The organism is Acinetobacter sp. ANC_7655 (assembly GCF_056784015.1).
On record NZ_JBWYJB010000011.1, the window covers coordinates 55,206 to 111,669 of the forward strand.

The following is a 56,464-nucleotide window of genomic DNA, read 5'->3' on the forward strand; positions in this document are numbered from 1 at the left end:
CTCGATTTCTAATGCCATCTCAACAGGTAATGCAAAAAACTCCGTAGCACTAATTTGTGCTCCAATTGATTTTAAATATTCATAACAACTTCCGAACCCTTCACCAGCAATATGCTGAAAGTAATGCACTTTTAATGGCTTCATTTTCCAACCCGAACTTTTCTTATATTGCACTAGCAGTTGCAAAAATGAAGCCAACCTATAGGTTGTTAAATAATTTTAAACAAAGCACAGCTATGCAGTTTTTTAGTAGTATGTTTTGTTAGTTATAAAATGACGGTTTATACAGGTAAATTGTGAAAATAAATACGCAAACTCAACTCATACATAGCCCTAGAAAAGCACCTCAACTTTTAAATAGTATTCAACCCCCTATTTATCGTGCATCAACGATCATTTTTGAAAATACCGATGCTCTTTTCAATCGCCATTGGACCGATGCTTATGACTTTAGTTACGGAACACATGGCACCCCTACCACGTTTACGCTAGGCGACAATATTGCACAATTAGAAGGCGGAGAATACTGTCTACTTGCACCAAGCGGACTCTCTGCAATCAACTTGGTGAATTCTTGTTTTTTAGCACATGGTGATGAAGTTTGGGTCGCGGACAATATTTACGGTCCAAATATGGAGCATTTGCGAAACCTAGAATCACGTTATGGTATTGCCGTTAAGGTCTATAACCCAATTGATGTTGAGAGCTTTAAACCCAGTGATAAAGCTAAGTTAATTTGGTTAGAGGCTGCAGGATCTGTAACACTCGAATTTCCAGATTTAACGAATCTGGTCAAAAAAGCTCAAACGCATAAGATCCTTACCGCACTTGATAATACTTGGGGAGCGGGTCTAGCTTTTAATGCTTTTGATTTTGGTACAGAACACTTAGCAGTCGATATCACCGTCCATGCACTCACCAAATATCCAAGCGGTGGTGGTGACATTCTCATGGGGAGTGTCGTAACAAAAAACAAGGATTTATACCACAAGCTATTTCGCATGCATGCAATTCAAGGGATTTCTATATCAGGCGATGACACCGCACAGATTCAGCGCAGCCTATCTTCAATGGAACTCCGTTATACGCACCAATCTAAATCAGCGCTAACTTTATTAAGCTGGCTTCTACAGCAAAATGAGTTTGCACAAGTATTGCACCCTGCCAATCCAAAATCTGCAGGTCATACTTTTTGGAAAGAAGTTTGCCTATCAGAATTGAGCGCAGGTTTGATCAGTGTAATTTTTGATAAAAAATATAATCTTCAAGATATACGCTATTTTTGTGATGCGCTTAACCTGTTTAAATTAGGTTTTAGCTGGGGTGGCCCAGTGAGTTTAGTAATGCTCTATCAAATTGATCAAATGCGTGAGCTTGCACATACACATTTACAAGAAGGAATATTGGTTCGTTTTTGTATAGGACTGGAACATCCTCACGATTTGATAGAAGATATTCAACAAGCACTCAAAATAATGCAACAACAAAAGATCGAATAAAAAGGAATAATTATGGGCACACCAATTGTAATCGCAAAAAAAACCTCAGATACATCCCAAGAGATTGTTTTACATTCGCAACTGGCAAACCGACATGGCTTGATTGCCGGCGCAACAGGAACAGGCAAAACATTCACTTTAAAGGTCTTGGCAGAAAACTTTTCTCGTATTGGTGTGCCGGTATTTTTAGCCGATGCAAAAGGTGATGTCTCGAGCCTTGCCAAAGCAGGTGAAAGCAATTCAAAATTTGATGAACGCATCAAGAGCCTCAATATTGAATCAATCCCATTTAGCCCATCACCTGTGGTCTTTTGGGATTTATTTGGCGAACAAGGTCACCCGATTCGGACTACAGTATCAGAAATTGGTCCATTGCTTTTAGCCCGAATGCTGAATTTGAATGACACCCAAGAAGGTGTGCTTTCTGCGATTTTCCGCATCGCGGATGATCAAGGTTTATTACTGATCGACTTTAAAGACCTCAAGGCGATGATCACTTATGTGACTGAGCATGCAGCTGACTTTAAAGCAGAATACGGCAATCTTTCTCCTGCCAGCTTGGGTGCAATCCAACGTAATTTGCTAGCACTGGCCGATCAAGGCGGTGATCAATTTTTTGGTGAGCCTGCATTAGACCTCATGGATTTTATCCAAACCGATACACAAGGACACGGCAATATTAATTTGCTCGCTGCCGACAAATTAATGAACACACCAAAGCTTTATGCGACTTTCTTACTGTGGATGCTTTCCGAACTGTTTGAACAATTACCTGAAGTCGGTGATATGGATAAACCGAAATTGGTATTTTTCTTCGATGAAGCTCATTTACTGTTTGACAATGCCAGCCCTGCTTTGCAAGAAAAGATCGAACAAGTGGTACGCTTAATCCGCTCTAAGGGAGTAGGTATTTATTTTGTCACCCAAAATCCGCTCGATTTACCTGAAAGTGTTTTAGGACAACTAGGTAACCGTGTTCAGCATGCACTTCGTGCCTTCACACCAAAAGATCAAAAAGCAGTAAAAACTGCAGCTGATACTTTTAGAGCAAATCCTGCATTCAAAGTACAAGATGCTATTACGGAGTTGGCAGTTGGTGAAGCGCTGATTAGCTGTCTAGATGAGAAAGGTACGCCACAAATGGTTGAACGCGGTTGGGTTATGCCCCCATATTCATCTTTTACACCTATCACGCTTGAAGAGCGTAAGACGCTCATGACAAACAGTGTGGTTGCAGGTGTTTATGAGCAAGTACTTGATCGAGAAAGTGCTTTTGAAACGCTGCAAAACAAAGTAGTTCAGCGTCAACAACAAGCCGAACAAGAAGCATTAGCAAAACAACAGGCTAAGGAACAAGAGGCCTACGCAAAGCAAATTGCTAAAGAGCAAGAAGCTTTCGCAAAACAGCAAGTCAAAGAACAAGAACGCCTTGCCCGGGAACAACAAAAAGAAGCAGAACGTGCAGCCAAACAACGTGAAAAACTCACCCAAGATATTGTCGGTACGTTTGCTAAAAGCGCTGCACGAAGCCTCGGCGGAAGCACTGGACAAAAAATCGTCCGCGGTCTACTAGGCTCATTATTTGGAAAAAAATAGTCCTCCCTTTACCCATCATTTTTAACTTCATTATGGGATATTTTAATATCCCATAATTATTTTAAGGTTTTCTATGCAAGTCATATTGCAGCTCGACCCTAAAAGATGTATTTTAAATATATCTTTTAATAAAGCCAAAGTTGAAGCTCATGACGCCACAACATATTGAACTTGTAAAAGCGACTGTTCCCGTTCTGCGTGAGAATGGTGTTGCTCTTACGACCTATTTCTATAATCGCATGCTGAACAACAACCCCGAGTTAAAAAATACATTTAACATGGATCATCAAAGTACTGGTCGTCAGCCACGTGCTTTAGCTGCTGCTGTTTTGGCATATGCTGAAAATATTGAAAATCCTACAGTTTTGGCAAAAGCGATTGAGCGAATTACCACTAAACACGTAAGTTTAGACATTCAAGCGGATCAATACTCGATTGTGGGTGAAAACCTTCTGCATTCAATCAGCGAAGTATTAGATGTGCCAATGGACTCTGATCTGATTGCTGCTTGGAAAGCCGCGTATATGCAATTGGCAGACATTTTAATTGGTGTCGAAAAATCAAAATATGAAGCTTTGACTGCACAAAATGGTGGTTGGGCTGGCTGGCGTGAATTTAAAATTACAGCGATTGAAGCTGAAGCTAACACCAAAACCTTCACTTTAGCTGCCAAAGACGGTCACACCATTGCGACGGCTGAAGCAGGTGAATATATTTCGGTGCGAGTCCAAGTACCGGGGCAAGAGATGCGCCAACCACAACAATTTAGCTTTGATGTTGCACAAGCTGATCAGTATCAAATCACAGTAAAAGCGGTAGATGAAGCAACTGAATATTCTGTGGCAAATATCTTATTAAACCACTATCAAGTAGGTGATGTGGTTGAGGTATCTGCACCACTAAAAAATTAATTCATCTAAATCTTTAACCGAAATAAGATTTTAAGAGATCATTGAAAGCTCCGTTCACGGGGCTTTCAATGTTAAGATGGAAATAAGCTATCTTTTATGATGATCTATGCAACTGAATAAATTTACCGACTATGCGCTGCGTATATTGATGTATGTCGCACAACCTCGCGACTTGCCTTATACCATTGCAGAACTGGCAAACCAATTGCAGGTCTCAGAAAACCATGCCATGAAAATCGTTCACTTTATGGCAAAACAAAATTGGCTAATGACCAGTCGAGGCAAAGGTGGCGGTATACGTCTAGCCCCTCAAACTCTGAATATCTCATTAGGGACTTTAGTGAGAACACTTCAAGGCGATCAGCAAATTGTAGAGTGTCATAACCCGCCATGCGTATTAAGAAGTGACTGTGGCTTGAAAGGCATTTTAGATCATGCAGTCCAACAGTTTTATCAGCATTTAGATCAATTTAAACTGAAGGATGTTATACCCACCTCAGGTATAAAATTCAATTCAGATTCACCCATTCCTTTCATTCAAGTTACACCATAGATTGACTCAATTCGATTGAGTATTCGCTTGCATGCGCGACTTCCTTTATAATAGCTGATTGTAAATTGAGTTATTGAAGTTGAGCTATGCATCACAGCAGAGGAAAGTCGAAAAACAGTAAGGCGTCAAATGCCCCAAAGCAAAAGATCAGCTATGAGAAAAAAGCCGATCCAGCGATTACTGAATATTCGGTTCAAGCGCTCAACTGGTTGCGCAAAGCCGAATTCTTAATGAGTGCACCAAAACTGAATTTATGTGTAGAAGACACAGGTTATGAGATTGCTTTTGCAGGTCGTTCGAATGCTGGTAAATCGAGTGCGATTAATGCATTAACTAATCAAAAACAACTTGCACGTGCGTCTAAAAAACCTGGTCGCACACAAATGATTAACTTTTTTAGCATGGGCAATGCCGAACAAAGATTAGTTGATCTTCCTGGATATGGCTATGCTGCTGTACCTGAAAGCATGAAAATCGTTTGGCAAAAAGAGCTTGAAAACTACCTCATTCATCGTGAAAGTTTACAAGGGCTTGTATTGTTAATGGACATACGACACCCTTTACAACATTTCGATGTCATGATGTTAGAATGGGCTTATTCACGTAAATTATTTGTCCATGTTTTATTAACAAAATCAGATAAGTTAAATCGTGGTCCAGCTTCTAAAGCATTGCAAGAAGTCAAAGCTCAATTAAAGAAAATGAAGCTTAACTTCTCTATCCAATTGTTCTCATCCCTCAATAAGCAAGGTCTTGAAGAACTCGCAAGCGTTATTGCTGGTCGTTTAAATTTTACGCTTGAGCAACCTAACGGATTTGATCTAAGTGCAATTCCTGAAGTAAGTGAATCAGACATCGATGAAGATTTTGATCATGATATTCAACAAGATGATGAATCACCAAGCGAAACAACCGAACTAGAATCCAACAAAGCCGAATAGTATCTACCCTACTGAATGGTTAAATCATTACATTCACTAATTGATACATCAATGTCCTCAAATGCTAAGGTTATTTGAGGGCATTTTTTTATACTGAAAAATGATAATCACAACAAAAATTCAGGAAAGTGTGATGAAATTATTGTCTCGATTAAGAAATAGTAAGATTGGATCTTCTATTGAGTATCACATCAAACCTCGTAAAGTTAAATTTGAGTGGGCGGATACACCAGTAGATTGGGTTCCAAATCAGCCTTTCGTTAGTTATTTTATCAATGAAATTAACAATATCTTACCAGCAGGCGAATTTTGGTTTTGTCGTCTGTACAACAAAGTATTACCCAAAATTACTGATGAAAAACTTGCAGAAGATGTGAAAGCTTTTATTCGCCAAGAAGCGATGCACGCTCAAGCACATAATTCAGCAAATAAAGAATATCTCAGCGCACGTCATATCGATATTCAACGTAACCTCGATATCATGGACTTTCTTTTTGGAAAACTTTTAGCGGATAAACCTTTAGGTCTAAACGTCCCAAAAGCCTTAGATCATCAGTGGGATTTATTTAGATTAGGTATTATTGCTACTGTTGAACATATGACTTGTGTCCTCGGCAAATATGCCTTGTACAACAAAAAATGGGGAGAATTGGGTGCTGATGCCAATATGCTCGATCTCGTAAAATGGCATGGTGCTGAGGAAATTGAACACCGTACCGTTGCATTTGACTTATATCGTCATCTTGGCGGTGGTTATATTTCTCGCTATTATCAAAGTGTAGTTGTGATTGCTGCTGTATTAGGTTTATGGGTTGATGGTGCTGCTCATATTATGGGTCAAGACCCTCGCTTTAAATCAATTAAACCAGCTGTTTACAAACCTTGGATTTGGCGTGAATGGGCACGAATTGCCCAAAAAGACAATGGTTTACTTCCTCACCCATTCTGGCTTGTTTCTCAACAACTCGGCTATTTAATGCCTTGGTATGACCCTGTTCATGAAGCAAAAACTGAAGATGCGATCAACTATCTAAATCAGTCACCAGCAGCGGAACGTGCAGCACTGAAAGTTGCATAATGTATTCAATAAAAAAGCAGGGTGATCCCTGCTTTTTTTATATCTGATCTAATCTTTTAAGCTGTATTTTTTTCAATAGGTTCATGATCAGGATTCGTGTAACGATCTACAACAACACTAATCATCATATCCCCCTGCACATTCACCACTGTTCTAACGGTATCTAACAAACGGTCAATCGGCAATAATATCGCGATTGCTTCTGCCGGGAGTCCAACTGATTGTAAAACCATAATCATGGTAACCATACCTGCGCTAGGTATACCTGGTGCCCCTAAAGATGCAATCATTGCTGTCGCACACACAATCAATTGTTGTCCTAACGTTAAGTCAAGCCCCATTAAATTCGCAATAAACAGCGCCGCCGCAGCCTCATACAATGCCGTCCCATCCATATTCAACTGTGTCCCGAGAGGGATCACAAATCCTGCAGTCTGGGGTCTTACTCCTAAATTTTCCTGAGCACACTTCATTGATAGCGGCATGGTTACGGAACTTGAGCTAGTAGCAAACGCCGTAATCAAGGCTGCTCGTGTTCCCTTAAAAAATGTAATTGGATTCATTCTCCCGAAAATCCAGAGCAACAAAGGCAAAACAACTAGGCCATGAAAGATGGTCGTTCCCGTGACTACTGCTGCAAATTCTGCTAATCGACTCAGAACAGATAGGTCCTCCGTCGCGATTAACTTTGCCAGTAACGCAAAAATCCCTATTGGTGCGAGCTTCATCACCCAACCAATCATCAACATCATGATTTCAAAAAATTGCTGACTCAACGCTTTCACTGTTTTAAATTTTTCACCACCTTTAACGAGAGCCACCCCAATTAAAAGTGCAAAAACGACAACGGCTAACACATTACCTTCAGCAAATGCTTTAAACGGGTTTATTAGTGTATTTTGGATAAAGTTGGTAAAAAAACTCGAGGGCGTCAAAGTATCAGGCGTCTGATGCTGATTCATGGTCTCTTGAAAAATAGTGATGTCTACACCCTTCCCGACCTCAAAAAGATGCGCACACGCAAGCCCCAAAATCAGCGCCAACGTTGTGGTTGTGACACAACAAGCGAGGGTAATTTTCCAAGTTCTACCAAGTTGGCCACCAGTCTGTAGATTGGAAACTCCGACAACAATAGAACTAAAAATTAGAGGAATCAGTAATAGTTTCAGTAGGCCGATAAAGATACTACTGGCAATCCCTAAGCCATATAAACTTCCGTTAAAAAATGCTGTATGAGGGAATACATTTAACAAGAAGCCAAAAGCCACACCTAAAATTGCAGCAATTAAAATTTGCGTATTTAGACTCATGTCATGTGCTTTTCATTTTGATTTATTAGTCGCACTATGCCATGAGCGCCCTCAAGAATCGATCATTTTTTCTTGTTAGCTTTGCAACCGAAACGAATAATTTATAAATACAAATATGAAGTAAAAAGCCAAATCTGAAGATTTGGCTTGAAGCATGGATCAATTATCTTATTGCGTTTCGATTTCACGAATTCGAATTAGACCTTCTTGCACTGTACTACAGACCAATTGTCCATTTTGCCACATTCGTCCAAAGTTCAATCCTCTAGAACTTGCACTAATCGTTGCTTCCATGTCATAGAGCATCCAATCATCTACACGAAATGGTTTATGAAAGTACATGGTATGGTCAATACTGGCACATTGTAAACTCGGTGAAATATAACTGAGTCCGTGTGGTCGTAGTGCAGTTGTCATCAAAGTAAAGTCTGAATAAAAAGCAGCGATCGCCTGATGTAATGCATTTTCATCTACATCATCAGCCAAACGATCGTGTGTACGAATATAGTGCGCGTAAGACGGCGCTTCAGGTTGTGGTTGGAATGGATTGACTGGCATTACAGGCTTAATTTCAACATGACGATCACGCATAAAGCTGGCACGCACATTCTCTGGTACGAAATCGACAATCATTTTCTTGAGTTCAGCTTCAGATTTTAGCCCATCTACTGGCGGGTATTCTGGTTCAGCAACTTGATAATTGAGACCCTCTTCTTGGTCTGCAAAAGATACCATACACATGAATATCGTCTTGCCATGTTGAATCGCACGAACTTGGCGACTCACAAAACTACGCCCATCTCGGATTCGATCTACCTCATAAATAATGGGTGCATTAACATCTCCACCAAATAAGAAATATGCGTGCAATGAGTGTGCAGGGCGATCAGTTGTATATGAAGCAGCACGTAACGCTTGACCTAGAACTTGCCCACCAAAGACACGTTTGCCAACCAAATTTTGGCTTTTGCCTCTAAAAATGTTTTCTTCAAGTCTTTCTAGCGTGAGTAAATCTACGAGTTCTTGCGTGAGCTGATTCATATCGGACCTATATATTTCATTGCTACGACATTAAATTGGGCCTGTTGAATTTAAACAGATTTTCCAATTTAATGACTCAATCTCTATATTGCCATAATTTCCGAGTAAACAACTAAACTTTGCTTGACTATATTGTCATAAAACAAATTTGATATTTTGGCTAAAAATACGATTATTAACGAAAATTCATCCAAATTCTGTGCATTTTGTTAGAAAATGACATATTGTTTTGATCACAGATTTAAGAAAATAATTGCCTTCATTCGCGTCATGCGAAATTCGTCTTTGGCTAGGAGTATGTATGTCCAAGAATGGCTTTGGTCAAATGTATCGTCGACTTTCCAGTAAGTTGCTTGACCTCGTAGTAACACCGCATGTTCTTGGAGAGGTTCCTACTGAAACCCAACCTTCAACACCACCCACTGAAAATAATACGACTCACAAAAAAGTGGTGTGCTATGTATTACAAAATTACTCGCGTAGTAATGCGTTAGTGGTTGACGGCGAAACTCGTCGATTAAATCTCGCGCCAGCACTTGACCCACTCATGATCGGGGACCATAAAGAGAAAGCTGCTGTATTATTTTTACAACACCAAGATGAAACAAACTTACTTAATCCGCCACCCCATGCATTTCCACCTCGTCTCCTCAGATTGATCGAGATATTGGATAAGCATCCAGATACTGACATTGAACTTATACCTGTGACTGTATTGTGGGGCCGCTCACCGGACAAAGAAGATTCATTATTTAAATTGCTATTTACGGACACTTGGGCAACGCCAAGTACTGTTAAACAACTGATGAATATTGGTTTACATGGTCGCCAATCTTTTCTTGAATTTCATGAACCAAAATCACTGCGCGAATTGGTAGATTACGCACGTGTAACACATCCAAACTTGTCTCCTGCAACATATATCGTCAATCAACTCAATGATTATCTAGATCGTCAGCGTGAAGTTGTATTAGGTCCAGATTTGTCAGATCGTCGAAACGTGATGCAATCATTGATTAAATCTCAAGATGTTCAGGACGGAATTCGCAAAGAAAGTATTCGCTCTAAAATCAGTTTGATTGAAGCTGAGCGCCGTGCGATCGGCTACGTGAATGAAATTGCATCAGACTATTCTCATGCAACCGTGCGTTTTGCAGAACAAGCCCTGACGCGTCTTTGGACTCAACTCTATGACGGCGTAGAAGTACATAATTTCAATACAGTTCGTGAATTAGCGAAAGACTACGAAATTATTTATACACCTTGTCATCGTAGCCATATTGACTACCTATTACTCTCTTATGTGATTTATAAGCGTGGGATGATGGTACCGTACATTGCTGCAGGTGATAACCTGAATATGCCATTCGTTGGACAGCTTTTACGTGGTGGCGGTGCATTCTTTATACGTCGAACCTTCCGTGGAAATGCGTTATACACCACTGTATTCAAAGAATATTTATACAGCATCCTATCGCGCAACACGCCATTAGAATACTTTATTGAAGGTGGACGTTCACGTACTGGACGTTTATTACCGCCAAAAACAGGTATGTTGGCAATGACTGTGCATAGTCATTTGCGTGGTCGTGCTAAACCTATTGTATTTGTCCCGACCTATTTTGGTTATGAACGCCTGATGGAAGGTGCAACTTACGTCGGTGAAATGAATGGTAAGCCTAAAGAGGCCGAATCTATCTTTGGTATTTTACAAACCTTAAGAAAGATTGAACGCATCTTCGGTAAAGTACACGTAAACTTTGGTGAACCCGTCTTCCTTGATGAGATTTTGAAACAGCATGGTGCTGAACATATCAAAATTGAGAAGAATGATGACCCGATTCCTCAAGAAGTTTCTGATGCAGTCAACACCTCAGCAAATGCAATTCTTGAAAATATTAACCGTGCTGCTGTTATCAACCCAGTTTCGTTATTGTCACTTATTCTTTTATCGACTTCCAAGCACACGCTTGATGAAGAGATTTGCATTAAACAGTTAGATACCTATCGCAATCTTCTAACAGCTTTACCTTATGATCATCGAGTTCAAATCACACCACTGTCTGGTAAAGAAATCATTGCTTATGGTTTAAAACTCAAGTTGATTAAGCGTGTAAAACATGTCCTTGGCGACATCATTGCGATTGAAGATGGTCAAGCAGTATTACTGACATATTTCCGCAATAATATTTTGCATGCTTATGTCTTGCCATCACTGATTGCTGTGATGGTCGAGCACAATGGTAAAATTTCACAGGGCGATTTGATTAATGTCATTCGTACACTTTATCCATTCTTGAAAGCTGAACTTTTCCTTAAGTGGAATACGGATGAACTTAAAGAACAGATCTGTAACTATGTTCAAGGTCTGGTAGAAGCACAGTTGATTACGATTGATGAACATGGAAATTTATGTAGCCCTGCACCTAACTCTGAACAACACAATCAGTTAGTCGTGCTTGCTGCTCCAGTGAAGCAAAGTATTGAACGCTACTACATGACACTTGCCCTAATTACTCAACGTGGCTCTGGAAATATTACGACCAAGCAGGTCGAAGATTTAAGCCATCTATTAGGTCAGCGTTTATCTGTACTTTATGAGTTCAACTCACCTGAATTCTTTGATAAAGCGCTCTTCCAAAGTTTTATCAAAGTTCTGACTCAACAAGGCTATATCAGTAATAACGAAGAAGGCGCAATAGTCTTTGATGCACAATTCAAAGAGGTTGCTCAATATGCCAACTTGGTACTAGATGATGTAACCTTACAAATGTTGCAACATATCACTTCATTTAACGATGAAGAGCTCAAAGAAGCTTTGGATGCAGTTGCTGATCAACAAGCCAAAAAACGCTTAAAACGCAAGAAAAAATAGTATCTAAAACCCTCCCCAGCGAGGGTTTTTTTATGCCTAAATGAGTTCTCGATAATCCTTAAAAAATTGATTATGTTTCAATTTAAAACCAGTGCTTAACATTCGAGAGGCATAAATTTTCTTTCCATGCTGTGCCTCACTCAATAATTTTAATGGAAGGATGTTTAACTGCTTTTGGAACCACAGAATAATTTCATGTAATGGAATGGGTTGATTATTACTACAAATATAAGTTTTTTCTGGATGTTCCACGTGAAGTAAATGGACAAGAAAACCCGCTAAATCTTCGATATGAATTCGATTCGACCAATGCACATTGGGATAGGTCATTGTATTTTGAGCAAGCTGCATCATTCTCTTCACGGATACGCCATAAATACCAGTGGGTCTCACAATGATACATTGCTGTGGGAAGGCGTCTTGCCAAAGTTTCTCCATTGTGGCTAACACTAATGCTTTCTCATCTTTCGGATTGATCTCTGTTTGGTCATCAATCTCCTCCCCTTGATCTTGTCCGTAAACGCGTGTTGATGAGACAACAATAATCTTTTGGATGGGATGCAATGCCAGCTGATTTCTCATATGTGGAATCGCATCTATGAAAGCAGCTTTATACCCGTCTAGTGATGGGTCTTTGGGTGCAATCAACACGTATACTGCATCAATAGGCGACAATGTCGATAAATCAAGTTGGTGTATATCTTGTTGAAGATGCATAGCACCTGCTTGATCTTTCCTGCTTAAACTGACTGTGGTAATTTGATGTCTTTGTTGAAATAATTGTTTAGCAACATGTTGGGATGTTTTACCATAACCGATAAATAGAATATGCATGTAAGACCTATTCTCTAGTGTTATAAAGTCAATTTAAGCAAAGTTGAGGGGACATGACTGCAGTCCATCAGTTGCAAGGTGTAGGAAACGCCGCTGCCGCTTTACTCGAAAAATTAAATATCTGGAATACGGATGATCTTTTGTTTCATCTGCCTCGAGATTATGAAGATCGCAGTACTATTGTGCCCATGAATCAACTTCAAGTAGGTCGAAGCTATTTACTTGAAGGCACTGTCGCATCAATGGATATGCCGCCCGGTAAACGCAAATCCATGGCAATATTATTACAAGATGATTTTGGAAAAGTCACCTTACGTTTTTATCATATTTATAAAGCATTGATGGATCGCGCAAAGCCTGGAAATCGTTTAAGAGTGTTTGGTGAAGTCCGAGTAGGCGCTCGTGGCCTAGAAATGTATCACCCAGAAATTCAATTGATTACGGAGCATACCCCACTTCCAAAAACGCAGCTAACCGCAATTTACCCATCAACGGAAGGACTCACTCAACCTAAACTGCGCGAATATATTAAACAAGCTTTAGCACAACATGCCCATGATTTACCAGAACTGATTCCTGCAAAATTTACCAATGGGTATGCTTTAAAAGAAGCACTAGAATATATTCATCACCCTCCCACCGATGCCAATATGTTGCAACTGGCTGAAGGGCAGCATCCTGCGCAGCAACGTCTCATCTTTGAAGAATTAGTCAGTCATCAAATTAGTTTGTTGACTCGTCGTGCATACATTCAACAGATCTCCGCACCTGCATTTTCAGCCAGTCGAACATTTGCCAAACAACTTCTCTCCACACTTCCCTTTGAAATGACGAATGCTCAAAAACGTGTTTCAAATGAAATTGTGAAAGATCTTAAACAAAACAAACCGATGCTCAGACTGGTGCAAGGTGATGTAGGCGCAGGCAAAACCCTAGTAGCAGGCATTGCGGCATGTCATCCACTCGAAGAGGGATGGCAAGTTGCTCTTATGGCACCGACTGAAATCCTCGCAGAACAACATTATTTAAATTTTAAAAAATGGTTCGAACCACTCAGCATCCAAGTTTCTTGGTTATCAGGCAAACAAAAAGGGAAAGCACGCGCTGCTGCAGAACAGCAGATTAGAGAAGGCTCTGCCCAATTGGTCGTCGGCACTCATGCACTATTTCAGGATAACGTCCAGTTTCATAAATTGGGTCTTGTCATCATTGATGAACAGCATCGGTTTGGAGTTGACCAGCGTCTAGCATTACGAAATAAAGGGGCACAGGATACGACACCACATCAGTTAGTAATGACCGCCACCCCTATCCCACGTACGTTAGCAATGTCAGCGTACGGAGATTTAGATACTTCTGTGATTGATGAGTTACCCCCAGGGCGTACCCCAATCCAAACAGTCACTATTCCACTCGATCGTCGTGAAGAGGTCCTGCAGCGTATTGCGACAAACTGCGCTGAAGGTAAGCAGGCTTATTGGGTCTGTACATTAGTGGAACAATCAGAGACGTTAGATGCCCAAGCTGCTGAAGCGACTTATCAGGAGATTAAAGAACGCTTTCCGCACCTCAATATTGGTTTGGTTCATGGCAAAATGAAAGCTGATGAAAAACAAGCTGTCATGCAACAGTTCAAAGACAATCAATTACAACTGCTGATCGCAACAACTGTGATCGAAGTTGGAGTGGATGTACCAAATGCATCCATCATGGTCATTGAAAATGCGGAGCGACTGGGTCTATCTCAACTACATCAATTAAGGGGGCGTGTGGGTCGAGGTGCTAAAGCAAGTTTTTGCGCATTATTGTATAAAAGTCCTTTATCGCAGAATGGACAAGAGCGTTTACGCATTATGCGTGAAACCAATGATGGCTTTTTAATAGCAGAAAAAGATTTGGAAATCCGTGGCCCAGGCGAACTGTTAGGAACGAAACAAACTGGAGACATGGGCTTTCGCGTGGCTAAATTGGAACGTGATGACCATCTGTTAACTCAAGCGCACTATGTCGCGACTCAAATTTTAAAAGATTACCCACATCAAGCGGATGCTCTTCTTAAACGATGGTTACCAGAAGCACCTAGATATGCGTATGTTTAATATGTTCCTTAATCAACGAGCTCAGCTATAATCATAGGTACTCACAATAAAAATAACTTGAGCCATGATGCTGAGCCCTATTCATAACCTCTATCACACATTATTATCACGACGCGCTTGCCAATTATGTGGATTCTCTCCAACTCAAACCCACAGATTATGTGATGACTGTTGGACAATGCTCCCATGGAAAAGCCCTTCACTCATTCATCGACATGAAAGAAATATTTATGCTTGTTTCGACTATAGCTTTCCTATAGATCGCATTATTCACTTATTCAAATATGAACAACAACTTCATTATCAAACTTTTCTAGCACACACATTGCTAGAACTTAAACTGAAACGTTTTCAAGCGATTGTACCTATGCCTATTTCAAACGAGCGCTTGAAAGAGCGTGGTTATAATCAAATGATGGTCATCGGAAAAATGCTTTCCAAAAAACTGCAAATACCCATTTGGCAGCCAATTGAACGTTCAGCACAACACTCACAGAAAGGCTTAACACGTGTAGAAAGAATCGAGGATATTCAATCTCAATTCAAACCAATACGTTCAGAAAAAGGAAAGTTTAGAAATATCCTGATTATTGACGATGTCGTGACCACAGGGAGTTCAGTCAATGCGTTGGCCAATGCACTAGAAAAGCTCGGCTGTCAGAACGTTCAGATCGCATGCATTGCAGCCGCAGAATATTGACACAGTCACTTTAAGTTTTAATTGGCATTAAAATGCTGCCTACACCAAGGAATCACGATTTCTCGAGTTAACGGTGCTAAAGGCGTAGCATCATCATCTAAATCGATCCATTTCATTTCAGCAATTTCTGCATGAATATGAGGCTCTTGTTTAAGCTGAACTCGATAGAGATAACTAATCAACTGATGATCCGCTTCATTTGCAGCTTTGGTTTCAAAACGACCTATATATTGATCTATTACTGCCTCAGCGCCAATTTCTTCTTTAATTTCTCGCAGAATCGTGTCCTCAGAAGGCTCATTCTCCTCTAACTTCCCACCAACTTGCATGAAAAACTGGGTATTCTTTTTTCGAACCAACAACAACTGCTGATCCTCATTGGAAATAATCGCTGCTGCGACAGTAATGACTTTGCTCATGTATCTAGTTTCACCAAATCTTCTCGATCTTGGACACCCCATTTCGGTTGTGGTGCCTGATAAGACTCGAATTTTGACACAATATCCTCGATTGAAGTTGAATTGATTAATGCATTGGTAAAGCGAGCTCGAGTAAACTCTTGATCTGTCGTATGTTGAATGAATTGTAATAGAACATCATAAAACCCGTTAATGTTTAAAAATGCGCAAGGTTTAAGATGAATACCGAGTTGCGCCCATGTCCATTGTTCAAAAATTTCTTCAATTGTTCCTGCACCACCCGGTAAGGCAATAAAACCATCCGACAAATCTGCCATCAGCGTTTTACGCTCATGCATACTGGTAACAACGTGAAGTTCAGTCAAATTTGGATGTGCTAATTCACGATCCACCAATCCTTGTGGAATCACGCCAATGACCTTTCCACCAGCCTCTAATGCACTATCCGCAACAATCCCCATTAATCCTGAACGACCGCCACCATACACCAAGTTCTTGCCTTGTTGCGCTAAATATTTCCCTGTTTTCTTTGCTGCATCAGCATAAACAGGATCGGAACCTAATGTTGAACCACAAAATATTGCAATAGAATTCATTTAAAATTAGCCTTAAGTTTTTATAACAACAATTAAAATGATATGTTCTGTGTTTTTTAACCTAATTAATGATGGAATCAGTTTTTTTTCATGGCATCCTTGTCTAAAATACACCCATCGTTCACACACAAACTGCGCAAGGGAGAAAAGATAAAATGCTTGAAGCCTTTTATGCCACAGAGCGCGGTAGTCTAGAAGATGCAACGATCAATGGTGGGTTTGATTTACACCCTGAATTGGTTTGGATCGATTTAATTGCACCCTCTCAAGATGAGCAAGAATGGGTTTTAGATGCCTATAAACAAAATCTTCCAACACTAAAATCATTAGAAGATATTTCTTCATCTGCACGATTCTACCGTGATGATGATGGCATTTTACATATCAGTACGTATTTTTTAACGAAAAATAAAAACTACCAAGTCGATGGTGACCCTGAAGAGTCATCCAATATGCTAGGAACGGTTCAAACCGTTGCATTTATTTTACATAAAGATCGACTATTTACTTTACGTGGTGAAAAGCTCGTTGCTTTCCGTGCCTTTCGAGCACGTGCTCGCCGTAATGATTACGACATTGACTATAAAGATCCGACTTGGATACTTTTGGGTTTACTCGAAGCTAAACTCGATGAGCTTGCGGATATCTTAGAAGATATCCACAAGGATCTAGAACTCTACTCTACAGAAGTATTGAATGTTCGCCACCGTGAACAAATTCTTGATCTCGATGATATGATTACCCGTCTTGCTCAAAAAGAAGATATGTTGGGTAAAGCACAACTCTGTTTGATTGACTTACGCCGCGTTCTGACCTTCTTAGCAAGACCTCGTGCCTTAGGCAGTCATATTTATGATGCTGATATTCGAGAACTCAGTGAGGATGTTCGCTCATTAGTAGAACATGATGCATTCTTGTTCCAGAAGGTTCGATTCCTATTGGATACCACTTCGGGTTTCATTAATACTGAACAGAATGATACGATTCGTCGATTCTCGATTTTACCTAGCATGCTTGCTCCCCCGATGTTGGTGGCCAGTATTTATGGTATGAACACTGATGTACTGCCCTTTGCTCAAGGAACGACGAGCTTTGTTGTTGTCAGTCTGATTATCCTAGTATTCTTATTTGGACCACTGATTTATTTTAGATGGAAAAAATGGATTTGAGCACGCTTGGATGTTGTGTTTTTTAAACAACGTATGAAGTACCTTCTGTTGAGTAAATTACTATTTTAAAGCGATAAAAAAGCACCCTAAGGTGCTTTTTTATTTTTCAATCAAATCAATTTTAAATCATTTTCTAAATGGCAAGATTGAATGATTTTCATCATTTTTTCTGGCACAGATTTAAACTGTAAACTCGATATTCCAGGTGCTTGACGCAATAAACGCACTAAAACAGCTAGCGCCAGAGTACTACCATGTTCAAGACCTGATAAATTTACAGTAAGTGGAAACTGCTTTGCCTGCTGAATCAACATTAAACCTTGTTGATAATACTGTTCAGCATTGTCGAAACTAATTTTTCCAGAAACTATAATTTCTTGATCTTTGAGTGAAATCACAATTGTTCTCTGTTATTTTTTCTCAACTGCAGCTTCAGCATCAGGCTTAAAGTTTGCAATTGCTTTATTGATATCGCCACCATTACGCTTCACAGTAGCAGCAAACTGATTACGGAATTGCAAACCTAAGTCAATTCCAGAAACGTTGATATTGCGAATCTTCCACTGATCACCTTTATCACCCAATTGGAACGATACAGGGATCTTCTCACCTTTGTTAATAAAATCAATCGTTACAACAGGGTTTTTAGTGTTAGATGCTTTATAGGGACGAATTGTATATGTCTGATTAGAAAACTTAGAGAAAGCACTACCATAGTTTTCAATCAATGTTTCACGGAAGTTCTTCTCAAACTGTGCGCGTTGAGCAGCATTACTATATTGATTCGTCGCATAAGTTCCCATCACGATACGAGTAAATGATTGCGAATCAATATATGGATCTAAATTTTGACGAACAATTGCGCGTACCGCAGCAGGGTTATTTTGTAACTTAGCTTGGTCTGCTTTTAAACGTGAAATTAAGCCATCAGCTACTTTTTTGATAAATGCAGGAGGAGTCTCCGTAGGTGCAGCAAATGCTGTACTCGCAATCATCGTCGATAAAACGCTAACAGTCAGTGTTTGCTTGACGAACGTATTCATTTATTTTTCCTCTATTTAATCATTCAACAAAAGAAGCAGTTTCATCTGTGAACTCCACAGTTTCTGCATCTGATGAACCATTTGAATCTTTTTTCGCAGCTGAATCACCAGCACCACCTGTCACAAATTTAGACACTAAGTCTTCAATTTCCATTGTGCTTTGTGTGTTGCCAATTTGATCACCACGTTTTAAATAATTTAAACCACCACCTGGAACAATTTTGAGATACTTCTCGCCCAGTAAGCCATTTGTCGCTACCATAATGTAAGCATCTTCATCAATATTGGTGATGGAGTTCATGTTAGCGATCAGTTGCTTTTCCATTTCTTTTTGTTGCGATGGCGTCGCAGCTTCATAGTCACTGCTATAACGCAACTCTTCTAAAGCACCTTCTTGCACAGTTTTAAGTTGTTCATCATTGAAAGATGTCAGCTCACCATCTAAATTAATTTTCACTGTTGCAAGACGTGTTAACGGATCTAATGTGATTGACTCAACTTCACCAACTTTTACACCGCTCAGTGCAACTTTAGCACGTGGTTTAATACCATTCACATTATCAAAAGTTGCGGTCATGCTATAACTGTCTTTTAAATTTGTCCCAGCTAAGCCACTTACTTTCATTGCCAAGAAAAATAATGCACAACCAAATAGAATCACGAATATTCCAACTGCGAGCTCACTCGTACGTGATTTCATTACACACCTCCAAACATGACCGCAGTCAAAACAAAATCAAATCCTAAAACACATAGTGATGAATACACTACCGTTCTTGTTGTTGCTGTCGCAATGCCTTCTGATGTAGGCTCGCATGAATATCCCTGATATACGGCAATCCACGTACAGATTAAAGCAAATACAAAGCTTTTGATGATCGTGCCATTAAAGACATCTTTATAAAATTGAACGGCACTTTCCATACCACTCCAATACGAACCTTCATCAGCACCTAAAAAATCCACACCGACCATTTTTCCGCCCATGATCCCCACAGCAGCAAAAATTACGGCAAGCATAGGCAAACTAAATATACCCGCCCATAAACGTGGTGAAATAATGCGTTTAAGTGGATCAACACCGATCATTTCCATACTAGACAATTGCTCAGTCGCTTTCATCAAACCAATTTCGGCGGTTAAAGCAGATCCTGCACGCCCCGCAAAAAGAAGTGCAGCAACCACTGGCGCAAGTTCACGCAACAAGGTCAACGAAACTGCTGCACCAAGCATCGCTTCACTGCCGAAAGTGACCAAAATGCTATACATCTGTAAACCCAAGACTGCACCTATAAACAGCCCTGACACCACAATGATAAGCAATGATAATACGCCAACACGATACATTTGATAGATAAAGAGTTTGACTCCAATCCAAGTCGGTATCGAAAATAAAATTTGAACTAGCATAATGGCTGCAACGCCAATACCTTGAACACGTTCTATAACGCGTCTACCTAGTGAGGCTATCGCATTCATGTACGCACCTCATCACTTAAATATGCTTGATGACTAAATTGATAATCCACAGGACCTTCGACCGAACCTGTTAAGAATTGACGGACGAAAGGCGAACTATGATTCTTTAACTGATCAGGTGTGCCCTCGCCTTGTACTTTACCTTCCGCAACCACATAAATGTAATCTGCGATCGATAATGTTTCAGCAACATCGTGAGACACGATAATGGTCGTTAGGTCTAACGCTTCTCGTAAAGAACGAATCAATCGGGTTAAAACCCCCATTACGATGGGATCCTGACCAGCAAATGGTTCATCGTACATAATCAAATCTGGATCTAGTGCAATTGCACGAGCTAACGCCACACGGCGATTCATCCCCCCTGAAAGCTCAGAAGGCATCATTTGCTCAGCGCCACGTAATCCCACAGATTCGAGTTTTAAAGCGACCAGTTCTGCAATCAAATGTTCAGGCAATTGAGTATGGGCGCGGATAGGGAAAGCTACATTTTCATAGACAGTCATATCAGTGAAAAGCGCACCACTCTGAAAGAGCATCCCCATACGAGCACGAGCTTTAAACAATTCCTGACGACTCATTTGGCTAATATTTTTACCATCCAACAAGACCTCGCCTGCATCAGGTACAAGTTGCCCCCCAATGAGTCTAAGAAGCGTGGTTTTCCCCGTCCCTGAAGGCCCCATAATGGCAGTAATTTGACCCTTACGAATCTTTAAATTGACTTGGTCGTAAATAACACGATCACCACGATTAAAGCTTAAACTTTTTACTTCGATCAACGCTTGCTCATCGATTTGTATTTGATTATTCATAGCTGAGCGTGTTCCTACAATTTTTCAGCTTGCATACTATACTCTGAAATAACTGAATTTAAATGTTATTTATAAAATACAAGGTTAAGCGGACATTGTAGCATTATTGATCATTTTTATTAATTTTGCTTATAGAAAGATGTGTTTTATTTATGAAACAATGATTTGAAATTATTCTTTTTTATAAATTTATAATGTGATACTAAAAAAGTAATAGGCAAGATTAAGTAATACCAATAAAAAGAACACGTACATCATGATTGCACCAACATTCATTTGCTTCGTCTCAATCATTATAATCTTATTATTCATATTTTACATTTACCATAAATAATGTGAAATTATTCACTTTTATTCTAACAGATTTTTTGATATGAGCAATAAAAAACCAGCCCGAAGGCTGGTTTATTTAGCTATACCGATTAGTCGTTAAATTTACGACGTGGGCGATCGCTATTGAATTCACGCTTTGGGCGGTCATCACCAAATGTACGTTTTGGACGATCAAAACCACCTTCACGACGTGCTGGACGGTCACCGAAATCACGTTTTGGACGGTCACCAAAACTGTTTTCACGAGGTTTATAATCTACACGGTTACCACGATTGTCATCGTTAGAACGAGGGCGATCACCGAAATCACGCTTTGGACGATCATCAAATGAACGTTGCGGACGGTCACCGAAATCGCGACGTGGACGATCTTCGCCATTAAACTCACGACGTGGACGGTCATTGTTAAACTCGCGACGTGGACGATCTTCACCATTGAATTCACGACGTGGACGATCGTTGTTGAACTCGCGACGCGGACGATCTTCGGCATTAAATTCACGACGTGGACGATCGTTGTTAAACTCGCGACGTGGACGATCCTCACCATTGAATTCACGACGTGGACGATCTTCACCAAACGAACGGCGTTCGCCATCACGGTTACCTTCGCGACGTTTGAAGTTTGATTCACCTTCAAAACGACGACCACCACCGAAACCACCACGGCCACGGCCTTCACCACCACGGCCACGACCGCGACCAGCGCCATCACGACTACCGCGTGCTGGAGGTGGAGATGGCTCAAGACCTTCAATTTCAGAAACTTCTAGACGTGCATCTAAGTAGTCTTCTAAAGCACGAATTTTACCACGTTCACGGTAAGTCGCTAATGTGATTGCTTTACCAGTACGACCTGCACGACCTGTACGACCAATACGGTGTACATAATCTTCGTTCTTCATTGGAAGACCAAAGTTAATCACGTGTGAAATTGTTGGTACATCTAGACCACGTGCTGCAACATCAGTTGCAACTAAAATTTTTGCGCGACCTTCACGGATGCTGCGCAAACGACGGTTACGTACAGTCTGTGGCATTGCACCATGAAGTGCTACAACTGAAAGACCAGCTTCAGACAGTTCTTCTGCAAGCATATCTGTATCTTCTTGTGTAGAAGCAAATACAACAGCTTGATCAAGATCTTCTTCATTTAACCAATGTGTTAAAAGCTTTTTCTTGTGCTCAAAACCATCAGTCCAATGTAGAGTCTGAGTGATGTCAGTATTCGTCGTGTGACCAGTTTCAATCGCAATACGTTCTGGCTCATTCATCATACGTTCTGCCAACGTAATAATACGTGGTGCGAACGTCGCAGAGAACATTAATGTTTGATCACGGTTACCCGCTAAATCACTGATCGCCTCTAAATCTTCAGAGAAACCAAGATCAAGCATACGGTCTGCTTCATCTACGATTAATGATTTAACTTTGTCCAATTTGATTTGACGACGGTTTACTAGATCAAGTAAACGACCTGGAGTCGCCACAACAACTTGTGCACCTTTTAATTGTTGGATTTGTTTACCAAAAGGCATACCACCCATAATCGCAGCAATACGAACACCTTTCATGTGACGTACAAATGCAATCGCATCTTGGCTCACCTGTTGAGCCAATTCACGTGTAGGGCAAAGTACTAAAATTGTAGGTGCAGTTACAGCACGCATACGCTCTTTGAAAGAAAGCAACGTATCTTCACTACCCGCTAAAGCGTGAAGTGTAGGTAATAAGAATGCAGCAGTTTTACCAGAACCTGTTTGGCTTGATACTAAAAGATCTTTACCATCTAAAGCAGCAGGAATTGATTGTTCCTGAACAGGAGTAGGCGATGTAAAGCCTAATGCTTGTAATGCTTGTTGAAGTGATTCGTGTAGTGGAAAATCAGCAAAAGTTTTGCTCATAGAGTTTTTCACCCGAAAATTGGGTGCTCCATTAAATAAAGTCTGATGGACATCGGCAAAAAGCGGTACAGCAATAATCGCTGAAAATATAGAATCAGCGGCGATCCGAGAACGACGATGCGTATAACGCACACATGATTACAGCCTGAACCTGAAGGAATCGCTTTTAGCGATTGGGTGGGGCGCGAAATAATGTCCTCTCTTTGGACCGGACGCGCATACACAATATAGAAGAGAAATGTTCAGGTAATGAACGAAATTTAGTGCGTGCGCGGAGTATAACAGATTTTTTTATAATGTCATTAAGTTTAATTGCTTTTTGGTGCATTCAAGTACAAATATTCAGATTTATCATGTTTTGGACATAAAAAAGCTCCCAGTTAGGGAGCTTTCATAAATTTGATCTGCTTATTTAGCAGCAGCACCCCAAGCTGGGACAACTGCTTGCATCAATGGTTTCAATAATTTCATAGAACAAGCCAAGACTTGACCATTTTCCATTGAATTTGAACCACCGCGCGCATCAACTACTGTACCACCAGCTTCTTTTACAATTAGTTCACCCGCTGCAATATCCCATGGTTTCAAACCAAGTTCGAAATAACCATCGTAACGACCAGCAGCAACATAAGCTAAGTCGAGTGCTGCTGAACCTAAACGGCGGAATTGAGCACCTTGCTCAGATACTGCCAACAAAGAATCGAAGTGATTTTTTGCATAAGAAACTACTTCGCCATCGCGTTTAGCACGATATGCATGACCAACAGCCAAGAATGTACGATCTAAACTATCTTTTACATTCACACGAATACGACGTTGGTTCATCATTGCACCGCGACCGCGACTCGCAGAGAACAATTCATCTTTGATTGGGTCATACACAACACCGTGTTGAGTCACGCCTTTGTGTTGAACTGCAATAGAAATACAGAAGTGTGGGACACCATTAATGAAGTTTAAAGTACCATCTAAAGGATCGATCACCCAACACCAATCAGCATCGTGACCTTTACCTTCTTGCATACCAAACTCTTCACCAAGGAAGCTGTGATTTTTATAGCTTTTGCGCAAGATATCGATCGTCAATTCTTCAACATAGCGATCAACGCGAGTCACAGGACCTTCGATACCTTTTTCTTCAACTTGCAGATCAAGTTTATGACGATTCTGATGCGCTTTTAAAAGCTCTTGACCAACTGTTTGAGCCGCACGCGCAGCCATCACCACCATAGGTTCCATTGAACACCCACTACAAATTTGAAGATACTGATAAAGAATAATGCATAAAAGCGCCGACATTTTATCAAATATCGGCGCTTTTAGGTAAAAAATGTTTCTAAAATTTTATGACTTGTATTTAAACCACCTGTACAAGCTTTAACCAAGCTTGTTGAATTGAAGATTGGATACCTTCTGCATCCAATCCACAATCTTTAAGCATCTCACCATGACTGGCTTGTGCTAAGAATTGATCAGGTAAGCCTATGTTCAAAACTGGCTTGAGAATGTGTTCGGCCATTATAAATTCATTCACAGCACTTCCAGCACCACCCATGACTGCATGCTCTTCAACCGTTACAAAAAGTTGGGTTTGATCTGCATATTGTCGAATGATTTGACCATCTAGGGGTTTAACAAAACGCATATTCAAAACGCGTACTGCAACATCCAATTGATCAACTAAAAGCTGAGCAGCATTTTCTGCAACACTCACGCGGCTACCGAAAGCTAAAATAGTAATCACTTCTTCGGCTTTTACATTCAGCTCCAAAGTTAACTCAGCTTTACCAATTTCAAGCGCTGTCAGTTCTTTTTGAATTTCAACACCTAAACCATTTCCGCGTGGATAACGTACTGCAGCAGGACCCGGGTGCAAATAAGCGGTATGTAGCATTTGACGGCATTCATTTTCATCTTTTGGTGCCATAATCACGATATTCGGAACTGTACGCATAAATGCGTAATCATATGCACCAGCATGAGTTGGTCCATCCTCACCTACTAAACCTGCACGATCGATACCAAATGTGACATCAAGGTTTTGTAATGCCACATCATGAATGAGCTGATCATAACCACGCTGTAAGAAGGTTGAATAAATTGCCACTACTGGTTTTAAACCTTCACATGCCATACCAGCAGCTAAGGTCACTGCATGTTGTTCTGCAATTGCCACATCAAAGTAACGATCAGGATATTGTTTGGCGAATTGCACCATACCTGAACCTTCACACATGGCAGGTGTAATGGCTAACAACTTATCATCCAACTGGGCTTCATCACACAACCATTGCCCAAAAACATCAGAATATTTGGGTGCTTTTGTTGAAGCTGATGCAGCATTTAATTTAGCAATTGCGTGATATTTTATTTGATCTACTTCAGCAGGTGCGAAGCCCTTACCTTTCTTGGTATAGATATGAATTAAGCGCGGCCCCTTACGTTTTTTTAAGGCACTAAATACATTAACAAGTTCATCGACATTATGACCATCGAATGGACCAAAATAGTCAAATCCAATCGCTTTAAATAAGTTATCTGCAGCCTCTGTAGCAGCACAATGTAAGCGTGAAGTGTAGTCCCACTCAGGATAATCCCGAATAAATGGATTACCCTGCTCATCAATGTGTACAGATTGCCCTTTTTCCCAAATAGCAGCCAAATGTTTTGCAAAACCACCCGTGCTACATGAAATCGACATATCATTATCGTTCAGTACCACCATGAGATCAGCATTATGTGCAACAGCATCATTCATGGCTTCGAATGCCATCCCTGCTGTCATTGCACCATCACCGATAATTGCAACCACTTCACAAGGATCTTTTTGATAACGACGAGCTAAAGCCATTCCCAAACCCGCTGAAATAGCAGTTGATGAGTGGCCCACACCAAAAGTATCAAACTCAGACTCTTCACGAGCGGGGAACGCCGCTAAGCCATTTTTTGCACGAATTGTTGTTAGTTGCTCACGACGTCCAGTCAAAGCTTTATGTGGATATGCTTGATGACCCACATCCCAAATAAGACGATCATGTGGTGTATTGAAACAATAATGCAAAGCAACAGTTAATTCGATTACACCCAGATTGGCACCGAAATGCCCACCACTTTGTCCAGCAGCATACAAAATAAATTGACGTAGCTCGTCCGACACTTGACTCAATTGTTCTTTGGCTAGTTGACGCAATTGCATTGGATGATCAATCGCATCCAACAAAGGCGTAACAGGACGTTGACTAGGTATTTCGGTATACAACATATGTGGCAATGCCTTCTAAAGCCTGGCAAATCCTAAGCTAGGTAAATGGGTTAGCTCGATTCTTCTTATTGATCGAGAAATCGAAAAAAAACACCTTAAATCAACCACATTTATATTGGTCCAGTGTTGAGCTTTCGCTAAACGGGCGTTGTTAGGTAGCTAGATTATCCTGAATATCGATGCTACTTATCAACTATTATCTTGTGCTTTGCAAAAAAAAGGAAATCTTCTGTGTAAATTTGCACAATGATACTCAACTATGGTCTGATCATTCAGCTATACTTTAGCCAAATTATGAACATGTAATGGAAGTCGCTGTGCCTATAGAGTTTGTTGCCACATCTAAATTACCCACTGCCTTTGGTGATTTTAAAATCACTGTTTTTCAAGATCCTAAAACAGGTGAAGAACACGTAGCATTGTCAAAAGGATTAGATACAGCACCCACCTCTCCTGTCTTGGTACGAATCCATTCCGAATGTTTAACAGGTGATGCTTTTGCTTCATTAAAATGTGATTGTGGCCCACAACTTCAAGCAACTCAAAAACTGATTAACGAAGCAGGACAAGGCGTAATTTTATATTTACGTCAAGAAGGTCGTGGTATTGGTTTAACCAATAAAATTCGTGCTTATGCCTTGCAAGATCAAGGACATGACACAGTGGATGCCAACCTGATGCTCAACTTACCCGCTGATGCGCGTAAATACGATATGTGCAGTATCATGCTGGATCACTTACAAGTGAAAAAAGTCAAACTGGTTACGAATAATCCTCTCAAAATTAAAGCTTTAACTGATTTAGGAATTGATGTGGTTGATCGTGTCCCGTTAACGGTCGGTTTGAATAAATTCAATGAAGAATACTTAAAAACCAAACATGAGCGCATGTCACATATGTATCAAAAGGATGATTTTTAACTACAGCATAATTTAATCGTTGTAAAAAAATACCCCAATGCTTAGGGGTATTTTTTCACTTAGACTCAATCTAATTTGTGAAGATGACTATATCGTCATCGAAAATATCCGATTTTCAGGTTTGTTTCTTTTTAACCTTAAATCGAAAGCCATACAGATATTTCGTACAAATGGTTTTCCAGCTTCCGTTACCTTCAATCCATATTCACTCATCTTCACAAGTTGGTCATTTTGCATTTCAGCTAAATCTTCTAAAACTTGTGGTCGCTGTGCAAAATCCATGTCACCTTGCCAATTCGTCTCAAAGTGGCACATGAGATTTAAAATGTGTTTTCTGATTTTCAAATCTTCTTCTGTTAAAAGATGACCTTTAAAAACTGGAATTTCATTTTGTTCTAATCGAGCATAATAATTTTCAAGCGTCTTTTCATTTTGGGCAAAACCTTGCCAACAATCGCCAATAGCTGACATCCCTAAGCCAATCATCACTTCTGTTTTTGAAACGGTATATCCCATAAAATTACGATGTAATTGTTGGGCTTGAAATACCTGATACATATCATCATGCTCAAGCGCAAAATGATCCATCCCTATTTCATGATATCCAGCAGACAATAATTTTTGTTTTCCTTGCTCATAACACTGTCTTTTCTCTTCATCGCGCGGAACATCATGGTCTTTAAAACCACGTTGCCCATTGCCTTTGATCCATGGTACATGCGCATAACTGTAAAAGGCTAAACGATCTGGCTTAATTTGAATGGTTTGATCAATTGTGTTTAAAACATCATCTAAATATTGAAAGGGCAGCCCGTAGACCAAATCATGCGAAATAGAGGTATAACCAATTTCACGCGCCCATTCTGTAACCTGCTTTACGTGTTCAAAAGGTTGAATTCGGTGGATCGCTTTCTGCACGGTTTCATTATAATCCTGCACGCCAAAGCTAACGCGTCTAAAACCCAATTCAAACAGCGTCTTTAAATGATCGTAAGAAGTATTATTAGGATGTCCTTCAAAACTAAATTGATGATCTTCAGCTACTTGTGATAGCGCTAAAAGCCCATCAATCAACTGTTTAAGATGCTGAGGAGAAAAAAATGTAGGTGTCCCTCCGCCTAGATGTATCTCTTTAATCAAAGGACGCTCTACAAATAACTCACAATACAATTTCCATTCTTTTAACAGAGCCAAAATATAGGGCTGTTCCATTTCATGTTTTTTAGTGATTTTTTTATGACATCCACAAAAAGTACATAAGGACTCGCAAAAAGGTAAGTGAATGTAAAGGCTAATACCATGTTGGCTATTCGATTTATCAAAACGTATTTTGAGTTTTTGCTGCCATAGTACTTGATCAAAAGTCGACTGCTCCCAATACGGAACTGTGGGATAGCTCGTATATCGAGGACCTGGAACATTATATTTTTGCACCAGTGAAACAACGTTTTCGAACATATCCCCACCTTTAAAATCACCACATATTAAAAGCTTAACTGCTTTCAGTCGTCCTATTTTGAGGAGCTTATTCTTTTAATTCAACCTAGTATCTTGGTCAGGATTCATAAGTAAATTCAAATCACAAAGTACGTTTACCCTGACTAAACTTAAATCTCGATCTGCTATATCGATAAAATCACCTTAATCTTTCATACAATTTATGTTTTGATGTAGCTAGTTTTTCATTGCCCAAGAGGCTTGGTATGTCACACCCGACTTCTGCAGATATCCAACGTGTCCGTGAATTTTTACTCGACTTACAAACTCGAATTTGTGCTGCGCTTGAACAACAAGAACAACAAGGTGGCGGTAATGCTCAATTTGAGATCGATGATTGGGAACGTCCCGAAGGTGGTGGTGGCAGATCACGCGTATTGCAAGATGGTACAGTGATCGAAAAAGGTGGTGTGATGTTCTCGCACATCAATATCTCAAAGTTACCAGCATCTGCTACCGAACGACATCCACATATAGCTGGCGCACGAGCACAAGCCATGGGGGTTTCTTTAGTGATCCATCCTAGAAATCCAAATGTGCCGACCTCACATGCCAACGTAAGACTATTTGTCGCAGAAAAAGAAGGACAAGATCCTATTTGGTGGTTTGGCGGCGGTTTTGATTTAACGCCATTTTATCCGAATGATGAAGATGTTAAATCATGGCATCAAACTGCGCACGATCTTTGTGCACCTTTTGGCGATCATGTCTACCAAGATCATAAAAAATGGTGTGATGATTATTTTTATTTGAAGCATCGTGATGAACAACGTGGTGTCGGTGGGTTATTTTTTGATGACTTAAATCAGTGGGATTTCGAAACTTGTTTTAAATACATGCAAGCTGTAGGCAATGGATATCTCAATGCGATTCTACCAATCTTCCAACGTAATCAAGATAAACCCTATAGTGAAGCTCAACGCGATTTCCAATTGTATCGTCGTGGGCGCTATGTGGAATATAACTTAGTTTACGATCGAGGGACGTTATTTGGATTACAAACTGGCGGTCGAATTGAGTCTATTTTAGTAAGTCTTCCTCCATTAACGGGTTGGAAATACAGACCTGAATGGGATGAAGGCTCTGCTGAAAAAAAATTAACCGACTACTATTTAAAACCGAGAGATTGGCTCGCTGAACTGCATTAAATGTAAATCACTCGCCCTGTTAAAACAGGGCTTTTTTGTTGAGCAATATATTCATCCCATTGTCTAACGAAATTGAATAATTCCATTACATTCTCTTAGAAAAAAAGGCACAATAGATAAAATTGATTAAATTTTGTCACACTTCTGACACAGCTCTTAAGTTTAATTTAAGCAAAGTACTGTACAATCAATTTTTACTTGTATTACTCATGGAAGTTTTTACTTCTGCATAAGGAATCGATATGCAACACAACTCTATTCGCGCACGTGTTGTCGTATTTTGGACACTGGTTATTGCTCTTTTGAGTGCAATCAGTACCACTATATTTTCAGAAACACTACTCAATGATAGCTTTGGTTTTAGCTTGATGGTGTTTGCAGCTGTTGGTCTACTGCTCAACATTGCGCATATTTTACTTCATACCCTATTTGAAATTTGTAACCCAAGTCATTAATACACTTCATTGAATATGTTCATATTGGGAACTTTCTGCATTTGACGTATATTGTTTGCCACTTCTTCATCAGGAATTAGAGCAATGCGCAAACAATTTGCCGTAATTGGAAATCCCATTGAACAATCTCGATCTCCAGAGCTTCATCATGCGTTCGCACAAAAGACTGGGGTGCTCCTTGAATATAGCAAACGCCTTGCTCCTCTCGATGGTTTTACACAGAGTATCAATGAATTTTTTAAGACTGGTGGTATTGGTCTGAATGTCACGGTGCCATTTAAAGAACAAGCTTTTACACAATGTGATGTACTCACTGAACGTGCCAAAATTGCAAAAGCAGTAAATACACTATGGATGAAAGATGGTGTATTGCATGGCGACAATACCGATGGGCAAGGACTTGTTGCAGCCATTCAACATCTAAATTGGCCTCTTGAGCAAGCAAGCGTGCTTATTTTAGGCGCAGGTGGTGCAACACGTGGCGTGATTTATCCACTGCATAAAGCTGGTGTAAATAAAATCATGATTGCTAATCGAACGGTTGCTCGCGCAGAGCAATTGATTCAGGACTTACAACCTGCTGTCCCAGATCTAGAGCTAAACGCTTGTGGTCTTGATCACATAGCAGGTGAATTTGATATTGTTATTAATGCTACCTCGGCAAGCTTATCTGGCAATGCAATCAATCTACCTCAACAGTTAAAATTCAAATATGCCTATGAAATGGCCTATGGCAAACCTTCCACTTTCCTTGATCAAGCGAAACAGCGTGGAATTCCGACTGCAGAAGGATTTGGAATGCTCGTTGGACAAGCGATTGAATCTTTCGCGATTTGGAATGGTGTGCGTCCAGAATTAAAAGATTTTATTTAGTTTTTGCACACGTTTAGTGCCTTGTGAATAGTGCAATTTTTTAAATTGCACTTTTTTCTCTCTATAATATCGATTAAATCTCTTCGAATTGATTTTAGTGACATATTTTTAGTGCATATTCAAATTGAATAAATTCAAATTAAACATATGATCATCCACACAACAAAACCAACCTAAGCTTATGTATTAATAATATTATTTTTTCTAATAAACTCCTACTACAACAAATGAATTCAGTTTATATTCATTCATGAGCCTAAACACTAATTCGCAATTCTGACATTTATTTCCGTGACTTACATCAATGTTTTTTTAGTGTTGTAGGTCAATAATCGGAGCATCTAACAAGTATTTTCTCTATTCAAATTAGGAAAAGTTCAATGCCTGCATATAAAGCGCCCGTACGTGATATTCGTTTCTTAATGAACGAGGTTTTTGATTATCCTGCGCACTATAAAACTCTAAGCAACGGCGAAGCTGCTGACTCTGATACTGTCGATATGATTATCGAAGGTGCTGCAGATTTCTGTGAAAATGTATTATCTCCACTTAATCAGTCTGGAGATGAAGAAGGCTGTCATTTTAAAGATGGCGAAGTCAAAACGCCTAAAGGTTTCAAAGAAGCTTACGAGCAGTTTGTACAAGGTGGCTGGCAAGGTCTTTCTTATCCTGAAGAGTTTGGTGGTCAAGCACTGCCTATGTCGCTGAACCTGATCAAATCAGAAATGATGGGTACAGCAAACTGGTCTTTCACGATGTATCCGGGCTTAAGTATGGGTTGTATGAATACCATCATGCAATTTGGTACTGAAGAACAGAAAAACACCTACATGCCTCACCTCACTGCTGGTACATGGTCAGGCACAATGTGTTTAACTGAACCACAATGTGGTACAGACTTGGGTCAAGTTAAAACTAAAGCTGAGCCTAAAGGTGACGGTACTTATGCTATCACAGGTACTAAAATCTTTATTTCTGCGGGTGAACACGATTTAACTGAAAATATCATTCATATTGTGTTGGCACGTCTTCCAGACTCTCCAGCTGGTACGCGTGGTATTTCATTATTCATCGTTCCAAAATTCATCCCAACTGCTGATGGTGGTGTAGGCGAACGCAATCCTGTGACTTGCGGTTCTATTGAACACAAAATGGGGATCAGAGCATCTGCTACTGCCGTACTGAACTTTGATGCTGCAACGGGTTATCTGATTGGTGAAGTCAACAAAGGCTTACACGCAATGTTTACCTTCATGAATACGGCGCGTATCGGAACTGCTGTTCAAGGTTTAGCACATGCAGAACTTGCATTCCAAGGTGCATTACCTTATGCAAAAGAACGTATGTCAATGCGCGCACTCTCAGGTAAAAAAGAGCCTGAAAAAGTAGCTGACTCAATTATCCATCATGCTGATGTTCGTCGTATGCTTTTGACTCAAAAAGCGATTGCTGAAGGTGGCCGTGCAATGATCTATCATGCTGCACAGCTTGCTGACAAAATGACTGATGCTTTAGCTCAAGGTGATCAAGCGAAGTTTGATGATTACGATGATAAATTAGGTTTCTATACCCCAATTTTGAAAGGCTTCTTAACAGAGTTAGGTTTAGAAGCAGCAAACCACGGTATGCAAGTCTTTGGTGGCCATGGTTATATCAAAGAACATGGTATGGAGCAGATCGTTCGTGATGCGCGTATTTCAACGCTTTACGAAGGTACAACTGGTGTTCAAGCACTAGACTTAATCGGTCGTAAAGTACTGTTATCTTCTAAAGGCAAAGTCGTTCGTGACTATACAGCTGAAATCTTAAAATTCTGTGGCCAGCACGCACGCAATAAATACATGCGCCGTTTTGCTTGGGACTTAACTAAGATTTGTGCACAATGGAACGCATTAACTGTACGTATTATGCTTGCTGCACGCAAAGATCGCGACATCGTTTCAAGTGCTTCTGTGGATTACTTAATGTTCTCTGGTTATGCAATGATGGCATATTACTGGGCTCAACAAGCGGCAGTGGCATCAGCGAAGTTAGCATCAGGTGATGGTCAAGAAACTCCTGAGTTTTATAAAGCGAAAATCAAAGTTGCAGATTTCTACTTTGAGCGTTTACTTCCACGTGCTCAAGGTCATGCTGAATCTATGGTTAACCCTTCGAAAACTTTAATGTCTTTAGAAGCTGAACACTTCAGTTTTGATTACTAAGATTTCATAGAAAAAAGACCGCCAAGGCGGTCTTTTTTTATTGATCGAATGAACTATCTTACTTTAAGAATACGAAATTACATTTAGAGCAAGAATACAACAGTGGTATCTTGATCAAACGACATAAATATTCCAAACGAGCTTTTATCAATATATAAAAAGGAAAATAATATGCATAAGACATTGATCTCCCTAACTTTACTCAGTGCAGTCTTTTTCGCTACAAATAGCTTCGCTGAATCGGATATTAAAAATCACCAAAAAACCACGACGTATTCAACAAAGAATTTGAATTACTCGACGAGTGGATCTGCTGAGGTCATTATTCATCGCCCTGTGAGTGAAGTCTTCAATATTTTAACCAATGTGAATCTCTGGCCAAAAATTAATTTGGGTGCAACTCAAGCCATCGAGCCTAAGAATATTCGCGTTCAAAAAGGTACGACTTTTAAAGAGTTTATTAGCAGCCCGATTCCAGGCATAAAAGATTGGAGTAATGAATGGCATGTGATTGAGTTTGAGAAAGATAAGAAGTTTGTTATCGCAACCATAGAGCAATTTGCTCAAGTCCCAATCTATTCAAAAATTACCTATGAATTTGATCGTATCAACGCCAATAGCACAGAATTTGAACGAAAAATTGAAGTAACTTTAGATGATAAATTTATTCAAGGCGCGACAAAACAAGAAGTTGAAGCCCTATATCGTTTTATTGGTTCTCAGTGGGAAATGGCCAATCATTTAAAAAAGTATGTTGAAGATCAACGCTCAAATTAAGGAATAAAAAAGCACCTGATTGAACAACCAATCAGGTGTTGTAAATTAATGCATATATTTTAATGCTCACGGTACTCTTTAATCTCTATTGGCTTATCTTTCACGAGTTCAACTGTTCCCTCATTCAAACCATTGAAATTTTTAAAATGAATTGAAACACAATCTCTATTTGCAAGTTTTACACCACTTGCAGCAACCGCGCTCTTCAAGTGATAAACCGCATCCGAGTTATCCCTGAGTTCTGCCGTCTGAAAATTGTCTTTTGTTTTTAGCTCTAATGTTAAATCCATTGGTCCAGTAAAATGGATCACCTGTTCACCTTCAGCACGAGCAACTTGATCAACTGGCGCTGAAGCTTCAGCATTTAAATGCGCTGGTCTCTCTTGTTCTGACATTTGCTCACTATTTTTGTTTTTTATCAGCACAACCAACGAATGCCAATCCCAAGATTGAAGCCACTAGAACTAATTTCATTTTTATTACCTATCTTGATGAAAACCATTAAAAAAATCATCATTATTTTCACAGTAAAAAAGCGAAATAAATGTGGATTTAACAGTTTCGCTGTTAAAAATTACATTGGAGTTTAACTATAGAACTTACAGAAACTCCTCAAGCAATGAGTTCAAATATAAATGTCCTTGAGCAGTGCATGACAAACGGTTTGGATCATCTACCATTAATTTTCTGTCAATCAATGATTGAACTTGATCTTGGATTGATTGCAAAGATAAACCTGTACGAGCTTCATAATGTGAAGTTGGTACACCTTGATTAAGTCGAAGTGCATTCATCATAAATTCGAATGGCATTTCATCAGCTTCAATTTTCTTAAAATGCAAATGCTCTGCAGGGACTTTCGCTAGATAATCTTTCGGTAATCGTGTTTTTTGGTAACGATATACACCATCACTTAGCGTCACTTTAGCATGCGCACCAGCACCAATCGCTAAGTAATCGCCAAATTGCCAATAATTTAAATTATGTGCTGAGGGTTTTTCTTTACGCCAAGCCGACACTTCGTAGTTAGTAAAATCATTTTCGATTAAATAGGCCTCACCCTGTACCTGAATTTCTTCTAATACATCATCGACAGGCAATATAGGTTGAGTTCGAAAAAATACGGTATTGGGCTCAATGGTTAACTGATACCACGAGATATGTGTAGCACCGTGCTCCACGGCAAGTTTTAAGTCAAGTAATGCTTGTTCAAGCGTTTGTTCAGGTAAGCCGTGCATTAAATCGACATTAATTCGCTTAAAGCCTGCATCTTTCGCCAAACCAATTGCTGAAATTGCATCTTGGTTGGAATGAATACGCCCCAGTTTTTGAAGATGATTCGAGTTAAAGCTTTGGACACCTAAAGACAACCGATTGATCCCCGCCTTTAAATAATCTGCAAATGGATCATGTTCTACCGTTCCCGGGTTGGCTTCTAAGGTAATTTCACAATCATCCTCAAACGGAATCAAAGCGCTTAGCTGAGCAAATAGCCATTGATACCCTTGAGCAGAAATGAGAGAAGGAGTACCTCCACCTATGAACACGCTATGAATTTGACGACCCTGAGCAAAATTTATCTGTGTTTTGAAATCCTCAACCAATGCTTGTAAATATTCTTTCTCCAACGTCATGGACAATGCCCCATTGGGTACTGCATGCGAATTAAAGTCGCAATATGGACATTTACGCACACACCACGGCATATGAATATAAAGTGACAATGGAATATCTTGTGGATTCAAAGTAGCCAAACGTACAGCTCAAAACTTAAAAAACTTATTTTAACATGACTACACCATAACGCTCAGAACTGATTCAGTTTTTACTTTACACTCAATATAAAACAAGGACGTGGGTGCATTTATGTTTAAAGTCGCGAGCCAATTTTTATTCTTTATCCCTTTAGCGCTGGGGATCGGAATCGCAATGACCTTCCAAACTGCGATTAACACACAATTACGTGAATATTTATATTCTCCATTACAAGCTGCACTTTTATCATTTTTGATTGGTACAATAGTTCTCGCAATACTGGTTTTTTTTCAACAGACTGAAAAACCACAATTGAGCGAAATTGTACAAATTCCTTGGCATCTTTGGCTTGGCGGTTTTTTAGGTGTTTATGCCATCAGTATTAGTATTTATTCCGCACCTAAATTAGGTTTCTTAACCTTATCGGCATTAATTATTTTTGGACAGATTGTTATGTCCATGATAGTCGACCATTTTGGAATTTTAGGTACAGAAAAAATTGCCATTAATTGGCAGCGCATTTTGGGTGGCGTGGTGATTTTTATAGGTGTGCTTCTCACTTTACAACGCTAAACCTTCATTCTAAGCACATAAAAACGATGAGTAATTTTTGTGTCTAATGTGACTGCAACTTCCAACATCAGTTATGAATTAAAAAAACTATTTCATCTCATGATCCCAATCTTGATTACGCAATTTTCGCAAGCAGGATTAGGACTGATTGATACTATTATGGCAGGACATTTATCTGCATTAGACTTAGCGGCAATTGCTGTCGGGGTAGGTCTTTGGATTCCTGTCATGTTGCTATTTAGCGGTATTATGATTGCAACAACGCCGTTGGTTGCTGAAGCAAACGGTGCGAGGACTCCAGAGAAAATTGCCACTATTACACGACAAGCATTATGGGTTGCTTTAGTTCTCGGGATTATTGCTGGTCTAGTCTTACAGATTCTCCCCTATACGCTTCCTCTTCTTGGCGTTCCAGAATCACTTCACCATAAAGCTGGCCTATTTTTACATGCGATTGGATTCGGTATGCCAGCGGTCACCATGTTTGCTGCACTACGAGGATACTCTGAGGCGATTGGTAATCCACGCCCAGTGACTGTGATCAGTTTAATGGCCTTAGTCGTACTTATTCCGCTTAATTTTGTGTTTATGTATGGTCTAGGTCCAATTCCTGCATTGGGAAGTGCTGGATGTGGATTTGCAACGGCAATTCTACAGTGGCTGATGCTGATCACGTTGGCATTGTATATCTTGAATAATCAGGCATATCAAAAAACCCAACCCTTTAGTCATTTTGAAAAAATTGATCGCTACTGGTTAAAACGCATCCTTGCTTTAGGTTTCCCAATTGGATTGGCTATCTTCTTTGAAGTCAGTATTTTCAGTACTGCAGCAATTGTATTGAGTCCATTGGGTGAAATTACGGTAGCAGCGCATCAGATCGCCATCTCCATTACGTCACAATTATTTATGATCCCGATGTCTCTCGCGATCGCACTTACCATCCGAGTGGGAACGTATTATGGTGAAAAGGATTACCAATCTATGCGTAAAGTCCAATGGTTGGGTTTAGCAACAAGTACTGTACTGGCAGTAATGACCATGGTTTTATTGTGGGTCTTCCGCCATCAAATTGTCGCGTTATATACCTCTGATGTATTGGTGACTCAAATTGCGGTTTACTTGGTTCTATTCGCTGTTGCTTACCAACTGATGGACGCTTGGCAAATCAGTGCTGCAGGATGTCTAAGAGGCATGCAAGATACGAAGGGTCCTATGTGGATTACTATGCTTGCCTATTGGGTGATTGCATTCCCTGTAGGCGTATATCTCTCTAGATTTACCAACATTGGTCCTGCGGGTGTATGGATTGGATTGATCGTGGGGTTAAGTATTGCCTGTGTACTCTTACTCGGACGTTTATATATGAATAATCAGCGACTTGAGCGTAGTCAATCATCATGAACAATAAATCCCGAATGCTCGGGATTTATTTTTTTTTGCCAATCATTTACTTACAACTCATTAACAATTTCAAATATGCATCTTTTGATTTGTCGCCTATGATCAAATCAGAAGATGAAAATAATGAATCGAGGTTCTCAACTCATGGCAAACAAAGCGAGCTCTCCCGGCCGTCGTTTCATGAAACTCGCAGGTATGACTGCAAGTATTGCTACTAAAACCGTGTCCAACTCTATCCGCACCTTTAATGCAGATGATGATAAAAAAAACGAAGCACGCAGTAAGCTCTTTCAAGACATTGGTGTTCAAATTGCAGACACCCTTGGGGAAATGAAAGGTGCTGTAATGAAAGTTGGTCAAATTGCATCACAATACAAAGATATTTTCCCGCCTGAAGTCGCAAAGGCTATTGCTAAATTACAACGTCAAGCCCCTGCGATGCCCTTCCAGCAAATCAAGCAACAAGTTGAAAAAGAACTTGGTCAGCCACTGTTAGATGTTTTTAAAACATTTGATGAACAACCTTTTGCAGCAGCTTCGATTGGGCAAGTTCATAAAGCAACCTTAAAAAATGGCCAAGAAGTCGTTGTAAAAGTACAGTACCCAGGCGTAGATGAAGCATGCGAAAGCGATTTAAAACAAGTCCGCTTGGCTTTACGTTTGATGGGTGTATTAAAAGTCGATAAAAAATTACAAGATCGATTATTTGCAGAAATTCAAGACAGCTTACACGAAGAGCTCAACTATGAAATTGAAGCGCAAAATTTAGAGGTATTTAGAACCTTCCATCAAGCATTGGATTCTAAAATTATTATCCCACAAGTTTTCAAAGATTATTCCAGCAGACGAGTTCTTACATTGAGCTTAGAAGCAGGTGACAATATTGAAACAGCAAGCACTTGGCCGCTTGAAACACGTAACGAAATTGGTCGTCGACTAATTCAGGCTCTTGGCCATCAGATTTTCTATCTAAAACGCTTTCATTGTGATCCGCATCCTGGCAATTTTGCTTTCCGCTCCGATGGTAGTGTCATCATCTATGATTTCGGTGGTGTTAAAACCTTATCTGCTGAACTGGTGGATCGATTTAAAAAATTAGTTCGCGCTGGTCGTGCTGAAAATATCCAAGAGATTGAACAGCATTTATTCGCATTGGATGCTCTTGCTGAAACAGGAAAATTCCCTGAGGAACTTTACAAACAATGGTTAGAAGTGTTGCTCAGACCCCTTACCACTCAATACAATTTTGCTGAAAACTCATCTCATCATGATGGCGTCATTTTAGTGAAAAAATCACTTAAGTATTGGGATACATTTAAGCCCTCTCCAGACACATTAATGGTCAATCGTACTATTTCTGGACACTATTGGAATCTGATTAACTTAAAAGTCGATGACAATCTCAATGATTTGTTTGAAACGCTCGTTCCTAATTGAAAAATTAACAAGACCTTACAATGCTCATTGTTGTTATGTTATATTATAACATTATATAAATAATTCGGAGTGTTTCCATGCGTCCCAATATTCATCCTGAATACCATGAAGTACTGTTTCATGATACCAACGCAGATCAGTATTTCATCATCGGTAGTACGATTCAGTCAAAGCAAACCAAAGAATATCAAGGGAAAACTTACCCCTATGTCACGCTAGATATTTCAAGTGCTTCGCACCCTTTCTATACTGGTGAAGTCCGTCAAGCTAATAATGAAGGACGTGTGGCAAGTTTCAATAAGCGTTTCGGTCGCTTTAAACGTAAATAATAAAATTTTCGACTCTCACTATTTTAAAGCCTAAATTTACTCCTCCAATTTAGGCTTTTTTTTATTCTTATCGTTATTTATGGGTTAAATAAAATTGAGTAAAGGAAAAACTCAAAACCAATCCCAAGAGTCCAATCATGATACTACTCACAACATACATCAGTGCCAAATTGTATTGCCCAGATTTTATCAATTGAAAAGTTTCCAAGCCAAAACTTGAGAATGTGGTAAAACCACCTAATATGCCAACCATAAAAAATAGGCGAGCCTCATGTTGTAATACAGGATATTGTAAACTGAATGCAAAAAATCCCCCTGCTAGAACACAGCCCAAGATATTCACAATCCAAGTTGCCCATGGAAATTGATCTGCATTTTGCATGAACCACATACTGGTCATATATCGAAGTGTTGCACCAATCGCTCCACCACATGCTACCCATAACCAACTCATATTATGTCCGTTCTCGTGTATTGATCATATTTCCCCCTTAAAAAGTAACGAATTATTGTCTTGGATTCACGCGTTTTTTCGTTAAGATGTAGCAAATTTAAACGTGTAAGGACTCAATTATGGCTCAAGCATTATTGGAACAATTAAAAAATGGCGAAGCAAAATTTGCCGACGTAATTTCATTTATTGAAGCAGGTTATACACATACGCCAACCGCATTTAGTAATGGTCAACAATATAATGCCAGTAATGAAAATCAAGGGAGTGCTAAAGTTTTTTCCTTTGCCAAATTAAATGGTCTTTCTCAAGAACAAACATTACAGCTTTTTGCAGAACACTACGCTTCTGTTCTGGCGACACCTGAAGCATCAGATCATCAAAATATCCGTCAATTCATGATTCATGGATGGGATGGCATTAAATTTGAAGGAAATGCACTCACTGCGAAATAATCATAAATAAAGACTAGCGCTTGGCTAGTCTTTTTCAACAGTTTTATTTAGGTATTCAATTACACCTAATCCTGCTGCTCGACCTGTTGCAAAACATGCTGTAAGTAAATAACCACCTGTCGGGGCATCCCAGTCCAACATCTCTCCACAGCAGAAAACAATTGGATTACTTTTCAACTGTAACTGTTTAGTCAAGGCAATTTCCCGTACACCACCTGCGCAGCTAATGGCTTCTTCAATGGGTCTAAAACCGTCTAGTTTGATAGATAAATGTTTAATATGCTGAGCCATTTTCTCTGCAATCGCCCAATCATGCTTTGAGGTCAATTCACGTAATAAATTTGACTTTGCATTGTCTAATCCCAATTTTCGCCATACATTATTTATGCTTTGTTTCTTAGCATTCTTAAGTTTAGAGATGATTTCATGCTCAGATAATTCTGGCAGTAAATCTAAATTTAAAACCATGGAATCTTGATATTGCAATTGTGTTCGAAGTGCCCGACCATGCTTATAGACCAACCCACTCTCCAAACCATAATGGGTGATCACGATGTCACCCTTAGCTTTGGGCTGATGATCCACCCAAGCTTCAACTCGTTTGAGTGGCGAGCCAAATACAGGTTCCATATACGAAGACCAAGCTCTGACTACACCAGCATTACTCGGGGAAAACGCTTTTAACTCTTCTTTAGCTAACCATGACTGCCAAGCCCCATCACTACCCAACTGTGCCCATGACACAGCGCCACACGCCAATACAATCGCATCAAATTGCTCAGTTCGTATTGAATTGGATTGAGTATCAAAAACTGTCAGTTCATTTTGATTAAGCGCGGTAATTTGATGCCGATAATGAAAATTGACCTTGGTATCTACTAAACTTTTTAACCAAGCACGCAGTAATGGAGCTGCTTTCATTTCATTGGGAAATATACGACCAGAGCTTCCAACATAGGATTCAATCCCTAGGTTTTTCATCCAATTTCGAATCCAACGCGCATCCCATTTTTTTACCCAAGGTGCAAGCCATTCGGCATGATCATAACGACCAATAAATTGATCGATAGGTTCGGCATGAGAAATATTTAAACCTGTTTTACCTGCCATCAAAAATTTACGTGCAGCTGAAGGCTTTTGTTCAAAAATATGAACTTCAAATGCAGGATGAGCAGATAAAACTTCAGCAGCCATTAAGCCTGCTGGACCTGCGCCTACGATTGCGATTCGCTTTGAATATTCCAAATTCATAGATTATTCGTTTGTTGATTTTCAGAAGAGATCGGCATTTGCCCTTGCAGAGGCATAAAGTGATCGAAGCGAGTTTGGTACGCTTCAGGTTTTTGAATAATCAACTGCTGGCATAATTCACCACGCTCTAGATACTTTACTTCAAAATGCGTTCTTGCCGAAGTTGAAGAGATTCGTTCTTTAACATAAGAAAGGTTCCAGACATTAAGCAGTTGTTGCTCTGCCTCGTCAATATATTCAGGAATATTGCTGGCTAAAGTGATCGTACCATTCGGTTGCAATCGAGACAGTAAAAATTCAAAAAAAGGCATATTCAACCAACGTTGCGCTGGATTATGAGGTTCAGGATTCGGATATAAAATAAAAAAATCTTCAACTTGCTGTGGAAATAGCGCATGTACGATCCAAGGGATTGCATCTGCATGTACAGGTCGCAAATTGGTTTGTCCCTCTAGTTGATGCTGTTTTTGCATCGCTAGAAATTTTTCTCTAGTTCGTTCAATCGCGATTAGTTGTCTTTGCGGATTTTGTTGCGCAAACAATAAAGCATGTTTACCTTTACCCGCCCCAATCTCAACACATAGTGGTTCAGCTAGAATCGGTAGAAAGTCGCGTGGCGCATGCATACGCTGTGCTTGAAATTGACGAATCGGCATAATCAGATCAAACTTATGAAAACGCGACAAGTCTAGCAACTCTAGATGCTTTTGCCTATTTTAGCTGTTTTATTTTACTAGGATTGATTTATGCCAAAAACATTTCCGTGCCCACGCTGTGGACAGCCTAGTCAATGGACTGGCAATGAATTTCGTCCATTTTGTTCTGAACGATGCAAACTTATCGATTTAGGGGCTTGGGCAAATGATGAATATCGCCTTCCGACACAGGATTCTCCTCAAGCTGATCAAGGGGAATATCATGAATAATGCCAACTTTGCTCAATATTAAAAGAATAATTCAATTATATTTACACAAACAAAAAATTAGCTTTTTTAAGAAAACTCAATAAATGTGATTTTATTTAAGTTTGTGTTGTGATATTGTGATAACAATCACATTAAAACAACAATTCTACTTTCATAAATACATGAGACTTTATAAATTCACATTCACACTCAGTATAATTTTAACTTGCCTAGGCCTCCTTTTTGCAGGTCTAGGCATTTATCAACATGATTTCGTCTTGATTTTAATCTCTGCACTATTTGTGTTAGCCGCTGCCCTTCTCTTTTGGGAATTGAATGACATCAATCGAGATCACTTTTTTCGTTTTTAATTAACCAGCTTTACCTGCCACAAACGGGTTAAACTTTTTCTCATAGCCAATGGTACTGATTGGACCATGCCCTGAAATAAACTGTGTTTCATCTGGCAAACTAAAACATTCTCTCTCAATGGAATCTAGCAACTGTTGATGATTTCCCTTGGGAAAATCTGTTCGACCAATTGAACCCTTGAAAAGAACATCGCCAGTCCATAACAAGCCATAGTTAGCATTATAGAACATGACGTGGCCAGGCGTATGACCGGGAGCGAATCGAACCTCAAAGGATTCATCCCCTAATTTTAAAGTTTCACCACCTTCAAGCCACTGATCAACCACAACAGGTTCAGGTATCGGAAACCCATATCGTGCTGAAACTTCCTGAATCATATCTAACCAAAATGCATCTTCTTTATGAGGACCAATTACTGGAATACCCCACTCTCTCGCCAATGCTCCGACCGCACCAGCATGATCAAGATGACCATGAGTTAACCATAGCTCCTTCACTGTTAAGTCTAACTCTTGCACAACTTGCATAATTTTTTCAGGCTCACCACCTGCATCAATTAACACAGCTTCTTTGGTCTCTTGATCCCAAACCAATGAACAATTTTGCTGAAATGCTGTCACAGGAATAATTTTAACTTGAAGCATAGGAACCTTTAAATTTACGCAGAATGTTGGAGGGTAATCTTGAGTGCATCCAGTTGAGCTTCTACTAAATCGACCAACAAATCAATATGTGCTGCATCAGTGTTTAACGCTGGAATATAGGCATAGTCTTTCCCGCCCGCTGTTTTAAAGGTTTCGGCATTTTCCACAGCCAACTCTTCTAAAGTCTCTAAGCAATCTGCTGAAAAAGCAGGGCTGAGAACATGGACAGATTGAACTCCTTGTTGTCCCCACTCAGTCAGCAACGCATCTGTATATGGCTTGACCCACTCTTGTTTACCGAATCGTGATTGGAAGCTGATAGCCCATTCATCGTCACGTAATCCCAGAGCCTCTGCGACTTTTTTCGCTGTAACCCTACAACGGTCGGCATATGGATCACCTTTATCTGCATAAGGCTGAGGAATCCCATGGAAAGACATTAATAATTTTTCCGCTTTACCGTGTTGCGCCTGAAAAACCTGAACACTCTTTGCCAAAGCCTGAATAAATTTTGGATGTTGATAATAATCGCGTATTAAACTTAAGCCAGGTAAATTTCTCTGCGTTAAAACCCATTTCGCCAATGCATCATACAAAGGTGCTGTAGATGTCGCTGAATATTGAGGAAAAAGTGGAAATAAAATGACGTGATCTTGCGGTGTCTGAGTAAGTTTTTTTAGAACCTCATGAATACTAGGATGACCATAAGTCATCGCAGGAACGACCTGAACATCAAAATCTGGATAATCTTGAATAACTTTTTGACGGATTAAATCTGTTTGCTTCAACAGAATTTCACGCATAGGGGAATCTCCATTCCACACCTGCGCATATGCTTCAGAAACATGCTTTGGTCGAAATGGTAAAACAAAACAATGTAAGATAATTTTCCACAAAAACGATGGAATCTCAATCACACGCTGATCAGATAAAAACTGTTTTAGAAAAGTTCGTACCGCAGGCACTGTAGGGGCATCTGGTGTTCCCAAGTTGGCAATAATTACGGTGATTTTCGGCTTTAACTCAGACATCTGATCCACATCAATTCACTGTTTAATTAAGAAATACTTTATCAGAGTCTAAGTAAATTCGGCGTGATTTTATGATTGCTTTTTAAAATGTGAATGAAAGAGAAAAACTATCATATGAACTTGATCTATTTATTCATGCATTTCCATAACATCCGCTGACGATCATCTCGTCCTACAGGAACGATCCATTCATTATTACGCATTTGTTGCTTGATGGTATGCAATGCACGTACATTAATCTGTGCTCTAGATACCATATGTGCCTTAGGAAGTTGCAATTGAGCATCGACCAGCCCCGTATCAGTCAAATACTGATTCAACACTTTAGAATAAAAATCTTCTGGTGTTGCTTGGGAAAATTGAGACTCAAGAACAGTATAAATTTCATGCCATCGCATGGAACGTATACAAATAATTTCTTTAAAATGACTATCAACATAGGCATGCATACGATAATCAAAACTGAATTGATCATCCCACTCTATTCTAGGCAAAGATAGAAAAGGATCGACTTCAGATTTGGCTTGTTCCATTTTTGCTTGTGCCAGCTGAGCTCTTAATCGATCAATCTCATCTTGTTTTGCTTGAATGCTTTGTGGTCTTACCCAACCCAAAACAGGGTAACGTTCAAGCATTTGAGGCATATGAGACCTGAGTGCTAGCTCTAATTCACGAGCACTTTTAAAAAATACGACCTGATCAACTTCTCGAATGATCTGTTGACGGAAATTTTGAAAGCGCTGTTGAAGATCCACTTCATGCTCTCGTAAATGCTCCTCACGCGATTCTGGCTGTTCATGCATAAATACAATAATGGGCTTTTGCTTAGTCACGGCATAGATATATTCCAAGTGCATGTAACTAATACCAGAGACAGATTGCTCACCATACTGGCTTCCTAAAAGCAGAAGTACATAATCACAATCATCAATTTGACGGCGTGCAAAAGCGGTTGTTACAGGTGTTCTTTGTTCTAAACCCCATGAAAAAAAACCCATACCGATCAGCGTTTGAGACACAACCATACGCTCTGGCTGCATCTCTTTACCAGAAGTTGTAATAAACACTTGGTAACGCTTATCTAGCATGCCTTAATCCAATCCTGCATCTAGGTAAAAATGCCTTACTCATAAGGCTTAAAATATATAGCTTGATATTGATCATTCTTCTTCGAATGTATCAGTTAAATTTTCAATTGACCATAGTATTTCATGCCCGATCATATTTTGAAGTACAGGCTGAAGTTCAAGCGCATTTCCGCCACTGACGACACAACGCAACTGCACTGATTTGTCATATGGTTGAGTAGCATTGAATTTATTTTTGATAAGGACTCTTGCTGTTTGGCGTGCAACAGCAAATCCTGAATCAACCAAAGTCAGTCGCTCTGTATAAAGATGCTCAATTGCTGATTTTAAAAATGGATAATGCGTACAACCCAACACCAAATAATCGGCTTGATCTTGCATGACGGGATCAAGTATCCGTTGTAATGTTGCAATACAGGCTTGCGAATTTTGTTGCCCTGCTTCCACGAAAGGAACCAAATCCAAACTGGTGACTTGATGAACTTTAACACCTAAAGGATCTGCAAAATTCTGCATTACATCCTTGATTAACTGGCCTCTAAAAGTCGCTGGAGTCGCCAATACAGCCACCACTTTAGACTGTGTCTGTAACACTGCAGGTTTTAACGCAGGAACCAACCCAATGATCGGAAATCGCTCACCATAATGTGTCCTTAAGTAATCCAGACTAAAAGCTGATGCCGTATTACACGCAACAACCGCAACTTTACATCCTTGACGATACAACCACTCAATTGCATGTGCTGTGAGCTGACGAATATCTTGATCTTCGCGCGGACCATAAGGGACATGAGCTGTATCTGCATAGTAAAGGATATGCTCATTGGGTAAATATTTTGCTATTTCCAATGCAACTGATAAACCACCAATCCCCGAGTCGAAAATCCCAATAGGGGCATGTTCAAGTGCATGAGGCATAGGCTCATTAGAGCTCGGTTGGGGTAAAATTGCAGACATCTCAACGACTACTTTTATAATGCTTAAATGAATGGGCTAAGCTTAAACCTCAAGTCCCTAATTGCAATAGCAGATTACCACTTTTTAAATTCAAAACTGATTCACCTTGCTCATTTTCGCTCAACTCCCCCATTTCAACTAAATGAAAAAAAGTTGATCGTTGTATCAATGCGTTGATGCCGAAACGCACATGCACGTAAGGACGCATCTCTCCTTGAAAATCACGCATAAAGATTGGATGATCTTGATCCACAATAATGAGATCTTGAGTGGTCGTTGTTAGCTGTAGATAAGAAAGCCCTTGAATCTCGACTTGATCTACCTGATTGACCAATAAAGGTTCATCTTCGACTTCAATTTCGATTTGCTCAACGGGTGTTTTTAAGTAAAATTTGTTGTCTTCTTTCCACAGTACTGTCGAGAATAGGTCAATGAGGCTTTGTCTTTTAATCAATTGACCTTCGTGCCACCATTCACCATTCGCTTTTACTTTCAAATCCATTGAGCCACAATGCTTTGGGTTCCATTGTTCAAGAGGTGGGATTGACCTTTTGTGACTTGACTGTGCATCTTTTAGATATTGTACGATATTGATTAAGTTTTTATCATCAGGTACAAGTGAATCAGGCTGTGCTGTTATAGAATCATTTTGTTTTACCATGGTTTATGCCCTGCTGACGGAAAATAAAGCGACTCAGCCAATTGGCTTGATCAAGGTTTGAACCTATACTAGCGCAAAATATATAAAAGGTACGAGAGCAAAATTGTACCTGCAACTAAGAACACTCATGGCAGCACCGTCGGAATTATCGGTTGCCACCCTTTACTTTATGAGGAGTCCTTTATGGAACACATCGAACGTGAATCGATGGAGTTTGACGTTGTAATCGTTGGAGCGGGCCCTGCGGGTCTTTCAGCTGCGATCAAAATCCGTCAACTTGCAATTGAAAACAACCTCAACGATTTATCTGTATGTGTCGTTGAAAAAGGCTCTGAAGTAGGTGCGCATATTCTTTCTGGTGCAGTGCTTGAACCACGCGCTATTAATGAATTGTTCCCAAATTGGAAAGAAGAAGGTGCGCCTTTAAACGTACCTGTTACAGAAGATGAAACGTACTTCCTTCTTTCAGATCAAAAATCTCAAAAAATGCCTCATGCTTTTGTGCCTAAAACAATGCACAACGACGGTAACTATGTCATCTCTCTTGGTAACGTCGTACGCTGGTTAGGACAAAAAGCTGAAGAGCTTGAAGTATCCATTTTCCCGGGCTTCGCAGCAGCGGAAATTCTGTATCATGCTGATGGTACTGTAAAAGGTATCCAAACAGGTGATATGGGTATTGGTAAAGATGGTGAGCCAACACATAACTTTACCCCAGGCTATGAGCTCCATGCGAAATACACGTTATTCGCTGAAGGCTGCCGTGGTCATTTAGGTAAACGCCTAATCGCTCAATTCGGCTTAGATAAAGACGCTGATCCTCAACATTACGGTATCGGTATTAAAGAACTTTGGGAAATCGATCCAGCGAAGCACAAACCAGGTAAAGTCATGCACGGTGCGGGTTGGCCTTTAACTGAAACTGGTTCATCTGGTGGTTGGTGGTTATATCACGCTGAAAATAACCAAGTATCATTGGGTATGATTGTCGACTTATCTTACCAAAACCCTCATATGTATCCATTCATGGAAATGCAACGTTGGAAAACACATCCATTAATTAAAGATGTATTGGAAGGCGGTAAACGTATTTCTTACGGTGCACGTGCAGTGGTTAAAGGTGGTTTTAACTCTCTTCCTAAATTCACCTTCCCAGGTGGAAGCTTAATTGGTGATGATGCTGGCTTCTTGAACTTTGCAAAAATTAAAGGTTCACACACTGCTATGAAATCAGGCATGTTATGTGGTGAAGCTGTATTTGAAGCAATTAAAGCTGGTGTAGAAAAAGGCGGCGACCTTGCAATTGCTCGTGTGACAGAAGGCGAAGATTTCTTTGCTAAAGAGTTAACGTCATATACAGAGAAATTTAACAACAGTTGGTTAAAAGAAGAGCTATATAATGCTCGTAACTTTGGCCCTGCAATGCATAAGTTTGGTACATTCTTCGGTGGCGCATTCAACTTTATCGATCAAAATGTATTTAAAGTTCCGTTCACTTTACGTGATTTGACACCTGATTACAGTGCTTTAAAAACTGTTGATGCAGTGAACTTCAAACCAAACTATCCAAAACCAGATGGTAAGCTTACATTTGACCGTTTATCTTCAGTGTTTGTTTCAAATACAGTACACGAAGAAAACCAGCCAGCGCATTTAAAATTAACTGATCCATCAATTCCAGTAAATGTTAACCTTCCTCAATGGGATGAGCCTGCTCAGCGCTACTGCCCTGCTGGCGTATACGAAATCATGGAAAATGATGATGGTTCTAAGCGTTTCCAAATTAATGCTGCGAACTGTGTTCACTGTAAGACTTGTGATATTAAAGATCCGTCACAAAACATCACTTGGGTTGTACCTGAGGGTGCGGGTGGTCCGAACTATCCGAATATGTAATCTCGTTTGAGATCAAAAAACCCGCGAAAGCGGGTTTTTTATTAAACTTCCATCAATGCGAAAGTTTTCACCTTGAGCGATATAGTTTTATTCTTCTCCATCAAACTGCCAATACATCTCGCCCCAATCACTTTCAAAATCAGGAAAAATATCGCCTTTTTTAAAGTATTGCCGTGAATTTGATTTGGCTGTTGTATACCAATAGCCTGCTTTAGGGCTAACCTGCCCAGCCGCCATACTTAATTTTTCATTTGATTCAGTTTCGGGTTGATTGGCATGTTTTCCTATATTTTCTATATCAAAGATATATTTCTTTTCTTCTTCTGGAATTGTTCCGTCTAAATAGCGTTTGTCTTCCCATATAAGCCGCCATTTCACGTCATACCAATCATCTGTGCCTTCTAATTTATATTGAGTAGCTTCCGAACCTTCCAAAAAATAATTTGGGCAACCAACATACACATTATATTCAGGGTCATTGGTTAATTTTTGATAGACGGATTTTTCAAACCAAGGTTCATATATACCTGAAATTTGGATCTCTTCACCTGAAAAAATTTCAATATCACTATTTATTTGATTATTGTCGAAAATTAATTCAACTTTAATACTGCGAATGAAACTCCAATACACGAACTTGTTAAATGATTCAAAATTCCATTTTTTATACAAAAAAGGATAATGAGGAATATAATATTCGTTATCAAAATCAGATAGGGTTATTTTTATAAATGCTGTAAACTCATTTGCAATACATATCTTTTTTATTTCATTTTCATGTAGATTTTCGAATATCCAACCAGAATCCCTTCCGACCATTCCTAATTTTTTATATAGAGGATCATTTTCAAGCCCGCGCTCATCACCATATCTTCCAAAAATTGTAGAGTGTATATTTTCAGATATAAAATCTGAATAGACTTCTTTTTTGAACTTACTTCCTAGAAAATCTAATAAAGTTTTTTCTTCAATATCTAGAACATAGAGATACATTAATAATTCTCTCTCATGTCTAGTTAATAATTCAAACTCTTCACTAGATTTTCTTAAAGCATTCTCAAAAGCAACAGTAAATTCCTTATTGAGATAGTAAATTTTTTTTAAAAAACTATAACTTGTAATCATTTTTAAAAAATTAATTACTCTAAATCTCAGTTTTTGATCAACTTTCATTATCTATCTGCTTTATTTGAACTACTCTCTCTTGAATTAGCACGACTAGTACTTGATGTCGCATGTAATATTTGTCCCTGCTGTACTGTTTTCTTTGAAGCTTCTCGATTTAATAGGTATTCAACAGTTTCGGTTGTATCCTTAGGTAGGATTGCATCCTTCCAATTTGTATTTTGAATTTTAATAACTTTATCAATAGATCTCTTTCATAAATCAAAAAACGATCTATCACTTGCTGACTATGTGTACCGAATAATTTTAAATATTCATGCATAATTTGCGAATGAAATACATCGACTAAAATAAGCTTTCTGAAACACAGTTTAAGCGATATACAGGCATCTCATGGCCAACCTTTGATTTAATGGCTGAACAGCTAAAAATGCTTGTACCTGCTAAAGGTAAACCATCTAAGTTAAGTGTAGAAGATCAAATCCTTCTGAGCTTAAGTTATTGGCGTGAATATCGAACATTATTTCATGTCGCAACGAGTTATGGTGTGTCAGAGCCTACGGCTTCAAGAATCGTCCGCCACGTAGAGGCTTTCCTGATCAAGTCCAATCTATTTAATTTACCCAAGAGTTTGCCTGAAGGCGAAGGTATTGAGTCTGAAGATCGAAACAAATCGAAATATTTCCACGATTAATTAAATCTTTTTATTGTAATTAGGCCAGTTGGATGTCGAATAGATTTTAGGTGTGGGCTTACTCGTCTCACAATTATATTGCTAAATCAAACCTAACAAACAACTTTCTAAAACAAAGCCCACCAAATATCCTATTTCATATATTGCCAAACATCAGGGTCTACATAGCTGTCATCAATATGATAGCCTTCTAGTTTAATTTTTTCTTCCTTAAATTTACGATCTTTTTCATTGTCTCTTCTTTCATCTAAAAAGGCTTGTTTTAACTGTTCTGCTGTCATTTCATCTGAGTTAGAAATAGCATTGAAACCAGTATATCTAAAATGCTCAAAACTGTATCTCAGCATATACTGTTCTTTTTTATCATCTTTATATGTTTTAGAAAGAGATATCGCCAAATTAATATTACTATTATATAAATTAAAATACATATGGCCATTAGTCAGATCCATCATTTCTTGCCACTCTTTAAAACTTAAAATATAGCTAGGGTCAATAACCTCTCCCATGTTTTGACTCATATATTTTAAATTATCTTTTTTATCTATACGTTCCGAATAAGGTAAAAAATATTGCTTCCAGTTTTTCTCACTCATTTGCTTCATAAGTTTTACATAAGCCTGATATGCATCTTCTCTAGTCGTATATTCATTAGCATGTAAACTAGCGGTTACATCCATAATCAAAACACCATCATTGCCCATTCGTGCAATTTGCGTCCCCATTACACTAATAACATTATCAATTTCAAAGTTACTTTGTTCAGTTACAATTTTAACCTGTCCCAGTTTGGGCGGTCTCCAATCTAGTGACAAAAAATTCATCCCCGCAGGTTGGCGGTCTATTGGCGCATAACTATATTGAATAAAATCTTTTAATCCTTGCTGTCCAAAATGTAAAATAGCACTTTGTGGTGGCATGATTTCATTTCCTTTACTTTTCGTATTTGGAGTACAAGCCAATAATAGGCAACATATCGAAAATCCAAAAATTAAACTCAGATAATTTTTCATATTGAAACTTTTGTTAAAAAAATCGTTATTTTTCCGTTCATTACTACTTGGATGTATTCCAAAGAGAAAGTTTGCTTTGCTCTGACTCCACCTCGTTATTAGTTTTAATTCCTGATGTAAAAAGACACGCCTTTATCATCCAACATTAAACGGTGATATTTTTCCGCAGCCAAATTAATCTTAACTAAAGATCCGTTATAAAAAATTACTTAGGTTATACATGAGGGTGCAGCTAGTATGAGCTATTCGAATATGTAATGTCTTTTAAAACCCTCGCTAAAGTTTTTTTATTAAACTTCGATAAATACGAAAGTTTCCCCTTGAGCGATATAGTTTTATTCTTCACCATCAAAATACCAATATACTTCACCCCAATCTTGTTCAGAAAGCGTTGGTAAAATCTCACCTTTACTAAAGTGCTGACGCTCATTTGGTTGGGCTGGAGTCGTCCAATAACCTGTTTTTGGACATTTATCCCCACCTTTGATTTTAATTTTTTCTACTGAATCTTGTGTTTGTACTTTTTCTGATTGTGCTTTAGCAAAATCGACTAAATCTTTCGGATAAAATTGATGCTCTCGATAATTTGTATCATCAATATCTAATAGCCATGTCACAGCTGCCGCTTCCCATGACCAATAACCAAAATAACTGATACCTGATCTAATATCAGGTTGAGGATGTTGATCATGATAAGGTTCACGACGACTGGCTTCATACCAATCTTCTAAGTACTGCAACATCATCGCTGGACGTTTTTCAGGTGCAGCATCAAAAACTTTAATGAGCTTACGATAAGGCAAATGACGACGTGCATCATTCGGTGGTATGCCTCGATCTGTTACAAATGAAGCAACCAATCGCTCGATTAAGCCATCTTTTTCTTGTCCTTCAGGTGTTGCTTCTGTGTAGTCGATAATCGTCATAATTCGACTCATTTGATCTGCATACCCTGTCAGTAAACCAAAGCATATCAATCGTAAAGCAATATACCAATAATCTTCAGTTCCCAAGGAAATATGCCAAACATAACGTCCACCTGCATCAGGGCTTAAATTATAAAGATGACTCGTTTCAGCATATTCTTCTGTCCAATGAAGAAGATACGGGTAAAGTTCTTTTGTAAAATTTAAATCACCACCTGCTGAATATTGTAAGGACATCAAATCTAAAGCATCTCTAATTCTTTGGTGACCAGCTGCGATATATCCACTAAACTTAGAATCATTTTTATAATGACTAAATCCATCTACAACGGTATATAGTCCATTTATAAGTTCTTCAAAATTTTCATGATAATCTTGGGCATTTAAAAAATTATCTCTAAATTTTGTTTCATCATTAATCTCTAAAAATTGCCATTTTTGCCAATCTATTTCTTGATCATTTACTTGTATCGACATTCTTTTATCTCTCCAACATCTCATTGGGTAAAACAAATTCTAATTTAATCCCGTGTGCCGTAACTGTCCGTGTGCATTTGGGTTTATTTAAACCTTTACATTTTTCATGATGATCAAATTTATCGCCTGTTATAGTTACTAAACTTCGGTCATAAGGACAATGTACTGCAACAACTTTCCCTAATCTTCTTTCTGTAGAAGCCTTAAAATTGACTCTTCTCCATGTTTTAATATCACGAATTAATGAACTATGTTTCGGAATAATTTTGGATGCATCTATTTTGCTCGCAATCCATAAATGCGACATCTGCACACCATCACTCACAGTCGTCCCCACTGAACGTTTAACCTTATCATCTTGGTCTGATGCCATATAAACATCGAGACCCATTTTCAATGCCATCATGGCTGCCTTTGGTGTCATCAGTGTTCGATGACTCAGTGCATTGGTCGCTTTACTGTCTGTAATACGATACTTATGTGCTAGTCGAGCACTATGCCATACATGATCAAGTCCGTTATGACCCGTATCGTGATATTCGTACAGCACGCCATTATTATTAATTTTAGAGCGACTTTTCATGCGTTTTACATAGTAATAATCCGTAATGTGCTCACCACCTGAACCAAGTTCTTGATTCGATCTTCTTTTTCGCTGTAATTGTTGACGTCGTGTTGAAGTATTTTGACGACCTGGGCTTACATTATTTCCTCCAGTATTTCTTGATACATTGCCATTTTGCTGAGTTCGTGGGGCTGGATTTTGATTTGGTCTACTGGTTGTTGTCGCTGTTCGAGTCGTAATTGGAGCTCTAGCTGTAGTGTTAGGATAAGGAGTTGCTAGTGCCTTTTTATGGGCTGCTTGCATTTCTTTCATAACCATATCAATTTTTTGATTGGCAACTTTCTTCATTTGCTGAAGCTGAGTTACTAATGTTTTTAACTTAGCATTGCCGAGAACAGCTCGTGTCATCCAACTATCAAAAACGCCAATTAAACCATCAATAATTTTATTACTAGTTGTTTGCAGCTCTCTTGTGTATGTATTCCAATTTAAGGTTCTAAACCATTTATCTACATCACCACGTAATGTTTTGCTTGGTATTGCATCCAAAATAGCTCCCATAGCTTTACCTGAACGCAATTGTTTAAAAACAATTTTTAATCCATCACCAGCAATTGGAACAAATGCAACAAGATTAAATACCAAATCAAACCAATTCTCTTTATTATCTGGCTTTTCTGATATTTTAACGACTGAGACAATCACATTCCCGACATCAACGCCTTGACCAACAAAGGGTATACAACCTATCACAACTGCAACAATAATTTGAGCGGGACTGGAGCCACTACCATCAAGTACACCTTTAATCCATTGAGCCGCCGATTCTTCCCCTTTAGCTGTTACTCTTACAGCTTGCGTTGAACCCTTGGCTACGGCAGTATTCATTGTTTATCTCCTAGGTCTAATCTAGAAGTAGAATCATCTGTAAGTAAAATTTCTTCTAAATCATCTGCTATTGCATCATCTACATTATTTTGTTGTGGTATTAATTGTTCTTCATAATCGCTTACATGATCATCGTATTCGATATTATTCGACATGAGCATGTCTTCAATTTCATCAGGGAAATATTCATCTAATAATGCATCTAATTCTTGTTGGTTGTATTGCTCAATAAGTTGTTCAGCTTCACTAACACTCATCACTTTTTGATCTTTAAAAGGATTATCAATTTTTTCTCTATCTGGTTTCGCCTCAACACTACTAAAGCCATAGTAGACTTTAGGTTGAGTTTTATCACTAGGAATAGTGACTTTGGCATAACCTTCGGCATCTAATACACCTTCTTGAGCAGAACCATCAGCAAAAATCAGTTTAAATGGAGCTTGTGCAACAGGTTTTAAGTCATCATAAATGTATTTTAATTCCACTTTATTAGGTAATAATTTAAAGGTAGGTAAAGCTGGAAATTTTGCTGATACATTCTTTCCATTCACAAACTGATGCTGCCCTGCCTTAACCTCAAACTTACCGCCAGTCGTAGGAAATACCCCTGAAGCGTTTATTTTTAGCTGTGAACCACCTGCGGTCAGTACGATTTCTTTCGCACTGGTGATATCGACATTTGCCTCCGTCGAAATAATCTGCACACCCTTTCTAGCAATCAGATCAGCACCATCCCCTTGCGCTTGAATCTCAATCTTGCCTTTGCCTGCATACAGTCGTGCCCCTTCTTGCGCTGCAAATAAACTGATCTTTTTGCTGGCATGTCCGATGATGCTGTCTTGGGTGCTGGTGTTAATGCTTCCTTGTGCAATTTGGTTGATCTGCCCATCTGCACTGAGGTGGATGTCTTCGTTACTTTCTACGGCAATGGAGCTTGGTGAAGCCAAGAGCATGATCGCTTGTTTAAAAGCCGCGGCTTTGCTTTGGTCTTCGCTCTCTAAGTTCTTGAGGTAGCCCTGTAGGTTTTCGAGTAAGCTCAGTGGATCAGTTTGTTGGTTTTGTGCCACTTCACTCAAAGCTTTGGCGTTGTTTAAGCTACTTTCGAGTTGTTGTTTGGCTTCGCTTACATCGAGATGGTTTGCTTTGGCTTGTTCTTGTTTGTAGGTGGAGATGAGTATGCCTTCGCCTGCTCGTACTGCACCCCATTGGTCTGTTCTGAGTTCGAAACCTTCACCT

Annotated in this window: 54 protein-coding genes (1 of these 54 running past the window's edge); 24 read left to right on the plus strand and 30 right to left on the minus strand. The window is 39.3% G+C overall.

Annotated elements, in window-relative coordinates:
- A protein-coding gene (locus AC1M9N_RS11670; protein WP_035265089.1) for a type 1 glutamine amidotransferase crosses the window boundary here: on the minus strand, positions 1-144 show its beginning. The gene continues 615 nt to the left of window position 1, outside the view; the window shows 144 of its 759 coding nt (coding positions 1-144); its start codon is at positions 142-144; its stop codon lies beyond the left edge, outside the window.
- 152 nt (positions 145-296) lie between these two features.
- Between AC1M9N_RS11670 and AC1M9N_RS11675 the strand changes: the two genes are divergently transcribed.
- From AC1M9N_RS11675 to AC1M9N_RS11700, 6 genes are all read left to right on the plus strand, one after another.
- Entirely contained in the window at positions 297-1,499 is a 1,203-nt protein-coding gene (locus AC1M9N_RS11675; RefSeq protein WP_481609209.1) for a PLP-dependent transferase, read from the plus strand.
- A 12-nt stretch (positions 1,500-1,511) separates the two neighbouring features.
- Positions 1,512-3,095: a helicase HerA-like domain-containing protein gene (locus tag AC1M9N_RS11680; protein WP_481609208.1), complete on the plus strand. Its 1,584-nt coding sequence runs from the start codon at positions 1,512-1,514 to the stop codon at positions 3,093-3,095.
- A 149-nt stretch (positions 3,096-3,244) separates the two neighbouring features.
- Positions 3,245-4,006, plus strand: coding sequence for a globin domain-containing protein (locus tag AC1M9N_RS11685; protein WP_481594893.1), 762 nt, complete (start codon positions 3,245-3,247; stop codon positions 4,004-4,006).
- 106 nt (positions 4,007-4,112) lie between these two features.
- Positions 4,113-4,559 carry an RrF2 family transcriptional regulator gene (locus tag AC1M9N_RS11690; protein ID WP_035265081.1) on the plus strand — a complete coding sequence of 149 codons (447 nt, stop codon included), beginning with the start codon at positions 4,113-4,115 and terminating at the stop codon, positions 4,557-4,559.
- 86 nt (positions 4,560-4,645) lie between these two features.
- Positions 4,646-5,500 carry a ribosome biogenesis GTP-binding protein YihA/YsxC gene (yihA, locus tag AC1M9N_RS11695; RefSeq protein ID WP_035265068.1) on the plus strand — a complete coding sequence of 285 codons (855 nt, stop codon included), beginning with the start codon at positions 4,646-4,648 and terminating at the stop codon, positions 5,498-5,500.
- A 133-nt stretch (positions 5,501-5,633) separates the two neighbouring features.
- Complete coding sequence (locus AC1M9N_RS11700) at positions 5,634-6,578, plus strand: metal-dependent hydrolase (RefSeq protein WP_035265065.1); 945 nt, start codon at positions 5,634-5,636, stop codon at positions 6,576-6,578.
- Positions 6,579-6,634: 56 nt separating this feature from the next.
- Here the strand turns inward: AC1M9N_RS11700 and AC1M9N_RS11705 are convergent, their stop codons facing one another.
- A complete protein-coding gene (locus AC1M9N_RS11705) occupies positions 6,635-7,888 on the minus strand; it encodes a dicarboxylate/amino acid:cation symporter (RefSeq protein ID WP_481609207.1) in 1,254 nt (417 codons plus the stop codon).
- Between the two features lie 168 nt (positions 7,889-8,056).
- Positions 8,057-8,929, minus strand: a complete 873-nt coding sequence (locus tag AC1M9N_RS11710; RefSeq protein ID WP_035265059.1) for an acyl-CoA thioesterase — start codon at positions 8,927-8,929, stop codon at positions 8,057-8,059.
- Between the two features lie 301 nt (positions 8,930-9,230).
- On the opposite strand from AC1M9N_RS11710, the gene plsB reads away from it, so the two are divergent.
- The gene (gene plsB / locus AC1M9N_RS11715) at positions 9,231-11,804 is read left to right on the plus strand and encodes a glycerol-3-phosphate 1-O-acyltransferase PlsB (RefSeq protein ID WP_481954802.1); all 2,574 of its coding nucleotides are present in this window, start codon (positions 9,231-9,233) and stop codon (positions 11,802-11,804) included.
- Between the two features lie 36 nt (positions 11,805-11,840).
- Here plsB and AC1M9N_RS11720 read toward each other — a convergent pair whose 3' ends face one another.
- The gene (locus tag AC1M9N_RS11720) at positions 11,841-12,638 is read right to left on the minus strand and encodes a Rossmann-fold NAD(P)-binding domain-containing protein (protein WP_481592046.1); all 798 of its coding nucleotides are present in this window, start codon (positions 12,636-12,638) and stop codon (positions 11,841-11,843) included.
- Between the two features lie 53 nt (positions 12,639-12,691).
- On the opposite strand from AC1M9N_RS11720, the gene recG reads away from it, so the two are divergent.
- Together recG and AC1M9N_RS11730 are read left to right on the plus strand one after the other, a co-directional pair.
- On the plus strand, positions 12,692-14,737 hold the full coding sequence (recG, locus tag AC1M9N_RS11725; protein WP_481592047.1) for an ATP-dependent DNA helicase RecG: 2,046 nt from the start codon (positions 12,692-12,694) through the stop codon (positions 14,735-14,737).
- A 67-nt stretch (positions 14,738-14,804) separates the two neighbouring features.
- A complete protein-coding gene (locus AC1M9N_RS11730; protein WP_481592048.1) occupies positions 14,805-15,437 on the plus strand; it encodes a ComF family protein in 633 nt (210 codons plus the stop codon).
- Positions 15,438-15,454: 17 nt separating this feature from the next.
- Here AC1M9N_RS11730 and AC1M9N_RS11735 read toward each other — a convergent pair whose 3' ends face one another.
- Complete coding sequence (locus AC1M9N_RS11735) at positions 15,455-15,856, minus strand: NUDIX hydrolase (RefSeq protein ID WP_481586778.1); 402 nt, start codon at positions 15,854-15,856, stop codon at positions 15,455-15,457.
- Entirely contained in the window at positions 15,853-16,452 is a 600-nt protein-coding gene (locus AC1M9N_RS11740; protein WP_481592049.1) for an LOG family protein, read from the minus strand. The genes AC1M9N_RS11735 and AC1M9N_RS11740 overlap by 4 nt, the downstream gene beginning before the upstream one ends.
- A 155-nt stretch (positions 16,453-16,607) precedes the next feature.
- Between AC1M9N_RS11740 and AC1M9N_RS11745 the strand changes: the two genes are divergently transcribed.
- Positions 16,608-17,621 (plus strand): CorA family divalent cation transporter, encoded by a 1,014-nt coding sequence (locus tag AC1M9N_RS11745; RefSeq protein ID WP_035265042.1) that lies wholly within the window; start codon positions 16,608-16,610, stop codon positions 17,619-17,621.
- A 110-nt stretch (positions 17,622-17,731) separates the two neighbouring features.
- On the opposite strand, the gene AC1M9N_RS11750 is transcribed toward AC1M9N_RS11745, so the two are convergent.
- The 8 genes from AC1M9N_RS11750 to dxs all read right to left on the minus strand — a co-directional run bounded on the left by AC1M9N_RS11750 (position 17,732) and on the right by dxs (position 26,457).
- The gene (locus AC1M9N_RS11750; RefSeq protein ID WP_481592050.1) at positions 17,732-18,019 is read right to left on the minus strand and encodes an STAS domain-containing protein; all 288 of its coding nucleotides are present in this window, start codon (positions 18,017-18,019) and stop codon (positions 17,732-17,734) included.
- Positions 18,020-18,031: 12 nt separating this feature from the next.
- Positions 18,032-18,664, minus strand: a complete 633-nt coding sequence (locus tag AC1M9N_RS11755) for an MlaC/ttg2D family ABC transporter substrate-binding protein (RefSeq protein ID WP_481954803.1) — start codon at positions 18,662-18,664, stop codon at positions 18,032-18,034.
- A 19-nt stretch (positions 18,665-18,683) separates the two neighbouring features.
- On the minus strand, positions 18,684-19,364 hold the full coding sequence (gene mlaD, locus AC1M9N_RS11760) for an outer membrane lipid asymmetry maintenance protein MlaD (protein WP_180028249.1): 681 nt from the start codon (positions 19,362-19,364) through the stop codon (positions 18,684-18,686).
- Complete coding sequence (gene mlaE / locus AC1M9N_RS11765; RefSeq protein ID WP_481592051.1) at positions 19,364-20,143, minus strand: lipid asymmetry maintenance ABC transporter permease subunit MlaE; 780 nt, start codon at positions 20,141-20,143, stop codon at positions 19,364-19,366. Before mlaE ends, mlaD begins: the two co-directional genes overlap by 1 nt.
- On the minus strand, positions 20,140-20,958 hold the full coding sequence (locus AC1M9N_RS11770) for an ABC transporter ATP-binding protein (RefSeq protein ID WP_481592052.1): 819 nt from the start codon (positions 20,956-20,958) through the stop codon (positions 20,140-20,142). Before AC1M9N_RS11770 ends, mlaE begins: the two co-directional genes overlap by 4 nt.
- A 422-nt stretch (positions 20,959-21,380) precedes the next feature.
- Positions 21,381-23,195 carry a DEAD/DEAH box helicase gene (locus AC1M9N_RS11775; RefSeq protein ID WP_481592072.1) on the minus strand — a complete coding sequence of 605 codons (1,815 nt, stop codon included), beginning with the start codon at positions 23,193-23,195 and terminating at the stop codon, positions 21,381-21,383.
- A 408-nt stretch (positions 23,196-23,603) separates the two neighbouring features.
- Positions 23,604-24,434: an inositol monophosphatase family protein gene (locus AC1M9N_RS11780; RefSeq protein ID WP_035265030.1), complete on the minus strand. Its 831-nt coding sequence runs from the start codon at positions 24,432-24,434 to the stop codon at positions 23,604-23,606.
- A gap of 118 nt (positions 24,435-24,552) precedes the next feature.
- A complete protein-coding gene (gene dxs, locus AC1M9N_RS11785; protein WP_481592053.1) occupies positions 24,553-26,457 on the minus strand; it encodes a 1-deoxy-D-xylulose-5-phosphate synthase in 1,905 nt (634 codons plus the stop codon).
- A 317-nt stretch (positions 26,458-26,774) separates the two neighbouring features.
- On the opposite strand from dxs, the gene ribA reads away from it, so the two are divergent.
- The gene (ribA, locus tag AC1M9N_RS11790) at positions 26,775-27,377 is read left to right on the plus strand and encodes a GTP cyclohydrolase II (RefSeq protein ID WP_180028265.1); all 603 of its coding nucleotides are present in this window, start codon (positions 26,775-26,777) and stop codon (positions 27,375-27,377) included.
- A gap of 87 nt (positions 27,378-27,464) precedes the next feature.
- Here the strand turns inward: ribA and hemN are convergent, their stop codons facing one another.
- Positions 27,465-28,835 carry an oxygen-independent coproporphyrinogen III oxidase gene (gene hemN, locus AC1M9N_RS11795; protein WP_481954804.1) on the minus strand — a complete coding sequence of 457 codons (1,371 nt, stop codon included), beginning with the start codon at positions 28,833-28,835 and terminating at the stop codon, positions 27,465-27,467.
- Positions 28,836-29,080: 245 nt separating this feature from the next.
- On the opposite strand from hemN, the gene hemF reads away from it, so the two are divergent.
- The 5 genes from hemF (at position 29,081) to AC1M9N_RS11820 (ending at position 34,331) form a co-directional block, all read left to right on the plus strand.
- Positions 29,081-30,022 carry an oxygen-dependent coproporphyrinogen oxidase gene (hemF, locus tag AC1M9N_RS11800; RefSeq protein WP_179999238.1) on the plus strand — a complete coding sequence of 314 codons (942 nt, stop codon included), beginning with the start codon at positions 29,081-29,083 and terminating at the stop codon, positions 30,020-30,022.
- A 242-nt stretch (positions 30,023-30,264) separates the two neighbouring features.
- A complete protein-coding gene (locus AC1M9N_RS11805) occupies positions 30,265-30,477 on the plus strand; it encodes a hypothetical protein (protein WP_035265018.1) in 213 nt (70 codons plus the stop codon).
- Between the two features lie 84 nt (positions 30,478-30,561).
- On the plus strand, positions 30,562-31,350 hold the full coding sequence (gene aroE, locus AC1M9N_RS11810) for a shikimate dehydrogenase (protein WP_481954805.1): 789 nt from the start codon (positions 30,562-30,564) through the stop codon (positions 31,348-31,350).
- Positions 31,351-31,730: 380 nt separating this feature from the next.
- A complete protein-coding gene (locus AC1M9N_RS11815; protein WP_481596519.1) occupies positions 31,731-33,554 on the plus strand; it encodes an acyl-CoA dehydrogenase C-terminal domain-containing protein in 1,824 nt (607 codons plus the stop codon).
- Between the two features lie 171 nt (positions 33,555-33,725).
- Positions 33,726-34,331 (plus strand): SRPBCC family protein, encoded by a 606-nt coding sequence (locus AC1M9N_RS11820; RefSeq protein ID WP_481954806.1) that lies wholly within the window; start codon positions 33,726-33,728, stop codon positions 34,329-34,331.
- Positions 34,332-34,390: 59 nt separating this feature from the next.
- On the opposite strand, the gene AC1M9N_RS11825 is transcribed toward AC1M9N_RS11820, so the two are convergent.
- Positions 34,391-34,726, minus strand: coding sequence for a hypothetical protein (locus AC1M9N_RS11825; protein WP_481610302.1), 336 nt, complete (start codon positions 34,724-34,726; stop codon positions 34,391-34,393).
- Between the two features lie 204 nt (positions 34,727-34,930).
- Positions 34,931-36,085 (minus strand): radical SAM family heme chaperone HemW, encoded by a 1,155-nt coding sequence (gene hemW / locus AC1M9N_RS11830; protein ID WP_481610301.1) that lies wholly within the window; start codon positions 36,083-36,085, stop codon positions 34,931-34,933.
- A gap of 112 nt (positions 36,086-36,197) precedes the next feature.
- Here hemW and AC1M9N_RS11835 point away from each other — a divergent pair, with 112 nt between their 5' ends.
- From AC1M9N_RS11835 to AC1M9N_RS11850, 4 genes are all read left to right on the plus strand, one after another.
- Positions 36,198-36,659, plus strand: a complete 462-nt coding sequence (locus AC1M9N_RS11835) for a DMT family transporter (protein WP_035264998.1) — start codon at positions 36,198-36,200, stop codon at positions 36,657-36,659.
- 99 nt (positions 36,660-36,758) lie between these two features.
- Positions 36,759-38,063, plus strand: a complete 1,305-nt coding sequence (locus tag AC1M9N_RS11840; protein ID WP_481610329.1) for an MATE family efflux transporter — start codon at positions 36,759-36,761, stop codon at positions 38,061-38,063.
- Positions 38,064-38,207: 144 nt separating this feature from the next.
- On the plus strand, positions 38,208-39,500 hold the full coding sequence (locus AC1M9N_RS11845; protein WP_481594925.1) for an ABC1 kinase family protein: 1,293 nt from the start codon (positions 38,208-38,210) through the stop codon (positions 39,498-39,500).
- A gap of 77 nt (positions 39,501-39,577) precedes the next feature.
- The gene (locus AC1M9N_RS11850) at positions 39,578-39,829 is read left to right on the plus strand and encodes a type B 50S ribosomal protein L31 (RefSeq protein ID WP_035264993.1); all 252 of its coding nucleotides are present in this window, start codon (positions 39,578-39,580) and stop codon (positions 39,827-39,829) included.
- 73 nt (positions 39,830-39,902) lie between these two features.
- Here AC1M9N_RS11850 and crcB read toward each other — a convergent pair whose 3' ends face one another.
- Positions 39,903-40,283, minus strand: a complete 381-nt coding sequence (crcB, locus tag AC1M9N_RS11855; RefSeq protein WP_481586767.1) for a fluoride efflux transporter CrcB — start codon at positions 40,281-40,283, stop codon at positions 39,903-39,905.
- Positions 40,284-40,402: 119 nt separating this feature from the next.
- Here crcB and AC1M9N_RS11860 point away from each other — a divergent pair, with 119 nt between their 5' ends.
- Complete coding sequence (locus AC1M9N_RS11860; RefSeq protein ID WP_035264987.1) at positions 40,403-40,735, plus strand: HopJ type III effector protein; 333 nt, start codon at positions 40,403-40,405, stop codon at positions 40,733-40,735.
- Positions 40,736-40,759: 24 nt separating this feature from the next.
- Here AC1M9N_RS11860 and AC1M9N_RS11865 read toward each other — a convergent pair whose 3' ends face one another.
- Both AC1M9N_RS11865 and AC1M9N_RS11870 read right to left on the minus strand, forming a co-directional pair.
- Positions 40,760-41,986: a TIGR03862 family flavoprotein gene (locus AC1M9N_RS11865; RefSeq protein ID WP_481954807.1), complete on the minus strand. Its 1,227-nt coding sequence runs from the start codon at positions 41,984-41,986 to the stop codon at positions 40,760-40,762.
- Complete coding sequence (locus AC1M9N_RS11870; protein WP_481609218.1) at positions 41,983-42,648, minus strand: class I SAM-dependent methyltransferase; 666 nt, start codon at positions 42,646-42,648, stop codon at positions 41,983-41,985. Before AC1M9N_RS11870 ends, AC1M9N_RS11865 begins: the two co-directional genes overlap by 4 nt.
- Before the next feature lie 84 nt (positions 42,649-42,732).
- Between AC1M9N_RS11870 and AC1M9N_RS11875 the strand changes: the two genes are divergently transcribed.
- Positions 42,733-42,912 (plus strand): DNA gyrase inhibitor YacG, encoded by a 180-nt coding sequence (locus AC1M9N_RS11875; RefSeq protein WP_035264978.1) that lies wholly within the window; start codon positions 42,733-42,735, stop codon positions 42,910-42,912.
- A gap of 350 nt (positions 42,913-43,262) precedes the next feature.
- Here AC1M9N_RS11875 and AC1M9N_RS11880 read toward each other — a convergent pair whose 3' ends face one another.
- From AC1M9N_RS11880 to AC1M9N_RS11900, 5 genes are all read right to left on the minus strand, one after another.
- Entirely contained in the window at positions 43,263-43,907 is a 645-nt protein-coding gene (locus AC1M9N_RS11880) for an MBL fold metallo-hydrolase (RefSeq protein WP_092768141.1), read from the minus strand.
- Positions 43,908-43,921: 14 nt separating this feature from the next.
- A complete protein-coding gene (hemH, locus tag AC1M9N_RS11885; protein ID WP_035264970.1) occupies positions 43,922-44,938 on the minus strand; it encodes a ferrochelatase in 1,017 nt (338 codons plus the stop codon).
- Between the two features lie 125 nt (positions 44,939-45,063).
- The gene (locus tag AC1M9N_RS11890; protein WP_481586764.1) at positions 45,064-46,026 is read right to left on the minus strand and encodes a DUF4062 domain-containing protein; all 963 of its coding nucleotides are present in this window, start codon (positions 46,024-46,026) and stop codon (positions 45,064-45,066) included.
- 72 nt (positions 46,027-46,098) lie between these two features.
- The gene (gene murI / locus AC1M9N_RS11895) at positions 46,099-46,983 is read right to left on the minus strand and encodes a glutamate racemase (protein WP_481592062.1); all 885 of its coding nucleotides are present in this window, start codon (positions 46,981-46,983) and stop codon (positions 46,099-46,101) included.
- A 49-nt stretch (positions 46,984-47,032) separates the two neighbouring features.
- The gene (locus tag AC1M9N_RS11900) at positions 47,033-47,644 is read right to left on the minus strand and encodes a DUF1285 domain-containing protein (protein WP_035264966.1); all 612 of its coding nucleotides are present in this window, start codon (positions 47,642-47,644) and stop codon (positions 47,033-47,035) included.
- A 183-nt stretch (positions 47,645-47,827) separates the two neighbouring features.
- On the opposite strand from AC1M9N_RS11900, the gene AC1M9N_RS11905 reads away from it, so the two are divergent.
- A complete protein-coding gene (locus AC1M9N_RS11905; RefSeq protein ID WP_481592064.1) occupies positions 47,828-49,540 on the plus strand; it encodes an electron transfer flavoprotein-ubiquinone oxidoreductase in 1,713 nt (570 codons plus the stop codon).
- An 87-nt stretch (positions 49,541-49,627) separates the two neighbouring features.
- Here AC1M9N_RS11905 and AC1M9N_RS11910 read toward each other — a convergent pair whose 3' ends face one another.
- Complete coding sequence (locus tag AC1M9N_RS11910; RefSeq protein WP_481611041.1) at positions 49,628-50,713, minus strand: Imm72 family immunity protein; 1,086 nt, start codon at positions 50,711-50,713, stop codon at positions 49,628-49,630.
- Positions 50,714-51,077: 364 nt separating this feature from the next.
- On the opposite strand from AC1M9N_RS11910, the gene AC1M9N_RS11915 reads away from it, so the two are divergent.
- Positions 51,078-51,359 carry a helix-turn-helix domain-containing protein gene (locus AC1M9N_RS11915; protein WP_481594913.1) on the plus strand — a complete coding sequence of 94 codons (282 nt, stop codon included), beginning with the start codon at positions 51,078-51,080 and terminating at the stop codon, positions 51,357-51,359.
- Positions 51,360-51,490: 131 nt separating this feature from the next.
- Here the strand turns inward: AC1M9N_RS11915 and AC1M9N_RS11920 are convergent, their stop codons facing one another.
- The 4 genes from AC1M9N_RS11920 to AC1M9N_RS11935 form a co-directional block, all read right to left on the minus strand.
- Positions 51,491-52,279 (minus strand): hypothetical protein, encoded by a 789-nt coding sequence (locus AC1M9N_RS11920; RefSeq protein ID WP_481594914.1) that lies wholly within the window; start codon positions 52,277-52,279, stop codon positions 51,491-51,493.
- 428 nt (positions 52,280-52,707) lie between these two features.
- A complete protein-coding gene (locus AC1M9N_RS11925) occupies positions 52,708-53,775 on the minus strand; it encodes a PoNe immunity protein domain-containing protein (RefSeq protein ID WP_481954808.1) in 1,068 nt (355 codons plus the stop codon).
- A 4-nt stretch (positions 53,776-53,779) separates the two neighbouring features.
- Entirely contained in the window at positions 53,780-55,228 is a 1,449-nt protein-coding gene (locus tag AC1M9N_RS11930) for a hypothetical protein (protein ID WP_481594919.1), read from the minus strand.
- Positions 55,225-56,464 (minus strand): DUF2345 domain-containing protein (locus AC1M9N_RS11935; RefSeq protein ID WP_481954809.1); only part of this gene is annotated, 1,240 nt, incomplete at its 5' end. The genes AC1M9N_RS11935 and AC1M9N_RS11930, both read right to left, overlap by 4 nt.

Excerpts from the sequence above, each read along its gene's own strand:
- AC1M9N_RS11680 (WP_481609208.1), top strand. The coding sequence starts at position 1,512 with ATGGGCACACCAATTGTAATCGCAAAAAAAACCTCAGATACATCCCAA.
- AC1M9N_RS11685 (WP_481594893.1), top strand. The coding sequence starts at position 3,245 with ATGACGCCACAACATATTGAACTTGTAAAAGCGACTGTTCCCGTTCTG.
- AC1M9N_RS11690 (WP_035265081.1), top strand. The coding sequence starts at position 4,113 with ATGCAACTGAATAAATTTACCGACTATGCGCTGCGTATATTGATGTAT.
- yihA (WP_035265068.1), top strand. The coding sequence starts at position 4,646 with ATGCATCACAGCAGAGGAAAGTCGAAAAACAGTAAGGCGTCAAATGCC.
- AC1M9N_RS11700 (WP_035265065.1), top strand. The coding sequence starts at position 5,634 with ATGAAATTATTGTCTCGATTAAGAAATAGTAAGATTGGATCTTCTATT.
- AC1M9N_RS11705 (WP_481609207.1), bottom strand. The coding sequence starts at position 7,888 with ATGAGTCTAAATACGCAAATTTTAATTGCTGCAATTTTAGGTGTGGCT.
- AC1M9N_RS11710 (WP_035265059.1), bottom strand. The coding sequence starts at position 8,929 with ATGAATCAGCTCACGCAAGAACTCGTAGATTTACTCACGCTAGAAAGA.
- plsB (WP_481954802.1), top strand. The coding sequence starts at position 9,231 with ATGTCCAAGAATGGCTTTGGTCAAATGTATCGTCGACTTTCCAGTAAG.
- AC1M9N_RS11720 (WP_481592046.1), bottom strand. The coding sequence starts at position 12,638 with ATGCATATTCTATTTATCGGTTATGGTAAAACATCCCAACATGTTGCT.
- recG (WP_481592047.1), top strand. The coding sequence starts at position 12,692 with ATGACTGCAGTCCATCAGTTGCAAGGTGTAGGAAACGCCGCTGCCGCT.
- AC1M9N_RS11730 (WP_481592048.1), top strand. The coding sequence starts at position 14,805 with ATGCTGAGCCCTATTCATAACCTCTATCACACATTATTATCACGACGC.
- AC1M9N_RS11735 (WP_481586778.1), bottom strand. The coding sequence starts at position 15,856 with ATGAGCAAAGTCATTACTGTCGCAGCAGCGATTATTTCCAATGAGGAT.
- AC1M9N_RS11740 (WP_481592049.1), bottom strand. The coding sequence starts at position 16,452 with ATGAATTCTATTGCAATATTTTGTGGTTCAACATTAGGTTCCGATCCT.
- AC1M9N_RS11745 (WP_035265042.1), top strand. The coding sequence starts at position 16,608 with ATGCTTGAAGCCTTTTATGCCACAGAGCGCGGTAGTCTAGAAGATGCA.
- AC1M9N_RS11755 (WP_481954803.1), bottom strand. The coding sequence starts at position 18,664 with ATGAATACGTTCGTCAAGCAAACACTGACTGTTAGCGTTTTATCGACG.
- mlaD (WP_180028249.1), bottom strand. The coding sequence starts at position 19,364 with ATGAAATCACGTACGAGTGAGCTCGCAGTTGGAATATTCGTGATTCTA.
- mlaE (WP_481592051.1), bottom strand. The coding sequence starts at position 20,143 with ATGAATGCGATAGCCTCACTAGGTAGACGCGTTATAGAACGTGTTCAA.
- AC1M9N_RS11770 (WP_481592052.1), bottom strand. The coding sequence starts at position 20,958 with ATGAATAATCAAATACAAATCGATGAGCAAGCGTTGATCGAAGTAAAA.
- AC1M9N_RS11775 (WP_481592072.1), bottom strand. The coding sequence starts at position 23,195 with ATGAGCAAAACTTTTGCTGATTTTCCACTACACGAATCACTTCAACAA.
- AC1M9N_RS11780 (WP_035265030.1), bottom strand. The coding sequence starts at position 24,434 with ATGGAACCTATGGTGGTGATGGCTGCGCGTGCGGCTCAAACAGTTGGT.
- dxs (WP_481592053.1), bottom strand. The coding sequence starts at position 26,457 with ATGTTGTATACCGAAATACCTAGTCAACGTCCTGTTACGCCTTTGTTG.
- hemN (WP_481954804.1), bottom strand. The coding sequence starts at position 28,835 with ATGTTCGAAAACGTTGTTTCACTGGTGCAAAAATATAATGTTCCAGGT.
- hemF (WP_179999238.1), top strand. The coding sequence starts at position 29,081 with ATGTCACACCCGACTTCTGCAGATATCCAACGTGTCCGTGAATTTTTA.
- AC1M9N_RS11805 (WP_035265018.1), top strand. The coding sequence starts at position 30,265 with ATGCAACACAACTCTATTCGCGCACGTGTTGTCGTATTTTGGACACTG.
- aroE (WP_481954805.1), top strand. The coding sequence starts at position 30,562 with ATGCGCAAACAATTTGCCGTAATTGGAAATCCCATTGAACAATCTCGA.
- AC1M9N_RS11815 (WP_481596519.1), top strand. The coding sequence starts at position 31,731 with ATGCCTGCATATAAAGCGCCCGTACGTGATATTCGTTTCTTAATGAAC.
- AC1M9N_RS11820 (WP_481954806.1), top strand. The coding sequence starts at position 33,726 with ATGCATAAGACATTGATCTCCCTAACTTTACTCAGTGCAGTCTTTTTC.
- AC1M9N_RS11825 (WP_481610302.1), bottom strand. The coding sequence starts at position 34,726 with ATGTCAGAACAAGAGAGACCAGCGCATTTAAATGCTGAAGCTTCAGCG.
- AC1M9N_RS11835 (WP_035264998.1), top strand. The coding sequence starts at position 36,198 with ATGTTTAAAGTCGCGAGCCAATTTTTATTCTTTATCCCTTTAGCGCTG.
- AC1M9N_RS11840 (WP_481610329.1), top strand. The coding sequence starts at position 36,759 with ATGATCCCAATCTTGATTACGCAATTTTCGCAAGCAGGATTAGGACTG.
- AC1M9N_RS11845 (WP_481594925.1), top strand. The coding sequence starts at position 38,208 with ATGGCAAACAAAGCGAGCTCTCCCGGCCGTCGTTTCATGAAACTCGCA.
- AC1M9N_RS11850 (WP_035264993.1), top strand. The coding sequence starts at position 39,578 with ATGCGTCCCAATATTCATCCTGAATACCATGAAGTACTGTTTCATGAT.
- crcB (WP_481586767.1), bottom strand. The coding sequence starts at position 40,283 with ATGAGTTGGTTATGGGTAGCATGTGGTGGAGCGATTGGTGCAACACTT.
- AC1M9N_RS11860 (WP_035264987.1), top strand. The coding sequence starts at position 40,403 with ATGGCTCAAGCATTATTGGAACAATTAAAAAATGGCGAAGCAAAATTT.
- AC1M9N_RS11865 (WP_481954807.1), bottom strand. The coding sequence starts at position 41,986 with ATGAATTTGGAATATTCAAAGCGAATCGCAATCGTAGGCGCAGGTCCA.
- AC1M9N_RS11875 (WP_035264978.1), top strand. The coding sequence starts at position 42,733 with ATGCCAAAAACATTTCCGTGCCCACGCTGTGGACAGCCTAGTCAATGG.
- AC1M9N_RS11880 (WP_092768141.1), bottom strand. The coding sequence starts at position 43,907 with ATGCTTCAAGTTAAAATTATTCCTGTGACAGCATTTCAGCAAAATTGT.
- hemH (WP_035264970.1), bottom strand. The coding sequence starts at position 44,938 with ATGTCTGAGTTAAAGCCGAAAATCACCGTAATTATTGCCAACTTGGGA.
- AC1M9N_RS11890 (WP_481586764.1), bottom strand. The coding sequence starts at position 46,026 with ATGCTAGATAAGCGTTACCAAGTGTTTATTACAACTTCTGGTAAAGAG.
- murI (WP_481592062.1), bottom strand. The coding sequence starts at position 46,983 with ATGTCTGCAATTTTACCCCAACCGAGCTCTAATGAGCCTATGCCTCAT.
- AC1M9N_RS11900 (WP_035264966.1), bottom strand. The coding sequence starts at position 47,644 with ATGGTAAAACAAAATGATTCTATAACAGCACAGCCTGATTCACTTGTA.
- AC1M9N_RS11905 (WP_481592064.1), top strand. The coding sequence starts at position 47,828 with ATGGAACACATCGAACGTGAATCGATGGAGTTTGACGTTGTAATCGTT.
- AC1M9N_RS11910 (WP_481611041.1), bottom strand. The coding sequence starts at position 50,713 with ATGAAAGTTGATCAAAAACTGAGATTTAGAGTAATTAATTTTTTAAAA.
- AC1M9N_RS11915 (WP_481594913.1), top strand. The coding sequence starts at position 51,078 with ATGGCTGAACAGCTAAAAATGCTTGTACCTGCTAAAGGTAAACCATCT.
- AC1M9N_RS11920 (WP_481594914.1), bottom strand. The coding sequence starts at position 52,279 with ATGCCACCACAAAGTGCTATTTTACATTTTGGACAGCAAGGATTAAAA.
- AC1M9N_RS11925 (WP_481954808.1), bottom strand. The coding sequence starts at position 53,775 with ATGTCGATACAAGTAAATGATCAAGAAATAGATTGGCAAAAATGGCAA.
- AC1M9N_RS11930 (WP_481594919.1), bottom strand. The coding sequence starts at position 55,228 with ATGAATACTGCCGTAGCCAAGGGTTCAACGCAAGCTGTAAGAGTAACA.